Genomic DNA, 54,631 nt, shown 5'->3' with positions numbered 1-54,631 from the left:
CGCTTGGATGATCGTTTCTCTGGTGGGGGCCTGCGGGTGATCGCCAGCTTTCAAACCGCGCTGTTTGATGACGAGACACTGGGGCGGTTCACGCAAACGACATTTCAACGGGGCGCACGGGCCAACCGCATGGGCATGCAATTGGACAGCGATGATGACGGGTTCGCAGCCAGAGGTCAGCTGAACATCCTGTCCGAGGTCATCACCCCCGGCGACATACAGATGACCGGCACCGGTGCGCCCTTTATCCTGCTGCCCGAATGCCAGACCACCGGAGGTTATCCGCGCATCGCAACCGTCCTGCCCTGTGATCTGCCCCGCGCGGCACAAACCCCGGCGCACGGTCAAATTCAGTTCGAATTCGTATCGCTGGAACAGGCCTCAGCACTGCAAGCCGCTTTCGAGGCTGACCTTGCGCGCTTGCCGGGTCGTGTTGAACCTCTGGTCCGCGATCCACACGACATTCCGGACCTTTTGTCCTACCAATTGATCAGCGGAATGATCTCCGCCACTGACTAGGGAGTTATCGCGATGCCGAGCGTCGATCTGAATGCCGATATGGGGGAAAGTTTTGGCCCATGGAACATGGGCGATGATGAGAGCCTTCTGAGGATCATCACTTCGGCCAATATCGCTTGTGGTTTTCACGCCGGAGATCCGGATGTGATGGCCAAGACCATGGCTCTGGCAGCCGAAAACGGCGTTGGCATCGGCGCGCACCCCGGCTTTCCTGATTTGCAGGGGTTCGGGCGGCGGAACATGAAAGTGCCCCACGAAAGCTTGCGAAATCTGGTGCGCTATCAGTTGGGATCGGCCGTTGGCATGGCCAAGGCGGTCGGCACCGAAGTGCGGCATCTTAAATTGCACGGGGCGCTGGCCAATATGTGCTCGGTCGATATCGATATGGCACGGGCCTGTTATCAGGGCGCACTGGATGTGGACCCGGACATCATCATCATGGTGCTGGCGGTCACCAAACAGGAAGAAGCCGTACGTGAGCTAGGCTGCAAATGGGTCGGCGAAATCTTTGCCGACCGTGCATACAATGATGATGGCACGCTGGTGGATCGGTCCCTGCCGGGGGCGGTTATTCATGACCCCGCACTGGCGGGGCCGCGTATTCTGGACATGGTAAAAGAGGGCGCGATCATAACCGAATCCGGTAAGCGGCTTGAGACTTCAATCGATACGATCTGCTTGCATGGCGACGGTCCGACGGCGGTTCAGATCGCGCGGTCGGTGCGTGAGAACCTGATCGAGGGCGGTGTCGAGGTCACGAAATTCATGCCTTAGTCATCTTTGCGTCAGGTTCAAACCCCAAGTGCAGACTGTTGCCCGTGCAGGCCTAAGCGCCTAGCATGAATTGCAAGTGTATGTTCCGACTGCCACAAATCTGCACGAGACCGCACAAGGAGGTGCGCCAATGTCTTTTGATCTGATGTCTTATGAACCCCGGGGCGACAAGAAGAACTCGGACTTCTTCACCGAATATCTGCCGAAAATTTACGAGCGCCGCGCCAGCTCGGGTATTGCAGATCAGGTTGACGCAATGCGTGCGATTGTCATTCAGGTTGAACCCGATGCGTTGTTCGACACTTTGATCGAGCTTTATGTAATGACCCCATATCGCCACACGGCCAGCTATCTGGGTCAGACACACAAGTTCTCGGTGATGCATTCGCACTCCGATTACCCAGCGTTGATCCTGATGGCCCCACTCAGCCCCGCGTTCGAGGATTTCATTCCCCGCATCAACCGCATGTACCCTCTGGCACGCGGCACTCCGCAAACGCGTTATGTGGGCGAAATTTACGGGGCCACCGATCTGAAAGCGCTGACCGGAACGCTTGAGGATCAGAATATTCGGTTCGAATATTCTGGCGACACCGAGAACCCGTTCTACACGCTGGACGGTTTCCGTTTCACTACGCCTTCAGATTTCACCTGCAATCGGGTGGGATACTCGACGCTGGATTTCAACGACACCGACAGTCTGGGATTGGGCGATCGGGTGCTGCTGAGCGATGCAGAACAGGCGCGGCTGGATCAGGCCGCAGCATTTGGCACAGACAGCAAGATCGCGCCGCTGATGCTGGGCATCGACCACCTCGCCACCCGCGTTCTGGCGGGCGAGCGTGAGGACGCGATCCTCGAATTTCTGACCATGGTCCCCTATTACTTCTGGGGGGCGTACAACATATTCGACATGAACTCGTCGACCAATGTGAACCGCAACGCCAATGTGGATGACGACAAGAAATCCCCCGCCAAGGTGTTCACGGCCAATAACACGCCTTCCTTCGTGAATTCCTTCGCCAAGCTGCCCATGCCGACCGAGGATTTCGTGCGCAACTTCGGACGGCGCCTGCACCATATGGCGGTCGAAATCCAGGACGGCGATCATGGCGCGGGCGAAAAGAATGTCGACTTCGTGGTCAATACACTCAAAGACAAAGGCGTGCCGTTTCTGGCCCATGTGGTGGGCGAGTGCAAAGACGACCCGAACCTGAAGCAGATTTTCTCGAAACACTCCAAGAACACGCTGCTGATTACCGAATATATCGAACGCTGCCATCACTATGACGGGTTCTTTACCAAAGATAATGTGGCCGCGCTGACAGCCGCTGCGGGTCAGGACGAACAATACCAGCACGGCCACGTATTCGATTGACGGGGCAACAAAAAAAGGGCTGCGAAGTGATCGCAGCCCAGGCCCATCCAGGAGAGAATATGCCGGGTCTTATGACGGCCCGATCATGAAACAAGTGACATTTCGTGCTTGCAACCGGCGGCAGGCCAAATCTGCCTGTTCGCGGGTCATGCCCTGAAATGTAGCATCAAAGCCGCGCGAACTCTGGTTCACCTTGCGCAGCGTGCCTTCCAAGGTGGTCATTTCCGACAGGGCAGTTTTCAACAGAACCTTCTCGGCCTCATACCGGGTTGTATAGCGGCCCACATTGACACCCCAAAGATGCCCGCCCGAGGTCGACAGGCGCGTTACAACCTCCTGTTCGGGTTCCGGCTGTTTCGCGGGCGCAACAGATGCAAGTACCACATCGTCAGGACGCGCTTCGGGGCGTGTTGTTGCCTCAGATGGCGCAACATCTGCCTGTGCAATGGCTGCGGCAATACCATCCTGAATCCGCGTGCGGTTCTTCTCGGCGGTCTCGGCCACCGAGCCTGCCACCTGCACGGCCGCAACCGGACGCAGCACCGGGCGCAGACTGGTCTTGGGCGCACCTGCCGCAGCAACCTGAACCGCCCCTACCCCTGCATTCCCAGCATAGGCCGGGCGTGCAGGCTTGCGGATTGGCGCACGCGAGGGGGCACGGCGGAAACCCATATCCAACAGTTCAGCCACACGCGCGTTACGCGATGCACCCGATTTGCCGCCAAAGACAGTGGCGATGATGCGTTCATCCTTGCGCTTGGCCGAGGCGACCAGATTGAAACCAGCCGCGCGGGTATAGCCGGTCTTGATTCCGTCAGCGCCTTTGTAAGCCGCCAGCAAGCGACGGTTGGTATTCGGAACGGTCTTGATCCCGGCATTTGTCGATTGGCGCGAGAACAGGTTGTAATATTGCGGATAGTCGTACAGCAGGTGACGGCCCAGCGTGGTCATATCGCGCGCGGTCGACAGATGGCCCGACTCGGTCAGACCGTGGGCATTCTTGAAGGTCGTCCGGCTCATTCCCATCGCTTTGGCGGTGCGGGTCATACGGCGTGCAAAGGCTGCCTCGGACCCGCTGAGCGTGATGCCGATTGCGGTCGCGGCGTCGTTGGCCGATTTCACCGCTGCCGCACGGATCAGATAGCGGAAGGCAATCTTCTGCCCCGACCGAAGCCCCAGCTTGGACGGTGGCTCTGCCGCTGCCGCCTTGGTGATGCGTACCTGAGTATCCAGTGTGATCTCACCGTTTCGGACCGCCTCGAACGCGATATACAGCGTCATCATCTTGGTCAGCGATGCCGGATGCAGCCGCGTGTCGGCATTGCGCGAATGCAGCACCTCACCTGTGCGCGCGTCAATGACCATGGCCGCGTAAGGGGCCGCAAGGCCCTGGAGTGGCGCAAAAGAAAGCAGCCACAAGAATGCTATAAGGAATAAGCCCATTCGGGCCGGAACTGTCCGCCGAATCTGCACGATCTTTGCCTCTGTCTGCCTCGCACCGCCGGGTTTTCCCGGTCGGCAATTCTTTTCTTTATATCACGCAGGCTAACACAGAGACTGATTTAAAGAAACCGAAAGCTCGGGGCGCAGCGATCACATTCTTGGAAGTCGCAGCGCCATATCTTGTGGAATTCATCGCTCAATCTACCAAACCGGCGATTGCGCCAGAAATCGGGCAAAGCGTCGATACAATTTTCCGGTAACTGAGGCGAAACGGCAACAGATCAGGAAATCCGCGCAACCAGCGCCGCAAGATCGCCCAAATCGCGCAATTCACAGAATCGAGGGCTGGCGGCCGGCACCTCTGCCTGCTCGATTTCCCAGACCAGCCCATGCGGCACATACACGCCCCAACATCCGGCCTGAATCGAAGCCACCACATCGGACCGCATCGAGTTGCCCACCATCATCGCCGCCTCTGGGCCATCCCCATGCTGGGTAAAGATTGACGCATAGGTCGCCGCCGTTTTCTCGGACACAATTTCAACCCCGTCAAACAGCTCACCCAGACCGGATTGCGCCAGCTTGCGCTCCTGATCGATCAAGTCACCTTTCGTGATCAGTAGGACCCTGTGCGTCTCAGCCACCGCTTCGATGGCCTCGCGGGCATGGGGCAGCAATTCGATGGGATGGGCCAGCATCTCTTGGCCGGCTTCGATCAATTGGCGGATTACTCCAGCCGGAACCCGGTCTTCGGTCACTTCAATCGCGGTTTCGATCATCGAAAGGATGAAGCCCTTGATGCCATAGCCATAGTGCCGGATATTACGCTTTTCAGCGGCCAGCAGACGCTCCATCAGATGATCGCGTTCTGCATGATCTGCCAGCAGCTCGGCGAAGTATGCCTGCGTTAATTGAAAAAACCGTTCGTTATGCCAGAGCGTATCATCGGCATCGAACCCGATTGTGGTCAGCTTGTCCTGCATAGCGATTCCGACTCGTAGCTCTTTTCTCTGGCAATGGTGACGTTATATAAGCCCTGAAACAAACCGAAGCGTGAATCGGGATTCTCTTACAGCAATGCGCCAAGACCAGTGGATCATGTCCGACAAGGATGACGAGAGCGACGAAACGTCGGTCCTGGTGCAGACGCGTCCCAAGACCAAGCGTCCGCCTCTGTATAAGGTTTTGTTGCTGAATGACGATTACACACCGATGGAGTTTGTCGTTCATGTGCTGGAGCGGTTCTTCGGCATGACTCACGCTCAGGCGTTCGAGATCATGTTGACCGTGCACAAGAAAGGTGTTGCGGTGGTTGGCGTGTTCAGCCATGAGATCGCCGAGACCAAAGTGGGTCAGGTGATGGACTTTGCCCGCCGGCACCAGCACCCTCTGCAATGCACCATGGAACGCGAAGAATAACGCGCGTCCGCAGCCGGGTTTGCCCATCATGTCCCCTCGTCTCGATCTAGCCCTGAACAGCGGGCTCAGCCTGTCGCAGCCGCTGACTGTTCTGGCCCCGGCCACCGACCAAGATTTGACGGATCTGGCGCATGAGACGCAGGTGGTGCAGCCGTTCAAACCCTTTCACGATCACTTTGCCGCCCAAGGCTTTGCAGCCACACCCGAAAGCGATGCGCCCTGTCAGGATGCCATCGTCTTTCTGCCTCGCGCCAAAGCGCTGGCCCGTGCGTTGGTCCATCAGGCCTGCAGCCGCGCCAGCGGCGTGGTGGTGGTAGACGGGGCCAAAACCAATGGCGTGGACAGCCTGTTGAAAGACATCCGCAAGCGCGTTGCGGTCGAAGGGCCGATCTCGAAGGCGCATGGCAAGATTTTCTGGTTTCAGTCCAATGCGGATGCGTTTGCCGACTGGGCCGCGCCCGAGGGCCAGATGGTCGACGGCTTCCAGACAGCACCCGGCGTGTTTTCCGCTGACGGTATCGACCCTGCCTCTGCGCTGCTGCTGAAATCTCTACCGGCGAAACGCGGTGCGCGCATCGCTGATCTGGGCGCGGGCTGGGGCTTTCTGTCCGCCAACCTGATCGACGATACGCTGCATAGCCTACATCTGGTTGAGGCCGATCACACCGCCCTCACCTGCGCCCGTTCCAATGTGCCGGACCCACGCGCGCAGTTTCATTGGGCCGACGCCACCACTTGGACTGCGCCCGAGCCGCTGGATATGGTGGTCATGAACCCGCCCTTTCATACCTCGCGCAGTGCCGATCCGGCCCTGGGTCAGGGCTTTATCGCCAGTGCAGCGCGCAATCTGACACGAAATGGCAACCTGTGGATGGTCGCCAATCGCCACCTTCCTTACGAAGCCACACTGACCGAGGCCTTCGCGCAGGTCGAAGAAATCGCAGGAGACAACCGGTTCAAGGTGTTCCATGCCTCTCGCCCTCGCAGGTAGGGCCCGTTAACCTGCGCCAGAACTCAGGAGGATTCGCATGTCCTTTTCCATCGCGGGCAAAACCGCAATCGTCACAGGCGGTGCAAACGGCATCGGGCTGGCCATCGGACGGCACTTTGCCGATGCGGGAGCCAATGTCATGTTCGCAGATATGGACGAAAAACGCCTGTCCGAAGAGCTGGGCGAACAGGCCGATGACAGTAACATCCGTTACTTCGCCGGAGACCTGCGCGAGAAGCTGACCATCGCCAATCTTCTTTCAGCCACACTGGATGCGTTCGATCAGGTCGATATCCTGATCAACGGCGCACGGCAGGTGATCCCGTCGGACCCGCTGGACAGTGATGACGACTCGGTGCGCATCTTGCTGAATCAGAACCTGATGCCCGCGTTGCGGCTGAGCCAACTGGTCGCCAAGCGCTTTATCAAACAAGCCGATGGCGATGATGAGAACCCCGCCGGATCGATCATCAATCTGTCCTCGATTGCTGCACGCCGCACGCACCCGGACCTGATGGCCTATTCCGTCTCGACGGCCGCCTTGGATCAGATGACGCGTTCGCTGGCCGTGGCGCTTGCGCCGAGCCGCATCCGGGTGAACTCGATCGCGCTTGGATCGGTGATGAGTGCCTCGTTGCAGTCCACGCTGAAAGAAAACCGCGACTTCCGTGTCGATATCGAAAAACACACGCCGCTAGCCCGGATCGCCGCCCCGAACGAGTTGGTCGAAACCGCGCAATTCCTGGCCTCGGACGCTGCTGGCTTCATGACCGGACAAATCCTCACCATTGACGGAGGCCGCACGCTGCTGGACCCCGTCGCAGCCCCGGCCCATTGATCCTGATGTTTGACACTGAAAAAGCCACCGCCTCTGCCTGGTTCCGCCAGTTGCGGGATGAGATCGTCACCGCGTTTGAGGCGCTGGAAGACAGCCACGACACCGGTCCTTTCTCGCAGGCCGAACCGGGCCGGTTCGAGGTGAAAGAGACGCAACGCCAGTCCGACGATGGCTCGGACGCAGGCGGAGGTCTGATGTCTGTGATGCGCGGCGGCCGCGTATTCGAAAAAGTAGGCGTCAATGTATCAACCGTTTATGGCACGCTAGGCGAACGTGCGCAGAACGCCATGGCCGCGCGCAAAGGCATTCCGGGTATGAAGGACGACCCGCGGTTCTGGGCCTCGGGCATTAGTCTGGTGGCGCATATGCAGAACCCGCATGTGCCTGCCGTCCACATGAACACGCGGATGTTCTGGACCCCACACGCCTGGTGGTTCGGCGGCGGGTCCGATCTGAACCCCTGCATCGAATACGATGAGGACACCGCCCATTTCCACGCCACCCAGAAGGCCCACCTGGACCCGCACGGGCCAGGGCATTACCCGCGCCTCAAGGACTGGGCCGACGAATATTTCTATATTCCGCACCGCAAGCGTGCGCGGGGCGTCGGCGGTATCTTCATGGATGACTACTGCACCGGCGACTGGCAGGCTGATTTTGCCCTGACGCAAGATATAGGCCGGGCTTTCCTGCCCGCCTTTCTGCCACTGGTCCAGAAACGCCGGGTGCAGAGCTTTGACGACACCGATAAGGACACACAATTGGTGCATCGTGGGCTCTATGCTGAATACAATCTGGTCTATGACCGGGGCACCAAGTTTGGCTTGGAGACCGGACACGACCCGGATGCAGTCCTGATGAGCTTGCCGCCGCTGGCAAAATGGGTCTGACGGCTAGAAACCCATATCTATGAAGTTGTCCCAGCAATAGCCCTGCGCCGAAGCAGCCGTCATGCTGGCACCCACAGTTTTTACGGTTACGGAATAGGTTGAGACGTTCTCGGCCCCTTCAGGTGGCGTAAGCGAGAATTGCACGGTGCGAACGCCCCTCTCATAAGGCTTTGAGATATAGATGCGTTGGTTGGACGGCGTCCGCAATGTGCGGATCGCATAATCTCCGATCCCGCACCAATAGGCGACGGGCGCTGAAGATCCGATGGCAGCGACCTCAAAGGTACCGTCCTGCAGCGGTGTCACTGTTGTCCGAAACGCGGGCCGGACGCCGAAACCAACGCCGACGGCTTGCGCAACAACTGGCATCAGAACAATTGTCATCACGCAGGTGAGTTTCAGAAAACGCATAGTGAATACCCTTTTCCCTAGCCTGGCCCGAAGCAGCAGAGCATGAATTCAAATAGAAATACATCAGAACAATATAATTGACTCGACCAAGACGTCCATTTCGGTTTCATCTCTGCCGCCCGCCATGAAAATCCTTTCATTGAATATGATGCACGCTATGATCTCGTGTATACGCATTTGCAGGATGGTCAGTGCAGAAACCGTTCCCAAAAGACTGGTTTGATCTTTCGCCCGAAAAATATGCCGATTTCGGCGCGTTGTTCTATCTGGCAGCGCTGACGAAAACACACCGCAACCGTAGCTTGGCGCAGGTTCTGCACGCCTTTGAAACACCCCTCAGGCTGGAGCAGTATCACATCTTCCGTCAAAATGGCTTCCCGCGCGGCTTCGTGACCTTTGCGGGGCTCAGTCCCGAAGCCGAATATCGCTATGCGGTGCGGGAAGAACCTCTGACCGATACCGATTTCACCAGCGGACCATCCTTCTGGATCGTCGATTTGGTTGCGCCATTCGGGCAAACGCGCCAGATGGTTAGCATGTTGAAGCGTGAAATCCCCCATCCGCGCGTGCGCACCAACCGCCTCAGCAGTGATATGTCGACCAAACGCATCGTAGAATGGACCCGCGACGCGCAGCACCAGGTGCATATGCGGCTCTACCGTACAACCGAATTTGCAAGTCTGCTGGAACAAGAGAACGGGTAGGCCATGACATCGAACGTAACGATCAGCGGCACCATCACTGGCGACGTAACCGGCTTTCCTCCCAACGTGGCTTCTGGCGATCTCGACGTAACAGCAACGTCGGATTTCGGCACCTTCACCGAGGCCAGTTGGGCGATCTCTGACCCACCGGATTTTGGCACCGCTTCAATCGATCCAGACACTGGTGAGTGGACCTACACCGTCGATCCCACCTTCTTCGACAGTCTTGATGATGGTGACATCGTGCCAGATTCATTCGAGGTCACGGTGACGGCGACCTTCGACAACGGGCTCTTTACCTTCACCGGCACACAAACCCAGATCGTTGACATCACGATCGAGGGTGTCTGCTTCACCTCCGGAACCCTGATCGAGACCGCAAAAGGCGCACGTGCCATCGAAACCTTGCGCGTGGATGATGAAGTCACCACGCTTGATCACGGATTGCAGCCGATACGCTGGATCGAAAGCAGCGCTCTGACACCTGAGCGGCTGCGTGCTAACCCGGCCATGCGGCCCGTGCGCGTGGCTGCGGGAAGTCTTGGCCCCGGCACCCCGACGCGGGACCTGTTGGTATCGCAGCAGCATCGCATTCTGCTTCGCGGACCTAAGGTTGAATTGTTGTTCGGGACGCCCGAGGTCTTGATCGCGGCCAAACACTTGTGCGCGTGGCCCGGTATCGAGATCGATACCAGCGGCACGCCCGTCGAGTATCTGCACATCCTTCTGGACCGGCACGAAATTCTTGTCGCCGAAGGCGCTTATGCCGAAAGCCTGTATCTGGGTGAGGAAAGCCTTCACACCCTGTCGTCTGAGGCGCTGCAAGAGCTATCGGAGATCTTCCCGGGCGACGCCGGTGCCCAAGGGTTCGGGCGTGCCGCTCGACGTATACTGCGAGAGCATGAGGTTCGGGCGTTGAGTTAACGCAGCTCCACCCGACCGCCAACATCCTGCGGTGCCAGCGCGACAGTTTTGATCACTGCATGGCACACGCTACCAACTTGCAGGCCCAGAGCCGCGACAGAGCGTCGGGTCACCCGCGCCAGAACCACCCCGGCGGGAGTGTTCACCGATACGATGGCCCCCGGCCCCTCGCCCGCGCGGATCGCTTCGATCTGGCCGGACAGTATGTTCAGTGCCGACAGCCCCTCGGGCGGTTTGTTTGACAATATCACTTCCTGCGCAGGAATACGGATACGCAATTCCTCTCCGATCTTATGAGAGATGCGGGGCAGGAACAGGCGCGCACCGCCCGCATCCAATTCGGAGAGGCCATCGTCGTGATGCGCCGCAACGCGGACCTGTAACACCGCGCCCACCGCTCGGACCCCGGCAGGGGCAACCGACGGATCGGCCAAAACCTCGGACGCCGGACCATGGCGCACAGCACGCCCATCCTGTAGCGCCACCACAGATGTCGCCAGCCGCGCAACCTCGGCCGCTGAATGGGTCACATAAAGGATCGGGACCGAGACCTCGTCCCTCAGCCTTTCAAAATAGGGCAGGATTTCAGCCTTGCGTGCCTCATCCAATGCCGCCAACGGCTCATCGGCCAGGATCAGGCGCGGACTGGCAAGCAGCGCCCGCCCAATGGCAACGCGCTGTTTCTCGCCCCCCGACAGCATCGCGGGGCGGCGGTTCAGCAGATGGCCAATGCCCAACATCTCAATCACGCGATCCGGGTTTTCGCGCTGTGCCCCACGTGGGGCGAACCAGCGGCCATAGCTCAGGTTCTGGCGCACGGTCAGATGCGGAAACAGGCGGCCTTCCTGAAAGATATAACCCAGACGCCGCCGATGTGGCGGCAACCAGACGTCACGATCCGTATCAAACAACACCCAATCATCCACCGCAACACGCCCCGCTTCGGGGCGCAGCAATCCAGCCACCGCGTTCACGACCGTGGTCTTGCCCGAACCTGACCGACCAAACAGGACCGTAACGCCAGCAGGCGCGTCGAATTCCAGGTCCAGTGAGATCCCCGGTAGTTGATGTTTCAGACGGACGGACAACCTCATGATCCGGCCACCCGTTGGGCCACACGACGGCCAACATATTCCGACAGCAGAAGTGCACCCATTGCGATGATGATTGAGATGATGACCAACCGCGTCGCCGCCGCCTCGCCCCCCGGCACCTGCAAGAACGCATAGACGGCCGACGGCAGCGTCTGCGTCTGACCGGGGATATTGGAGACAAAGGTGATCGTAGCCCCGAACTCTCCCATCGCTTTGGCAAACGCCAGAATCGCGCCCGCAATGACACCGGGCAAGATCATCGGCAGCGTCACAGTACCGAAAACCATCAGTCGCGAGGCCCCGAGCGTGGCTCCGGCCTGTTCGAGTTTCGGGTCCACCGCCTCAATCGACAGACGGATCGCACGCACCATCAGTGGAAAGGCCATTATCCCGGCGGCCAGCGCTGCCCCGGTCCAGCGGAAAGCAAAGACAATGCCAATCTCGGACAGCGGTTTGCCCAACGGCCCCTGAATACCAAAGGTCAACAGCAACAGATATCCGGTTACGACCGGCGGCAGGATCAAAGGCAGATGCACCAAACCATTCAGCACTTGCCGCCCCGGGAAACGCCAGCGCGCCAGCGCATAGGCTACGAAGATCCCAAAAGGCAGCGTGATCAGTGTCGCCCAGAACGAGACACGCAACGACAGGCGCAACGCCTCCATCTCCGCCGGACCCAGCCAGCCCATTCCGTCACCCTTCGGGCAGGGAGAACCCCTGCCTCAGAAATTCTGCCTGCGCCGCATCACTTTGTAGATAGGTCAGAAACGCGTGTGCCTCAGGGATTGCCGAAACGGTCAGGGCCGCCGGATAGACGATTGCGGGATGGTACTCTGCCGGGATAGCCCCGACCACGCCGACCCGTTCCTCGGCCTTTGCGTCAGAACGATAGACTATGCCCAACGGCGCAGCCCCTGCCGCCACCAGCGCCAGCGCGGCGCGTACATTATCCGTCTGGGCGACCTGGTGCTGAACGTCATTCCACAAATCCAGCCGCTCAAGCGCGGCTTTGCCGTAGATGCCCGCAGGCACTGCATCAACCAACGCCATTGCCAAATACCCGCCATCCAGCTGCGCGATCAAATCGAAACCCACCTCGATTGCGGCGGCGTCAACATCGGGGGCCCCTATCAGAACCAACCCGTTGTTCAGCAAATCCACGCGCGAAGCGTTTTCGATCAAGCCGTCTTCCTGCAGCACATCCATCCAGTCCGTGTTGGCCGAGATGAACATATCCGCCCGCGCCCCTGCCTGAATTTGCCGCGCCAGCACCGAAGAGGCCGCATAAGAGATCGTCACCTCTTGCCCTGTCTCAGCCTCAAACCCCAAAGCAATGGCGTCCAGCGCAGTTTTGAGGCTCGCCGCAGCAAACACCAACGTGCCCTCGGCGCGAACCGGGGCCGCAAGCGTTGCGCAAATGGCCAAAGCCGCAAACAGACGGCGCATCCTGTTCCTCCGGTTCAGAGGGTTGCAATCCCTCTGGGCATATCGGAGGCAACATGGGGCAGGCAAGGCCCTTTGCCTATGGACCTAAGATTGCTGCACGAACAGGTGTGTATTTCCATCCGAACAGGGATGAGTATTTCCGTTACCAAGCGCCAACACACTTCGCCCATTTTGAGCAAACCCATAGATGTATCCGCTAAGGTTTGGAGAGTCCGAATGGTCCCAACCGCTGCCTGAGGCGTCCTCGACGATGAAGGTAAGAAAACCTGATCTTCTGCCTGCCGTAAGATATCGTGAAGAATTTCTACCAGACCCTCTTGCACCCAAGCGCAGCCTTGGCTACATCAGCCCTCACGGGTGATTAGCTCAGTTGGTAGAGCGCTTCGTTTACACCGAAGATGTCGGGAGTTCGAGTCTCTCATCACCCACCATCAAACAGCCCTTGTTTTACTGGCGTCCTTTAAAATAAGGACATGACGCTGCCGTGTGGAGTACATCGCGGGAGTACATCATGGGTCGTTTCGTAATGCCAAATCCAACTCTGATCAAAGGCTCGTATTACTGCCGAGTCGCCGTCCCTGCCGATCTCAAGGACGAGGCCAAGGGAACGTACGTGACTGCGACGATCAATGGACAGATCATAAATCGCAAGGTCGGGACACACGCGAAAATACCTCTCGGAACGTCAGACCTGAAGGTAGCACGGCAGAGGTTCCCTGCCGCCTTAGCTGGCATAGAAGCCCACTGGGAGAGCTTGAGACAGGGTCCAATAGCGCTCAATCACAAACAAGCCTTGGCCTTAGCAGGCGAAGTCAGAGCCGATTTCGTTCGAATACTGGATGGGAATCCCGGCGACAGTGAGATGTGGGAGGACGTACTGAAGCTGAACGAACTGGCACGTACGGGGCGGACCAACGAGCTACAGGTCGATAACCCCTCCAAAGAACTCGAGCAGATGGAACAGAGGTTTGGCGGTCTTGCTGATGCTATTCTCAGACGCCATCAGTTGCGGGTCACAGCAGCATCGCGGATCAAGCTGATCGGGCATCTATACACTTCGATGAATGAAGCGGCGAAAATCAACGAAGCTAAGTCGCTCGGTGATTACTCCGACAGCGGCGATACAAACAAATACCCATCTTTCGAGATCACTGCTCCAACAGAAACTGTAAGCCGCGCCCGACTGACCTTTGCAGAAGTTATCGACAAAGAGGTACAACGGCGGGCTTCTGGGCGAGGTGGAGCGCCGTTACGTGAACGGTCAGAAAAGAAATACAGGCAAGCTGTCGCCGAGTTCGATGCAACCCGAGGCGATGATGACGTTCTGTCTATCGACGCCAAGCAAGCGGACCAATGGCTGAATGACATGCTTGATGCCGGAAAACTCAAAATCAAAACTGTCCGCGACCGCTTCAAGAACGTGAAAACAGTTATCGAATGGGCGCGAGAACAAGGGCTGGGCGAAGTGTTTCCGGACAAGAATCCGTTGGACGTGGTTAAGCCACCGAAAGCAGAGGCGACAGACAGCGCAGCGCGTACCATCCGCTTGGACGAGGCAAGAAGCATCCTGAAAGCCGCGCGTAACGAGAGCAGACCAGAGCGCCGTTGGTTGCCTTGGATGTGTGCATATTCGGGGGCGCGTATCGGAGAGGTGGCACAGCTTGGGCCGGATGATTTTTTCTGCGTCGGCGATGACTGGTTCTACAGGCTCACCTCAGAAGATGACAAGCTGATCAAAGGCGGATACAGCATCAGACGTGTTCCGGTACACCCTGCACTAATGGACGAAGGGTTGATTGGGTTTGTTGACGAAGGACGCAAGCGCGGGATCAGACGCTTGTTCCCCAATAGATCGCAAGGGAACATCCGCGATTGGGTCAGAAATGACCTCGGTTTGACACGACGCGAATTGGCACCGAACCACGGCTGGCGGCACTTGTTCGAAGACATGGCCTTGATAGCGCACATGACCGACGCCGCTAAGCTGTACATAACAGGTCGATCACGTGGGTCTTCCGCTGAGGCATATGGAAAAAGTGATGCGATGCTGCCCGGTTTGGCTGCTCAGATGCGGATGATAAAACCGTATAAAGTAGATTGATCCGGAGCGCCGAAACTATCGCTTTTGCTTGCACTGACGCAGTGTTTGGGCAAGCCGTGAGCTGGAAATTCAGAAGCAAAAAACTCCTTTAATAACATAGCTTTATAATTAAGTTCCACCATTGTAAAATGCCCCGGCTATACTATAGCTATGCTAAGCCTTTGTATGTAGCTTCCTGTTGCTACATCCTCCCCCCGGTATATTCCTATAGTCATATCTCTATAGCTTCAGCCTATCAGGGATGCTCAATCCCTTTGCATGGGTCAATGCACCCAGCTTACAGCCCTCCAGCGACAATTCGTTGGGGGGCTTTTTTGTTTACAGTTGGTCCTGTGAACACAGAATAGCTTGAATAAATTGGACCAAACCAACGTCAGCCACTCAACGCGCGGAGATTATTGAGCCACAAAAATCAGAGCGCCTCTGACTATACCCCTGTTTGGGTCATCTCCCCCCTTTGCCGTTTCAGATACAGGAGCCAGTGTAACGAATGTGGCGGAGGGATATTCCTTTCCTCACAGCGCCCGTGAGCGCCTCACACAGCGACGTTGTCGGCGACCGACTGGCCAATGTACATCCGCACCCTACTGAGGCGCTACGGCGCTCTGACGTTGCCACTTCCGACTCGTCGTTGACACTGCAGCGTACACTGTGTTCTGCGTAGGACATTGCGGTAACTTGTTTTTTTCACAAGGACATTGAAATGAACTGGCGAGATTCAGTTGAGCTTGCGTTACAGAACTTAGGCGGCAGCACCAGCCTTGATCGTTTGTATGAAGAAGTCCGCGCAATTCGCGAGAGCAACAACGACACCACCCCCAAATCCCTTAAAGCAGTTGTCCGGAAGGAGCTTGAATACAACTCTTCGGACTCCTCGAATTGGCAAGGCGATAGAGACCTATTCTACAGCGTTCACGGGATAGGTATGGGTGTTTGGGGTCTTAGATCGCTCATATCGGAAACTCCGTTTGCTCACGACATTGAGTTACCTGATACGACTGGAGAAACCGAACGCTCCGAAGTTACGACCAACCGCATCATCCGTGATACGGACATGACGAAGAAGGTGAAGGCGCTTCACAACAACGAGTGCCAGATGTGTGGGGGGTTCATTGAGCTTCCCAATGGCAAGAAGTACGTTGAAGCGCACCACATCATCCCCTTGGGCGCTCCACATAATGGGCCTGACACTCCTGAAAATATAGTTGTGGTCTGCCCAAACCATCATGCCATGCTCGATTTTGGGTGTACCACTCTTTCGAAGTCGCTTCTGAATAACGCAGTCGGCCATTGCGTATCTGACGCAAGCATAAGCTACCACAACGAAGATATCGTCTCGTCCTCCAAATAGCAGGACGACAGTTAGCTTGTGTCCGCAGGGGTATGCCTCTGTGTACATCTCCGTTATTGCGAACAAAGCTGTCCGTAAGGGTTGATTTTCCTAATCGTACACCTCTATCAACGTACATCACCTTAACGGACACGAGGACGACATGAGCAAGACCATCCTGTACGCACGAGTTTCAACTGCTGACCAGACGCTCAGCAATCAGCAGGCGCAAGCTGAGGCTGCTGGGTTTGAACTCGACGAGGTGGTATCCGACCACGGTGTATCAGGTGTCAGCACAGCGCTGCAGGAAAGACCTGAGGGTAAGCGGCTGTACGACAAGCTGCGCCATGGGGATACACTTGTGGTCCGCTGGGTGGATCGCTTGGGCCGTAATTACCAAGATGTAACTGATACAATCAGGCACTTCATGCGGCAGGGTGTCGTGGTGCGGACGGTGATCAATAACCTCACCTTCGACGGGGCAACAACGGACCCAATGCAGGAAGCCGTGAGAGACGCACTGATAGCCTTTATGGCAGCCACGGCTCAAGCTCAGGCTGAAGTCACAAAGGAAGTCCAGAAGGCAGGCATAGAGGCCGCGCGACAGAACGAAAACAAATACCGTGGCAAGAAACCCAGCTACGACAGAGAGACGCTAACAGACGTCCTTAACATGCTGTCAAAAGGTGCGGGTGCCTCGGAGATCGCCAAGGTAACTTCACTAACCCGGCAGACAATCCTTCGTATTAGGAAAGACCCAGCGGCAGCGGAGACTTCTTTAGCTAAATGGGATCTGTGAACTTGTGTTCGTCTTCTTATTTGTTCTTTTTGACAGTCAGACGGTGGGCCCGACAGGACCCTCACCAGGACAAAAATGTTGGCTTCAATTCCTGATTTGTGTGAGGCTGCTTAGTGACTAATTTGAAGCAGGCGATTTGACGATGGGATTGAAGAATAGACGAAGGATTATGGTTTGGCTGCTGGGGCCGGTTCTAATCTTAATTGCAAGTTCTCAATTTGCTCATAGCGATTCACCAACGTTAGTGGATCGAAACCTTACACCGCAGGTACGGTCGGCTGAGGCGATCTTGCCGACGCCGCAAGATGCAACGGAGCAAGGTGTTTGGGTAAACAACGTATCTGAGATTGAGCCCGTCATTGTTGTCGAAGAGGTTGAGGAACCATGGGTTGTAGTAGAAGAGACCTATTCCTCGATAGATTATGTTACAGTAGCTCAAATTGCGGGGATTGCAGCAATAGCTCTTTTTGGTTCGTTATTCAGCGCATTTTTGTTTCTCGTCATGAAGCATGCAGTTGATCGCCGCTTTGCGCACCCCACAAATAGAGACAGAAAATTATCGCGAAACATCGAGATGTTGGGATTGGCCGACTTGATCTACATCTCTTCACAGAACAATCAAGACATTCCGGCCAGTCTTAAAGAAAGATTCCTATCTCTTGTTTCAGAAATGGAATTAACAGAAGCCGAACAAATCGCAAACTTTTCCAGAAGTGTCGCAAACTTTCTTTTCCAGAGCGACCACTCCAAATCAAGCGCACATGGTGGCGCAGAAGTTAACGAAGTCGAGGAAGTCGAGGAATTTTCTTTACTCCGGAACCGCTTGATGGTTGCTCTCAAAGAATAGCCCGTTCCGTGAATTTAATACATTAGCCGACTAACATCAACTGAAGTCGCTTACACACAACTGGAAATACCTAAACGGGTTGTAAAAAATTGAATACATACGAATACAAAGGAGAGACGAAGATGCGTTTTCTTGGCAGGTCAATGTTCGCTTTGATAGCACTGGTCTTTACAGAAACGGAGTCTCTCGCCCAAAACGTAAGTCCGAGCGAACCGTCACTTCTAAGCCCCATGGAAGTGCAAATAAATGATAATTCTAAAGATGAATGTTGGGCTAACTCTGACGCCGCCAAAGCGTATGCTACGAGTAGGCTTGAGGAAATAGGATACAAAACCAATACCGGCTCTGTGAATGTATTTTCAATTTATGTCAGTTCTGCAAAGGACAGCGCAGATGATCTTTGCTTCGGAGTAGTGCGTACATCTATTTCGAAAGCCGTTGATGTAGGGGGAGTCAAAGGATGGATGACATTGGATTGGAGCGAGTATGTGTTCACGAGAAAACAAACTAATGACGATTTGGTTTTTAAAGTGATCGAGCAATTAACCGAACGGATGGAAACACTGACCATTGGGAGATGACAGATTGGATTGTTGGTACATCTAAGAAATAGCTCAAAAACTGATTGGACCAACTTCACAAAATAAACTTAGTGTCAGCATCAAAGTGCTTCGATAGCTGAATATTCACTCTCAACCGGACTTTTTTCCTGTTTCTGTTAAGCCGTTTTGGAACGAATGCCAGCAATATTTTGCGTCCGCTTCGAATCGTGAGAGTAGTGAAACTCACGCGGCTTTTCTTCAATCGCCGTAGCCAAAGTGCCTATCCCGATACTCTCTGCAGACTCCTTCAATACCGGGGAATAACGAACCCGGAGAAATCCCCATAAGACCCAGCTGTTGAAGCACGGCAGCTCGCTCTTCTACGGACAGGTCAAATACCTTGAGGTACTTTTTGTCATTCTCTCTTTCGCGGTACTGAATGTACCACTCTATATCGTCGAGATTCGTTATCGCCGCAATCGACTGTTGTGGAAGCGCCCGGTCGTTTCCCAAAGCCAAAGGTTCCAATAACGAGAAATGTGGCGGACAGTGAGTCATGTGGAGAATTTGGACGTGGTCCTCCATCCACTGCTTCTTGTCGAACATGAAAACACGGACAGGTTTCAATGGTTGTAAAGTAGGGTTGGCTGAGGCAAATGCAAAATACGCAGCAATATATGGTGAGTACGTCCAGTCCAGCATAGGTGTCGGATACCCGTGATGCTGTAGCAAGTGAAGGAACGCAGCGTTGTGTTCGCCAGAGTTCGAGTCAAATACATGCCGAGTTTTACCCACACTCGCGTGTCGTATTCATGGAATATCGTTATCCCAATAGCGGACGAGGTCTTTTCGTTTTGTCCGATGGAATGATGTCTGCAAACGCCACGGTTCGGACTGCCCTCTAAAGATGTACCGATAAGGTTCTTTGGCGAGATTCGCGACTACTTGCTGAAAGGCAACCCAATTGGTCACTCCAGCTTCGCCGCTATAACCCGAAGGTTCACTTGCATTACCTTTGACAAGATTGACACTCCCACTCTTATTGTTATCCGAGATCCAGCTTCCCGTCAGCTGACCTTCGTTAAGCGTAAGGTTGCATTGTAGCTTCTCGGGAAAATCGCCGCCTTCCAACCGACTGCGATCCACCAGATACGGCACATCATTTTCGACAGCATGTGCGGGAACAGCAAAATCAAGCTGACTGCCTTCAGGTATCGCATTCACAGGGCAAAAGACGTTGAAGTTCTCTGGATCGGCATCGAAGGCATGTAGAGAACCCTCCAACCACCCGTCATGCTCCTCTAAATCCAGAACAGCAAATCCTGCTTCAGCGCCATCAAAACCACCGATCCACTGCCCTGCAAATTCACTCACTGTACGTCTCCGGGTTCGTTACGGCCAAAGTATTCCGTCAGGAAAGCAGGAAGTACAACCATGGAACACTCGTGGGAGCGCCGATTTTGTGCTTTCCATCTACTAAGGTTCTTCGGAAGAAAGAGTTACAGATCGCCACATGCCATCGATCCATTGACCACAAGTACACCAATGGAGTACATCAACCTCAAGGTAGCGATTGCAAATCGCCATAAAAATAAGGACCTTAAGGTGACGCAGTGGGAGTTCGAGTCTCTCATCACCCACCATTCCATCAAACTTTGGGTGCATTGCCTCTGGGTTCGCGGATAGAGGCTCACGCTTCAGCTATTTCTGGCCGATTTACCCCGCTCGATTTCAGCGAGCTGTGCGAACATTTCGGCACGGTCATCTGCCGTTAATTCGGCTGGCATATACATCCGCACCTGACCGCGCCCGCAAGGGGTGTCAAAAACAAGCTCCGCAGTATTGGCCGCTGATGTCATGGTGAGCTTGCCGATCCTGCTGATCTGGTCATCGCCATCATACCCACCGGCAGCAAAGATAGATTTGCTGTCGAACATCCTGAAACCTCCGTGTCCGTTCATCTCCTGAGTTGGTTACGGACGGCCTTCAATCCAAATTAGTTTTTGTTAATGCGCTTGAGATGCACCACCGGGGATCATTCTTCGGTGTTCGGCAGTATCGGCCTTAACAGTCGTAGACGGCGCTCTACCGCTATCGATCCAGGCCGTTTTCAGACAGCCGAAATCAGGGCACTTGCGGCACCGATAAACCCGGCAAACGCCACGACGCTTGCCAGAATTATGCAGACAACTTCCAACGCACTGAGTTTCATCTTGGCCCCCACCAAATTCAGCATGCTTGGCTTACGGCAATGCGTGAGCGCCGAAAAGAGAGGCTTTCTTTACGTTGCGGAATGTTGCCGCGTGCACGGCGCATATTCGCTTAGGCACGTGTCTTACGACCGTTTCGAATTTGGTTCGACGCTTGACCTGTAGCTTTCCTGCATCAGTCGATCCGATTGATCGTCGATGCCAGCAATTCCGCGGCCCAATCCGAATGCACATCAACGGAGATATACGGTCAAAATCCAAGTTTGATGGCGATCCCTGAAGGACTCGAACCCTCAACCTGCTGATTAGAAGTCAGCTGCTCTATCCAGTTGAGCTAAGGGACCGCTGCGCCCTTCTTGCGGTTTTTACGACCCGGGTTCAAGGGCCAAGCGCATGAAAGCACTGTTCGGATCGGGCTCGTAGCCATGGATCGGGTCGCAATAGCCGTAGCCCAATGTTTCATAGAGCCGACGCGCGGCGTCATAGGCGGGTAAATGGGCCGCGCCGGTTTCCAGAACCAGCGCCGTAGTGCCTTCGGTACGGGCCAGATCCGCCAGATGAATCATCATCACGCGTGCCAGCCCTCGTCCTCGCGCGGAGGACAGGATATGAACCGATTTCACCTCCGCCGTGCCATCCGGCAAAGCCTTGAGCGCGCCGCAACCCAAAGGTTTGCCTGATTCATACAGCGCCCAGAAACGAATCCCCGGACCAGCAAGTGACGCGGCATCCATGGTATGGTTGCTCTCGGCCGGTCCAGCCGTTTCGCTATGGGCGAAATGCGCCTCGACCAGCGGGCGCAAGGCGTCCGATGTCGGGTCGGCTTCGCGGATTTCGATCACTTAGTGTGTCCAGGGCGTGCGCCGGTCAGTCGCGAAATTCTCCCCATAGCCACGCGCGCGCAGGTTCGGCTTGCGTTTATGCGGCTCGCTGACCTGCACCTCGATGCCATTGTCCTTGGCATAGTCCAACGCCTCTTCCCTGGTATCAAACTTAAGGCGCACCTGAGTTTGCGTATCGTTGGATGAGGTCCAGCCCATCAGCGGATCAACTTCACGCGCCGACGCAGGAGCATACTCCAGAACCCACTTACGGGTCTTGGCCATCCCCGAGGTCATCGCGTTTCGCGAAGGCTGGTAAATCCGTGCGCGCATGTCGCCTCTCCGTACTCACTTGGCTGAAGCTGTTTATGCGTCAGAGCGCGCGCCGGGACAAGATGACAATTGTCGCGGATGTCATGGAAATATTGATGTCAGGAACTGTCATCAGGTGGAGCTATTTACGGCACGAACCCGAGAAAAGGACAGCTAGATGATTCACCACGAACGCCACCTCGACATCAACGCTCGACCTGAGGACATATGGGCTATCCTCAGCCGCTTCATGCATATCGACGACTTCGCTCCGCAGGTGACATCGGTGGATGCTTTGACCGAGGGATCGGATGGGGTCGGATCGAAACGTCGGTGTCACTTCGCGAACGGCACATCATTGGTCGAAGAGGTGACGGATTGGCAGATCAACCGAGGCTACACCGTGCGGCTGTCGCAGATGGCGATGCCTCTGCACGAGGCGCAGGCAACGATTGCCATCACACCGCTGTCCGACACCCGCAGCCGTGTTATCTGGAGCATGGATTATCGCATGAAATACGGCCCCCTCGGCTGGTTGATGGGGCAAACCCTGTTGAAGATGATGATGGGCCGCGTGCTGGCCGAGAACCTGTCCGCTTTGGCGGCGAAGCTTCAAACGCACCCTGACGCTCAACACCGGACCGCATAGCAGGAAATGAATCCAGATCTGACCTTGCAGATGGACAAAATAAGAACAAATGTAGGGGCCTGACCCGGAGCTTGCCTATGCCATACGCCCATTCCGACAAAACCCAACTGACTGCCGAGGACGTGCGCGCCCGCCTGAAGCTGGAAGGCGGCAAGCAGTTCGTCATGCATACCGAGTTCAATCCTGCAGGCGACCAACCCACGGCGATCAAAGAGCTGGCAGGCGGAGTGAATGATGGTGAGCGAGATCAGGTTCTGCTGGGTGCGACCGGGACGGGCAAGACCTTCACCATGGCCAAGGTGATCGAGGAAACGCAGCGGCCTGCGATCATCCTGGCGCCAAACAAGACGCTGGCAGCGCAGCTGTACGGGGAATTCAAGGGCTTCTTCCCAGAGAACTCGGTCGAGTATTTCGTATCCTACTACGACTATTACCAGCCAGAGGCCTATGTGCCGCGCTCGGACACCTATATCGAGAAAGAATCCCAGATCAACGAACAGATCGACCGGATGCGCCACTCGGCCACCCGCGCGCTGTTGGAACGTGATGACGTGATCATCGTGGCTTCGGTCTCGTGCATCTACGGTATCGGTTCGGTCGAGACCTACGGCGCGATGACACAAGACCTGAAGGTGGGTCACGAATATGATCAGCGGCAGGTGATGGCTGATCTGGTCGCCCAGCAATACCGCCGCAACGATCAGGCATTTCAGCGCGGGTCGTTTCGGGTGCGCGGGGATAGTCTGGAAATCTGGCCCGCCCACCTTGAGGACCGCGCGTGGAAGCTTTCCTTCTTCGGCGAAGAACTGGAACAGATCACCGAATTCGATCCGCTGACCGGCGAACGCGCCGCCACAATGGAGCATGTGCGTGTCTACGCGAACTCCCACTACGTGACGCCGAAACCAACGATGCAGCAGGCCATCATCGGCATCAAAAAGGAACTCCGCATCCGGCTGGACCAACTGGTGGGCGAAGGCAAACTGCTGGAAGCCCAACGTCTGGAACAGCGCACCAACTTCGATCTGGAGATGCTCGAAGCCACCGGCGTCTGCAACGGCATCGAGAACTACTCGCGCTATCTGACCGGTCGCGCACCGGGCGAACCACCCCCGACCCTGTTCGAATTCATCCCCGACAACGCCATCGTTTTTGCCGACGAATCCCACGTCAGCGTGCCGCAGATCGGCGGCATGTACCGGGGCGACTATCGCCGCAAGTTCACGCTGGCCGAACACGGGTTCCGCCTGCCGTCGTGCATGGACAACCGCCCCCTGAAGTTCGAGGAATGGGACGCCATGCGCCCGCAATCCGTCTTTGTCTCGGCCACTCCGGCGAAGTGGGAGATCGAACAGACCGGCGGTGTCTTCACCGAACAGGTTATCCGCCCCACGGGCCTCTTGGACCCCGAAGTCGAAATCCGCCCGGTATCCATGCAAGTGGACGACCTGCTGGACGAGGTGCGCAAGGTCGCCGCCAACGGCTTCCGCACGCTGGTCACGACGCTGACCAAACGTATGGCCGAGGACCTGACTGAATACCTGCACGAACAGGGAATAAAAGTCCGCTACATGCACTCGGATATCGACACGCTGGAACGCATCGAAATCCTGCGCGACCTGCGTCTGGGCGCCTTCGACGTGCTGGTCGGCATCAACCTGCTGCGCGAAGGGCTCGACATTCCCGAATGCGGGCTGGTCGCCATTCTGGACGCCGATAAAGAGGGCTTTTTGCGCTCCGAGACCTCGCTGGTGCAAACCATCGGCCGCGCCGCGCGCAACGCCGATGGCCGAGTGATCATGTATGCCGACAAGATAACCGGTTCGATGGAGCGCGCCCTGGGCGAGACCAACCGCCGCCGCGCCAAACAGCTCGCCTATAACGAAGAACACGGAATCACCCCCGAGACGGTGAAAAAGAATGTCGAGGACGTTCTGGCCGGTCTCTACGAAGGCGATGTCGACATGAACCGCGTCACCGCTACGATCGACAAACCGATGCACGGCGCGAATTTGGAGGCCCATCTGGACGGCCTGCGCGACCAGATGCGCAAAGCCGCCGAGAACCTGGAATTCGAAGAGGCCGCCAATATCCGGGATGAGATCAAACGTCTGGAAGCTGTCGATCTGGCCGTCGCCGACGACCCCATGGCGCGCCAATGGGCGGTCGAAAAAGCCTCGGAAGACGCAGTGAAATCGCACGGGCGGTCAACGGCTGGCAGGCCGGGGCAGCGGGGTGGGAATGTGAAGAGACGGAAGCGGTGAGGAATTGAATCCTCACGAAATAGGAAAAAGGTATGGAATTAGAAATACTTAGAGAGATAAATCTCAAGAACGAGAAAAGCGTTAGCGAAAAACAAATTGCAGAGTTGATTAAATCTTCACCCGGGTGCCTCGGATTAGGTGAATTGGATCTGATCGGAGCGGAAGTGCCGCAGGTTGGTGGCGGCTTTCTAGACCTTCTTCTTCAAGACAGTGAGCCGACTCGTTTTTGCGTGGAAATTCAACTTGGCAAAACCGACCCGTCTCACATTATTCGCGCAATAGAATATTGGGACTTGCAGCGCTCGCGCTACAAGGGAATCGATCACGTTTGTGTATTGATTGCAGAAGAAATCACCGGTCGCTTCTTTAACGTTATTACGTTGTTAGGAAATTCAGTGCCGATAATTGCTCTGAAGCTTTCGGCTACAAAAAGCAATCTCGGTTTAAGTATCATGTTCTCCAAAATCTTGGATACACGGCAAGAATACTATGGCAGCGACAAAGAGCTCGAAGAGTTCGTTGAAACAGATCGCTCATATTGGATTGAACGTGCGTCTTCAGCTTCAATCGGTGTTGTAGAGCGAATTTTTCAACTGATGGAAGCCCAGATCCCAAACTCAGAACTCAACTTCGCCAAACACTACATTGGACCTAAAATCGACGGTCGCTCGCGAAACTTCTGTGTCTTTCACCCCAGAAAATCTACAATGGTCCTTGAAGTTAGGCTGCCTCAAGAAGCTGAAACATTGGCATCAATCGAAGAGTCTATGTGTGATTATCTGGGCTATAATCAAAGGTATGGAACATACAAATTCAGCCTGAAGTCTGACGATGAGGGGTTGAATGATCAATTTCTTGTCGAACTGATCTGCAATGCGCACGATCAAATGATGAGTTGATGGTCGTAGGATGGGTTTCCAATCCTTCACTCCGAGGCGACCAAAGCGCATGATGGGGTAAAGCCCCATCTTACAAGCCGCGCCAAAATAATAACGGGCGGGGAAATCCCCGCCCCATCGCTTACCCCTTATCCCAATGGGCAATCACATCATACCCAACCGGCGTCGGCGGGCCTTCCATGAATTCGGCGAAATGGCCCCATAGCTCGGCCACTTTGGGCGCGTTCGCGTTCGAGGTCGCCTCGCTCTCGACCACCGAGATCACATAGCCCGAGCCGTCCTCGTTCATCACATTGGTAAAGCTGTGCATGCCGGGCATGCCCATGATTTCGGATTTCAATTCATTCATTTTCGCCGTCGCCGCCTCGCGCGTGCCGGGCCTCATTTTGTATTGGGTAATACGTGCAAACATCACTTTTCTCCCTCGCCTGGCGAAATTGCCATAAGACGTGACCGGGACGGCCGCGCCGCGCGCAACGTAACATAGCGACTTGAAATCTCGCATTGATACTTGAGGAATCAGGCTATTTTCAACCTAGCACCTTACCCAAACGCAGGCCCTGACACTTCAAGGTTGCAGCCCAGCGTCCCCTCCGCCACGTTTGAGATCACAAACCGTATTTCCAAATGGTTGCCATGACATACCCGAACACCGTGCCCAACACGAGTATTGCGAAACGTGTCGTGCAGGGGATACGCGGGGGGCAGACCGAGGATCTGGCGCGCGACGCAGTGAACAATCAGGCCGTTTCGCGCGACACCAATCTGTTGAGATAAGGCAGGTCGCCACTCTTGCCTGAGGTCCATCAGCAGCTAAATAATCGCCCATGCGCGTCATTCTGCTATCACTCATCCTAGCCACGCCAGCCACCGCATGGGAGGCAACGGTCGGACAAATTTGCACCCTGTCGCATGACACGAGCACGGCACAGATTTTCCTGACCTACGACCCGGCTCAGCCGCTCTATACCCTGACCATCACTCACAAGGCCGAAGGCTGGACCCAGACCCCATGGTTTGCCATGCGGTTTGACGGCCCGAACCCCATCGAAATCGCTACGGAACGTCATGTGTTGTCGGGAAACGCTGCATCCCTTACCGTGACGGACACCGGGTTCGGCAATGTTTTGGATGGGCTAGAATACAATCAGACCGCCTATGCCTTTACACCAGACAGGTTGACCGAGTTCGCACTGGATGGCGCCGCACCCCAGGTGCGCCTCTTTCGCGACTGCGCCAGGGCTCCGCTGTCCTGAGCGCATCCCCGCAAAATGCAGATCAGGGTTTCAGGAACTTGGCGGTCCCGACGGTGCGCTCTTTCGGGGCCTCGACCTCTGGTGTGATCGTCGGAGCTTGTTGCGCAAAGCTTGAAACCGCGCGGGATGCGGATGGCCCACAGGCCACGCCATCGCCATCGGGATCGTTGCGTTTGTGATATCCCGGACCGCCCTCATAAAACGGACCGGGGACGAGCTTTTGCACGACATCACATCCAGCCATGGCTACCAGATGCACAACGGCTTCGGGACGGTCATAGTCGCTCACCCGAATATAGACCCCGATTGCGATCATCCCCGTGGTCAGGGGCAAGGCCAGCACCATCATCAGAATCCGGATCGGAGACAGAGCCTTGCGGCGCACAGCCTCAGCCCTGCGCTGCCGTCTGGTCAGGCGCGGGCCGGGCGTCGTCTGTTCTTTTGGTCGCTTAGGGCTCATGCAGGCCGTGATACGATGCCTATGTGGCAAAGCCATGGCCGCGTGGGCCCGAGGTCGAAAAATTATCCCTTAACGCACCACATGCACGGCGCATTTCGCGTGCCGCACGACATGAGTCGCGGTTGATCCCAACAGCAGATCCTGCATTCCGGGGCGATGCGATGCCATAATGATCAGGTCGGGCTTGTTCACCTCGGCCCAATCCAGAATCGTGCGCCCGGAATGGCCTTCCACGACCAGCCCCTGCGCGTTGGGCACCTTTGCCGCCAACGTGTCCAACTCTGTCTGGATGGCTTTACGGGCCTCGGAAAGATACTCGGCGGGCATGTAAGAAATCGCATAATCCGGGATATGCTCGACCACATGCAGCAATGTCACGTTGGCCTCGGGCGTCGCCAGCATCTGCGCCAGCTTCAAAGGTGCCGAGGTATCTCGTTCGGCATCAAAGGAAATCGGTACTAGAATATTGTGATACATGGCACATCTCCGTCATTGCGCCGCCATCGTCGCTGTAAACCTGCATCGCTGCCTTGATCCAGGTCAGGTCTCGCCAAATGTCTCGGCCACGTCATACATGACGGGTTCAAAGCTTTTGCACAGCTCATTGATCCGGCGATTGCGCTCGCGCATTTCTGGTGTGCGCAACATCGACAGGAAATCCTCGCGCCGCTCCCATTGTGAATAATTGGCAATGCGCGTCTGCGCATCGTTCACATGCAGCCCTGCAGAGATGAAACCGGGTTGTTTCGAAATGAAATGGGCATAGGCATCCGTCAGCGCCTCAAGAAGATCCTGACAGGTTCCGGGGGTCATCTCAAAGGTAGTAATGACCGTCTGATAGCTGTTGTTTTTGGAAATCTGCGGCATGTGGCTCCTCCTACTTTGTCAGGTCCAGCCTAACACAGCTTTCACAAACGCCATCTATTTCCTGAGCCAAAACCGGGATTTGGAGAATTTCTTTCCCAAGGATGAACAGGAAACTAACGATCCGTTAACCATGTCCGCGGATGCTGCGCGCATGGCCCGTCTGGTTCTCATATTCTTGCTATCCTTCGTGCTTTGCGGCCCGGGTAACGCCGGGGCATGGTTGCGCGAGAAAGATTCACTCTTTGCCGCGACCTCGGTCACTGCATTCCGGGAAAACGATGATGCCTACAAGTACAAGGGGGCGTTCTATGCTGAATGGGGGTTCAGGCGAAATCTGACAATCGGGCTGGACGCTGAAGAACATCAGGATCTTTACGGCCACGCCCTGGTCTTTGCCCGAATCCCTGTCGCTGATTTCGGTTCAGCCGGGCGCATAGCCGCCGAATTCGGCGCCGGGTTGCATCACCGGCAGGACGGCGCCTGGGCGATGTATAAAACCACATTGTCGTATGGCAAAGGTATCCGAACCGGGTTGGGTCCGGGATGGATCGCAGTCGACACAGCGCTGGAATACCGTACGCATGAGGCCTTGATCCGAAAGCTGGATTTCACTGCAGGTCTGTCATCGGGGCGGCGCTTCGACCCTCTGTTGCAAATCGAAACGTCATACGAGCCGGGTCGCCCTTGGTATTGGAGCGCCCGGCCCTCGCTGATTTATCGTCCGAAAACCGGTATAGCCAGCTGGGTCATTGGAGTTGAACGGAATTCAGTTCGCGAACACACAGGTTTCAAACTCGCATTATGGCTCAACTACTAAGCACCTCCGGTCAGGTATCGATCCGCAGAATGGCCGAGACTGTGCCTCTTAATGCCTCAGACCAACGTAGGCGGATATTGTTTTGGCTCGATCCCTGCTTCAGCTCGACATACGGTGCCGTGTAGCGCACTGAGTTAAAGACCGATCTCAGCGAGCTGACGGCCACCACCGCGTCGCACCCGCGCGCGCGACCACCAAACGGCAACCGCCCCTGCGAGCTGACCGTCCAGGCCGATGAGGTCGAACTTTGCGAGTGACGAACGCGTAGCGGGTTGGAACAAGGCGTGCTGATCCCATGGAACGTGTTGTTTTCAAAGCTGACATTTGTATGCCGCTCTGGGTTGAGGTTGGCAAAACTGGTATCCACGCGCTCTGCCCGGTCAATATCCACATTGGCGACCCGGAACTTGTTGCCAGTCAACGTCAGACCATTCAGAAAATGCCCCGATCCATAAGGACGGATCACGAAGTAGCTAAACCAAGGCGCGACATTGCTAGCATAGAAGATATTGTCTGTGACGCTCAACGCGCTGAAGGAATAACCAGTGCTGTAATCAGGGTTCGGATCCCGTTCATTGGTCCATTCGATGAAGCAGTTGTCGACATAGTTCTCGGCAACCGAAGAGCTGTTGTACCCTCCTATCAGCACAAGCCCCGCGTTGCGGATACCGTTGGGCACGCTGTCACCCTGGAAAAAGTGGTTACCCAGCACCAGATTGTTGTCACCGCCCAAAACCGCAAAGTGGTGGAACCGCGTTGCCCGGTTATGGCGCAGCTTGACGTCATTGGCATTGGTGTTCAGCGCGATTGAGCTGCGATCCGCCACGTCCAAACTCTCTTCGGTCGATAGGAACTGACACCCGTCGATCAACATCCCCTGACAGCCTTGCCCGATTGAGGTAATGCCGCGATCCTTGGGACGGCTGATAAAGCAATCCTTCAGCACAAAGGTGTTACCCCCAGGCGACAGACGGATCGCGCTGCAACGACCGTTGCACTGGAACTCGATCCCTTCCATGTTGAACTTCTGCAATGCGCTGAAACCGCTAAAGTCCAACAGATATTTGAATGCCGTAAAGGTAAAGTTCTGCGTCCCAGCTGCATCATAGATCGGTTCGTTCAACGTGATTTCACCAGCGCTGTCATCTTTGGAACGCACATAAATCTCGCGCCCCACCCCACTGCCGGTGACCAATGAACCCACAGGGATGTTTGCGATATTGGCCACATTGGTGAGTTTGCGGGAATCGCTCGGATCATAGGTTGCGACCGACTCAAAACTCTCGGTATCCCAGGCTGCACTGCTTTTGACGTCGAACTGACCGTTGCGCACCACCCGACGGGTGGCGTAGCCGGTTCGGTTGGGTACGGCGGCAGCCATGTTAATGGGCTCGGTCACCGCTATCTTGCGCCCACCCAGGTCGAGCGATTCATGGTCAGAACTATTCAGCAATGCCTGAAACGCTTTTTTGAAGGCCAGCATCTCATCCCCAAAGGCTGAGATATAGGTGGGCAGATCGTAGTTCTTGGTCAGCAGAAGCATCTTGTCATCGGGCATCGTCACCGTGCCGTCGAACTCGATCTCGGAGCCGATAGAGGTATTCTCGTCGAGCAGGAACGTTCCCTGTGGCACATAAATCTTGCGCCCGTTCGCAGCCTGATCCGCCGCCTCGAACGCCTCCGAGTCATCGGTGGAACCATCACCTACAGCGCCAAAGTCACGTACATCGACAACGCCGATCATGTCACGCAGGAACGCGCTCGTAATGTCGACAATCTCAAGATCGTCAACCCGCACCACGGCTCCGTTGGTGCCGTCGACATTCAGCCCGAAATGACCATAAAACGCCGCAGGACCCCAAGGCATGTCTACACCCGGCCGCTGACCAACGCCCACGATCGCCGTGATCTCATGCACCGTGCCATAGCCGGTCAATTGTGTCGCCGGGCCCTGCTCGACCAAACCGCTCACATGCGTATCCCCGGCACCCCCGGCCCAACCCGCTATCCGCACTTCCGGCAGAGGTCCACTGATCGCCTTCACCCGTGCCTTGATCTGCAAATAGCAGCCCGGCAACAGCTGCGTCTGACCCATATAGCGCAGTTGCTGCGTGGCCTCAGTTTTGTAGATCTCCAGACAGCCTGCGAAATCCGCATCCGCTGGCACAAACACACCCGTACCCGACCCCTCATAGGTCGGCGCGCCAGGCGTGCCGTCGCCGCTGGACCATACTCCCAGACCATCCGCGAATGCTGGCGGCATAAACACGATACCGTCGGTGATAGCCTTGTTCATGAAAATCCCTTTCCCAATCGCGCCATCGCGCGCCAAAACCCAAAGCTCAGGACATTCCCCGAGCGCGGAGGTCTTGGTATCGAAAAGGAATTAATCGCAGCTCATATCACCGTGACGGTGGTGTTGCATCACGCCGCCGGATCGGAGTTGCCCAACAATTGCACACCATTGATCTTCCAGCCGTTTTCTTGCCGGATCATTTGGTAATCGAGGATATGGACACGACCATCTCGGTCCACCACCATAACCTTCTGCCATAAGGCACCATTGATCTCGCGCAGCTCCAGAAACCTTACATCTGTCGGGCGCCAGACCATTGGATAGCCGCGCCGCACCATGATACCGAAATTCTCGGGCGACCCGAACAGGCGTTGGATATTGGGGCTGGCAAAGGTGAAAGCGGTGGCGAAATCATCCGCCTTGAAGGCCTGTATCTGCGCCGAGATATTTGCCTCGATCTCGGCGTTTTGCGCAAAAGCGCCCGAGGCCAGCCCGGCACTCAGAGATACAGCAAGCAATAGTCGACGCATGGGGCCACCTCCTGAACCAAGGGTAGCCCCACACGAGGTCAGGTCAAATCAGACCAGTTCTCCGGCCAATGCCTTGTCGATCAGAGCAATGGTTTCCGGCACACCATAAAGCGCGATGAACCCACCGAACCGAGGCCCCTGCGACGCGCCCAGCAGCACTTCATAAAGCGCTGTGAACCAGCCGCGCATCGGATCAAACCGCTCGCGCCCGATGGCATAGACCACCGATTGCAGTGCCTCATCTTCCATCGGTCCATCATAAGCTTCTAGGGCTGCCTTCAACGCCTCCAGCGCATCCCGCTCCTGATCCGTCGGCGCACGATGCTGGCGCGTCGGTTTGACAAAATCGTTGAAGTAGCGCACCGCAAAGCCCGCCGCCTGATCCAGATCGGGATGCGTTTCGGCCGTAGCCTCCGGCGCATAACGACGGATGAAGCCCCACAGCGCCTCTTTGTCCTCAGCCCCCGACACGGACGCGAGGTTCAGCAACATGGCGAAAGGCACCATCAGCGTTGATTCAGGAACTTCTCCGCCGTGGATATGCCACACCGGATTGTTCAACTGCGCTTTCAGGTCCTGCCCCGGATAGGCCCGCAACTGCTGATGATACTCATCATAGGCTTTCGGGATCACATCGAAATGCATCCGCTTTGCTGTCTTGGGCTTCTGGTACATGAAATAGGCCAACGACTCGGTCGGCGCATAGGTCAGCCATTCGTCAATCGACACACCATTCCCCGACGACTTGGAAATCTTCTGCCCATTCTCGTCCAGAAACAGCTCATAGCTAAAATGCTCGGGCGCGCGACCGCCAAGTGCCCTACAGATCGAGTCATAGATTTTCTCGTTGGTGGCATGTTCCTTGCCGTACATCTCGAAATCGACGCCCAAAGCTGCCCAGCGCGCGCCGAAATCCGGCTTCCACTGCAGCTTCACATTGCCGCCGGTGACTGGAACAGTCCATTCCTTGCCCGTCTCATCATCGAAGGTCACGGTATATGTCTCGGCACAGACCTTTTTCATCGGCACATACATCACCCGCCCGCTTTCAGGATGCAGTGGCAGGAAGATCGAATAGGTTTGCTGGCGCTCTTCCCGCAGGCTTTTGAGCATGATCGCCATGATCTCGTCATAGCGTTCAACCGCAAGCTTGAGCACTTCATCAAACTGACCGGATTCGTAGAATTCCTTGGCCGAGTAGAACTCGTATTCGAACCCAAAGGTATCGAGGAACCGCCGCAGCATCGCGTTGTTATACGCGCCAAAGCTGTCATATTCGCCGAACGGATCAGGCACCGAGGTCAATGGGCGCTGCAAATGCTGCTCGAGAATCTCCGGGTTCGGCACGTTGCTGGGCACCTTGCGCATCCCGTCCAGATCGTCCGAGAAACAGATCAGCTTGGTCGGGATGTCCGACAGCGCATCAAACGCGCGCTTGACCATCGTGGTCCGCGCCACCTCACCAAAGGTTCCGATATGCGGCAGGCCCGAGGGGCCATAGCCTGTCTCGAACAGCACAAACCCCTTCTCCGGAGCACCTTTCTGATAGCGTTTGAGCAACCGACGCGCCTCTTCAAACGGCCACGCCTTGGACGTCATCGCGGTTTCACGCAGTTCAGACATAGTAGTTCAGCTCCATCGGAAGAAATCAGCCCGCCGCCCTATGCAGCCGACCGACCCCTCCTATTGTGCCGGTGCAGCATGAGTCAACAAAGCACGGGCATTTTTGGGAGTTGAGTGGTTGGCGAAGCCTCTGACCGATTGGGCGTATTCGTCAATCCATCGCGATATTCGCGCAGGCCGGGTTGATCCGGCGTGGCGTGGTGTGGTCACCGATGGCACGTTCGGAGAGCCGTAGGATGGGGTTTCACCCTATCATCTGAGAGGATGGAGTTGGATATGGTTTGGTGCGCGGGAAAAGATGGTGCGGCTGTTCGGGTATGTTCTTCGAGTGAGTGATGGAGTGTAATCCCATCATCCGCTTGCTATCAAACGGTCTGGCTTAACTGGAACAGGGTCAAAAAGCTTGCAAAAAAATCGTAAATTTCTATCCTGATTTGTATTTTAAGAATGTGGTTCATTGGTAGTGTAATGGCTTGTTTTTTGAAGACTTACAAAGATGAAATAAGCTCTGCGGCGGCAATTTTGGCGGTTGTAGCCCTAGGGCTGAGTTTCTGGCAATTCAAATTGACTAGAAACGCCGTGCAAGCGCAGGCGATATCTAATCTACTTAATAGTGGGAGAGATCTCTCTCAAGACTTGGCTGATAATCCGGAAATCGCAGCTAGAGTTTTCGGAGTAGACCAAGCTGAGATAAAATACCGGACCCTTGTCCGCAAAACACTGAGCTTTTTGTCAGAGCAGTACGTTTTCTATGACAACGGTCTTATCGATAGTTCAGTGTGGAAGCGCGCCAAGGAAGACATGTGCGCTGTGTACTTGATCCCTTCATTTAATGAAATGGCTATGCCCATGTTAGAGGCTAGCAGCTATCCGGAAGACTTCGTCAAAATATTGAAAGACTGCTGATATGCTAAAGAAGATCGCTATTGTTCTGGTATTATTGCTTCCAAATGTTTCGTTTGCTTGGTTGTTTCAACCTCAAACGAATGACAACATTTCAGAGGATACAGTGCTTCAGTTCAGCTCTGCCTCTGAGATTACTATGTCTGCTTTTTCGATTGTATTTTCGACTTTCTCCCAAGCTGAAGGTGGTGAGATATCGATAAGCGATGTTGGTTCTTTTTCTGATGTTGTTGGCAGTCTTGAAACAGCTCGTGAACTATATACGAGTTTACCTCAGGAAGAGCTCGAAAGCGTTTTGATTGATCAAGGCCTCATAGCTCAAAACACATTAAGGATGATCCAGCGGCAGGGGGTTGAAATTACCACCGTGAAGGATCTGGCAGATTACGCTGCATCAAGCTGCAATCAAATAGCTCAGCTTATGATTCAACTCGAAGCTCAAAAATTTGGCCCGAACGACGCGGCAAATGAGGAATCAAGAAGATTGGTAAATCAGCTAACTTGGAAAATAGCTGAGTTCACCGTCGTCTTAAATTCGATATCTGGAGCTCTTGCTGTTCAATAAGAACCGGAACCTTTACCGCGCGAACTTCTTATGCTTCAACCGCTTGGGCTCCAGCGCGTCCGGTCCCAGACGGCGCTTCTTGTCCTCTTCGTAATCCTCGAAGTTGCCCTCGAACCACTCCACGTGGGCATCGCCCTCAAAGGCCAGAATATGCGTACAAATCCGGTCTAGGAAGAAGCGGTCGTGTGAGATGACGACGGCGCAGCCGGCGAAATCGACCAGCGCGTCTTCCAGCGCACGCAGTGTTTCAACGTCGAGGTCGTTGGTCGGTTCGTCGAGCAGCAGGACGTTGCCGCCCTCTTTCAGCAGGCGGGCCATGTGGACGCGGTTGCGTTCACCACCTGACAGCAACGAGACCTTCTTCTGCTGGTCGCCGCCCTTGAAGTTGAAGGACGAGCAATAGGCGCGGGAATTGACCTGCGCGTCGCCCAGCTGGATGATCTCGGCGCCGCCGGTGATCGCCTCCCACACGGTGTCGTTGTCTTTCAGGTCGTCGCGGGACTGGTCGACATAGGACAGTTCAACGGTATCGCCCAGCGTGATGGTGCCTGCGTCGGGCTGTTCCTGACCTGTGAGCATTTTGAACAGGGTCGATTTACCGGCACCGTTGGGGCCGATGACGCCGACGATGCCGCCGGGGGGCAGGGCAAAGTCCAGCCCTTCGATCAGTTGCTTGTCGCCCATGTGCTTCGACAGGCCCTCAACCTCGATCACCTTGCCGCCGAGGCGCTGGCCGTTGGGGATGACGATCTGGGCGCGGGTCAGCTTTTCGCGTTCGGACTGGTCGGCCAACTCGTTATAGGCGTTGATCCGGGCCTTGGATTTGGCCTGACGGGCCTTCTGGCCTTGGCGCATCCATTCCAACTCGCGTTGCAGGGTCTTCTGCTTGGACTTGTCCTCGCGGGCTTCCTGTTCCAGCCGCTTGGCTTTTTGTTCCAGCCACGCGGAATAGTTTCCCTCGTAGGGAATGCCGCGGCCACGGTCGAGTTCCAGAATCCAGCCGGTGATGTCATCGAGGAAATAGCGGTCGTGGGTGACGATCAGGATGGTGCCCTTGTAGTCGATCAGGTGCTGTTGCAGCCAGGCGATGGTCTCGGCGTCCAGGTGGTTGGTCGGTTCGTCGAGCAGCAGCATGTCGGGCGCTTCCAGCAGCAGCTTGCAGAGCGCCACGCGGCGTTTCTCACCGCCCGAGAGGTTGGCGATGTTGGCATCGTCCGGCGGGCAGCGCAGCGCTTCCATTGAGACGTCGATCTGGCTGTCGAGGTCCCAAAGGTTTTCGGAGTCGATGGAGTCCTGCAGGGAGGTCATTTCTTCCATCAGTTCGTCGGAATAGTTCTCCGCCATCTCGATGGCGATTTCGTTGAACCGATCGACCTTTGCCTTTTTCGCGGCCACGCCCAGCATGACGTTTTCGCGGACGGTGAGGGACTCGTCCAACTGCGGTTCCTGTGGCAGATAGCCGACCTTGGCACCCTCGGCGGCCCATGCTTCACCGGTGAAATCGGTGTCGAGGCCCGCCATGATCTTCATCAGCGTCGATTTACCCGCGCCGTTGACGCCGACGACACCGATTTTCACGCCGGGCAGAAAGCTGAGGTGGATGTTTTCAAAGCACTTCTTGCCACCGGGATAGGTCTTTGAGACACCCTGCATGTGGTAGACATATTGATAGGCGGCCATGTCGCGTCCTCTGGGTCGGGGAAATTGAGTTGAAACGCTGGATATCCGAGGCGGGCGAGCGGGGCAAGCTGGTGGTTTTGTGAATTTTGCACCGTGCTTGTATGGGCTAAAGAGCTTCAACCGATAGGAGAGACTGGATTGTCTGAACTGGCAGAGTTGATCGCGGGCTGGGCGCAGCCGGGTCGTATTGAATGGATTGGCTTGCGACCCAAACGGCGACTGGAGATGGTTTCAGAGGATACAGCTAACATTTCCGTTTCTGGCCTCGACGGCGACCGTAGCAGCGCGGGCAAGCGGGCGGTGACTTTGATCCAGCAAGAGCATCTGAGGGCGATTGGGTTGTATCTGGGGCGAGGATCGATTCCGCCTGACATCTTGCGGCGCAATCTGGTGGTGTCTGGGATCAATCTGGCAGCGCTCAAGGGGCGTGAGGTGCAGGTTGGTGATGCCATTCTGCGCTTTACCGTAATCTGTGCGCCCTGCAGCCGGATGGAGGAGGCGTTGGGCGCAGGTGGCTACTCTGCCGTGCGCGGGCATGGGGGTTGGTGCGCTGAAGTTATCCGGCCCGGGCGCGTAAAGCTGGGCGATGCGGTGCAACCTGTTGATTGACAACGCCTCCCAGTTCTGAACATCAGCGAGGGATGGAGCGATACCACATTCCATATGCGCGGCCAGGACAAGTGATCGGGCTGTTCGGCGGATCTTTTGATCCGCCCCATCGCGGTCATGTTCATGTCGCACGCGAGGCGTTGAAGGCGTTCGGGCTGGATCGGGTGTGGTGGCTGGTGTCTCCGGGCAATCCCTTGAAAACACACGGACCGGCGCCTCTGGCACAGCGGATGAAGGCCGCGCGTGCAGTGATGCAGCACCCAAGGGTCGAGATCACAGATATCGAGACGTTCACGGGCACACGGGCAACGGCGGATACTATAGTGGCGCTGCGACGGCTTTATCCGCAGGTCCGGTTTGTCTGGCTGATGGGCGCGGATAATCTGGCGCAGTTTCACAAGTGGAAAGACTGGCGGCTGATCATGGATAGCATTCCCGTTGGCGTCGTGGCGCGACCGGGGGATCGGATTTCGGCGCGGATGTCCCCGGCGGCGCGGCTCTATGCCAGATACCGCATCGACGGGCAGGCGCGGCATTTGCTGGGCCGGGCCGAGGCTCCGGCCTGGTGTTTCGTGAACGTGCCGATGGTTGACGTCAGTTCAACTGATCTTCGCAATCGCGGCATCTGGGGCGATGGGGTGTTGCCCGAATGACTCCAGTCAGCGCATAATCTTAATCAAGTGATTGTCTATATTTAAGCTCTGGGATTCTAATAGACCCATGGTTGATCGTATTTCGCGTCGTTTGTTTCTGAGTGGATTGGGGGCGTCTCTGGTTCCGGGCACGGGCCTTGCCGAGGCGCCTTTGGTGTCTCTGCGCCCTCAACTGCGCGGACCGTTGGTGAGCGCCTCCGAGCGGCTTGTAAAGGCCGCAGGGCTGCGGGGCGAAGTTGTCTTTGCCGTTTCCGATGTAAAAACCGGAACGCCATTGGAGGTATTCGGCGAAGGCGCAAGCTTGCCACCTGCCAGCGTCGCCAAAGCTCTGACCGCGCTTTATGCCTTGGATGTTCTGGGTCCTGAGTTTCGGTTCGAAACAACTCTGATCGCGGATGGTCCGATCGAAAACGGAATCCTGAAGGGCGATCTGATCCTCGCCGGAGGCGGTGATCCGCTGCTAGACACAGATGCGCTGGCCACAATCGCGGCCAATCTGCGCAAGGCCGGGATTACCGAGGTGCGCGGCGCGTTCAAGGTCTATGACGGAACGCTGCCTTATGTTTTCAGCATTGAACCGGGGCAGCCCGATCATCTGGGCTACAGCCCGGCAATCAGTGGAATTTCTTTGAATTTCAACCGGGTGCATTTCGAATGGAAGCGCGAAAGCGATGGCTATGGCGTGACCATGGACGCCCGTAGCACAAAATACACGCCTTCGGTCGATATGGCCACGATGCGGATCGAAAGCCGTAGTCTTCCTATCTACACCTATCAGCCCAGTGCAAGACAGGATCGGTGGACCGTGGCCAAAGGCGCGTTGGGCAATGGGGGCGCGCGGTGGTTGCCAGTGCGCAAGCCCGCGCTTTATGCAGGCGATGTGTTCCGAACGCTGGCGCGCGTGAACGGGATTGTTCTGGGCCGGGTACAGGTAACCCAACAAGCCTCGCAGGGGGTGCCTTTGGTGATCCATCAAAGCGACCCGCTACAGAGCATTTTGAAGGGAATGCTGAAATACTCGACCAATATCACCGCCGAGATGGTCGGTATGGCGGCCACAAAGGCGCGTGGGATAAGACCTGAGAACCTCGCAGAGTCAGCGACAGAAATGAACCGCTGGGCGACCGAGCGGTATGGAGCGGACGGGATTGCGATGGTGGATCATTCGGGGCTCGGGGATGCGTCGCGCATGGAGCCCGTGGCGCTGACCAAGATATTGGCGACGGCGGGCAGCTCTGATCAGCTGAGACCGTTGCTGAAACCATTTGCCTTGACCGACCAGAACGGGCGACCGGTCAAGAACCATCCGGTCCGGGTGGATGCAAAGACTGGAACGCTGAACTTCGTCTCAGGTCTTGGTGGCTATCTGACTACAACAGATGGGATAGAACTCGCCTTTGCCATATTCACCGCAGATGTCGCCTATCGCGCCAAAATCCCGCGCGCAAATCGCGAACGACCCGAAGGCGCGCGCCCTTGGAACCGGAAATCACGCAAATTGCAACGGGCGTTGTTGGAGCGTTGGGGCTCGCTTTACGGCAGCTAGATGGTATGCCGTGCACGTGCCCCGCGCTCGATGGCGGCGGCATGCAGGCGATCGATGCTCAGCTCATAGCGGATTTCTTCCAGAAGGCGCAGCTCGGTCTCAGCCAATGAACCATCGGCGGCAGCCACATCGCAGGCCAACGCATAGGCGGTCTCATTCAGACGTTCGGGCAGGTTTTCGCGAACCAGACCGAAAAGGGCGTCCAACCCATCCTCTTGCTCAAACAGATCAAACACGATTTGCGATACGCGGCGGGTGCGATCGATATCGTAGTCGGCAAAGACCGGCAGCATGTTGACCGCGGTTTCGATCTTGACCAGTTCGGCGGTGCGAATGGTTTCATCCGAGGCGGACACCGCGACCATGATCGCCACAAGGCAATCCTGCGGAGACATGGGATGTGGCATTTGCTCGGTCATATTATCGTCCTGAATGGTTATATTACACGCGCACGATAGGAGGGGGTGCGAACAGGTTCAACCGCTTGTTTGTGTTGTTGGCGTTCCAGTGCCGTGCGCAATGAATGTAGGCACATGCGGACGCCCAAACTCTCGGAGAATTCTTGCGCAATTCGGATAACGATCTCCCAAACGGCGTCGCGACCAGAACACTCCTCTCTTGCCACGCGTTCGTCTCAATGCCATATCCACAACGCTAACGTTTTTCTATTTCGACCTACTGTCTCCTTCATGGGCGCTCAGTCATTCGATCCAGACCGACGACGCCAGGCTGCCGCAACTCCGTGGGCAGCACCAAAACAGGAGACAACGGATATGCCTACAGGTACCGTAAAATGGTTCAACACCACCAAAGGCTTCGGCTTCATCGCACCCGAAGAGGGCGGCAAAGATGTGTTCGTGCACATCTCAGCTGTCGAACGCTCGGGCCTGACGGGCCTGGCCGACAACCAGAAAGTCACTTACGAGCTGCGCGCAGGCCGTGATGGCCGCGAAAGCGCGGATAATATCGAACTGGCCTAAGCCGTTCAAAGGGCGGAGCTTTCTCTCCGCCCTCTTCCTTGGCCACGACTAATGTGTGGCCCGCAGAATACATCACATTTCAGTTATGCATCCCCGCCGATTGACCAAATCGGCTATCCTTTCAAGACTAGGATCAAAAGTTCATTGGTCTTTGGAAGGGACGCAATATGTTCACTCGCCGCGCTTTTGTGGCTGGGACAGCTGTCTGCCTGCTGCCCGGCACAGCCAGTGCCAAGAAAGCGGTCGAATACGACCCGACACCGCAGTTTGTGCGCATTAAGAAGCAGTTTCAGCCAGGTCAGCTGCTGGTCGCACCGCGGTCATTCTACCTTTATTACGTGACCGAACCCCGCAAGGCTGTCCGCTACGGGTGCGGCGTTGGCAAAGCCGGCCTCGAGTTCACGGGTTCGGCCACCATCGACGTCAAGAAAGAATGGCCGACTTGGCGGCCAACCGACGAGATGATCGAGCGCGACCCGGTCACTTACGCCAAATTCAAGGACAACGACTATGTCCAGCCCGGTGGTGGAGACAATCCTCTGGGCGCACGCGCGCTCTATCTGTTCCAGAATGGGGTCGATACATATTTCCGTATCCACGGCACCACGCAGCCGCAGACCATCGGCCATGCCGTTTCAAACGGTTGTATCCGAATGCTGAATGAGCATGTGATCGACCTTTATAACCGGGTGCCGATCGGAACCGTGGTGACAGTGGTCTAGGGGGCCGACCAATCCACATCGTCGGCTTGCTCGATACGCAGCCATCCGTCAGGCCACGGACTGGCGAGGTTTTGGGCCTCTTCTTCTGTTCCGTTCAACCAAAGCTCAACACCATCGCGGTCTAGTAACACGCCCATCCGATGATGGATGGGCTTCACGTCCGCATTCGGCTCGCACGTCACCGCAGCAACCTGATCAACGCACAGCCCTCCGGGTGCCTGCCAGACGTCGGTGATCGCAGCAAACAGCAAGGGTGATCCATCCTTGGCCGAGATGCGCCAAGCGGTTTTGCGCCGCTTCTCTCCGGTCCACTCATACCAACCGTCAACAGGAATAACCGCACGCCCGACGCCTTCGAAAGCGCTTTTGTCGAAGACGGTCTCGGAGCGCGCGTTGATGATCGTCTCCATCACCGGACGCCCTCGCGCATTCACCCGGCCAACCGGGATCATGCCCCAGCGCATGAGGGTCAGCCCGGTACCGGTCAGAACAACCACCTCCTCTCCCGGCTGGATATTTTGGCGCGCTGGTTGTTCGGGGATGCTGCCCGGAATTCCCAGATCATCTGCGATCTGCGACGTCGGTCGTGTCAAAAAGAACCGTCCGGGCATCGGAAACCTCCTATTTAGCGGCCTCCTCAGCCAGCACCAGCACCTCGGGCCCTAGCGCTTCTACTATCAAGGACACGCCCTGCGCGTTGGGATGAATCCCATCGGCTTGCATATACTGACGCGCCGCTGCCGGATCACCCGAGGCCGTCAGACCCTCAAAGAAGCTCTCGGCATAAAGCGCGTCAAATTGTTGTGCCAGTTCCGGATACATGCTGTCGAAACGTTGTTTATAGTCGGCCCCGTAGTTGCCCGGGGCCTGCATGCCGATCATCAATACCTCAACCTCTGAAGCTTCAGCTGCGCTCAAGATGGCCTGAAGATTGGCGCGCGAGACGTCCGGATCGATCCCGCGCAACAGATCATTGCCGCCAAGCGCTACGATCATCCCGTCCACGTCTGGTGTCAGAGTCCAGTCGACGCGTGCCGCGCCCCCGGCGGTGGTATCACCGGAGACACCTGCGTTGATCAACTGAACCTGCGCTCCCTGATCCTCTAACCAACGTTGCAGCTGCGGAACAAAACCATCCTGTTCGGGCAAGCCATAGCCCTGCGTTAGAGAATCCCCCAACGCGGCGATCACGACCGGCTGGGCAGTCGCTGCAAAACCGCAACAGATCAACGCTGCGGCCATCAAAGTCTTGCGCATTTTCTGTTTCGCGCCATATCCCAATGAACCGTACTCCCCTAACTGGGCTGATTGATGACGACACCTGTTCTCTCCCTCCAAGATGCCGCTTTATCGCTGGATGGCAATGCCGGACGGGTGGATATCCTGCATGACATCTCTTTGACCCTAAACAAGGGCGAAACGCTGGGGCTGGTCGGCCCGTCCGGGTCGGGCAAATCCTCGCTGCTGATGTTGATGGGCGGGTTGGAACAGGCAACGTCGGGCTGCGTCAACGCGTTGGGCCATGATCTAAGCACGATGAACGAAGACGCTCTGGCCCGGTTTCGGCGCGATGCGATGGGGGTTGTGTTTCAGAATTTCCACCTGATCCCGACGATGACAGCGTTGGAGAATGTGGCCACGCCATTGGAACTGGCAGGCCACAAAGATGCGTTTTCGCGAGCGGAGGCCGAATTGAACGCCGTAGGCCTCTCACATCGCCGGGACCATTATCCGGCGCAATTGTCCGGCGGTGAGCAACAGCGCGTCGCTCTGGCCCGTGCAGCGGCCCCGCGCCCGCAAATCCTGCTGGCGGACGAGCCCACCGGCAATCTGGACGAAACCAATGGGGCTGCGATCATTGACCTGTTGTTCGGGTTGCGCGATCGCCACGGTGCAACCCTGATACTGGTCACACACAGCCACAGCTTGGCTCAGAAATGCGACCGCGTCATACGTTTGCGGGATGGCCGGATCGCAAAGGACACACAGCGCGAGGCCGCCGAATGAGCCTGCGCATGGCCGGGCGGCTGGCACGTCGCGAGCTGCGCGGTGGGTTGCGCGGGTTTCGGGTGTTTCTCGCCTGCCTCGCGCTTGGGGTTGCGGCAATTGCTGCCGTAGGCTCGGTCCGGCAGGCGATTCAGACCGGCCTGACGCAGGAAGGGGCCGCGCTGCTGGGTGGTGATGCCCAACTGGAATTCACCTATCGCTTTGCTGATGACCAGGAACGCGCGTGGATGGAACAGACTGCGCAGGCGGTCTCGGAGGTCGTTGATTTCCGGTCCATGGCTGTCACGGAAAACGGGGGCGAAATACAGCGTGGCCTGACGCAGGTGAAGTCGGTGGATACTGCCTACCCGCTGGTGGGTACGGTTCAATTGCTGCCAGAGTTGCCCCTGCCCGACGCATTCAAAGGGGCTGATGGTCTGCCAGGGGCCGTGATGGACCCATCTTTGATCGACCGGTTGGGCCTATCAATTGGCGATCAGTTCGCCCTTGGAACCCAGTCTTTTGTCCTGATGGCGTCGCTGGAACATGAACCTGATGGTGCTGCGGATGGGTTCACCTTGGGGCCACGCACCTTGGTGCGCACGCAAGATCTGCAAGCCTCGGGCCTGCTCGCGCCGGGCACTTTGTTTTCCACCAAGTATCGGCTCGATCTACCGCGGGGCGCCGAATTGGAAGCTCTGGCAACCGAGGCAGGACAAACCTTCGACGGCACTGGTATGCGATGGACCGATGCGCGCAACGGCGCGCCGGGTATATCCGAGTTCGTTGGCCGCCTGAGTGCCTTTCTGGTGCTCGTCGGCCTCTCTGGCTTGGCCGTCGGAGGGATCGGCGTGTCCGCGGCCGTACGTGCCTATCTGGCCCAGAAAACGGAAACCATCGCCACGCTGCGCACACTCGGTGCGGATCGGGCAACGATTTTCCAGACCTATATGATCCAGATCGGAGTCCTATCGGGTATAGGCATCCTCCTGGGCCTCATTATCGGTGGAGCGATCCCGTTGCTGATCGCCCCCATCATCGAAGCCCGCCTGCCCGTCCCTGCCGTCTTCTCGCTTTACCTCCAACCATTGGCCGAGGCCGCGCTTTATGGGGTGCTGACAGCCTTCCTGTTCACGCTCTGGCCGCTGGCCCGAACCGAAGAGGTGCGCGCTGCGACCCTGTTCCGCGATGCGTTGTCAACGACCCGCAGCCTACCCCGTCTGGTCTATGTCGTCGCAACGGCAATCGGGCTGGCCCTGTTGATCGGTGCAGCCTCGTGGCTCAGCGGCTCAACCTGGCTGACGCTCTGGACTAGCGGCGGGTTGGCCGGCGCACTTGCACTTCTGGCACTCTCGGCCTTCCTGATCCGCAGACTGGCGCGGATGGGTACGCCCTGGGCCAGAGGTCGCCCGTCCCTGCGGTGGGCTCTGTCGGCAATTTCCGACCCGCGTGAGGGCGCATCCTCGGTGGTGCTGTCTCTGGGCCTCGGCCTTTCGGTCTTGGCGGCGGTGGGTCAGATCGATGGAACCCTGCGCAACGCCATCTCGGGTAACCTGCCGGATGTGGCTCCGTCCTATTTCTTCGTCGACATTCAAAAGGACCAGATGCCGGGCTTTACCGAGCGGCTGGAAACCGATCCCGCCGTAAGCCGTATCGAAAGCGCCCCAATGCTGCGCGGGATCATTACCCGAATCAATGGCAGGCCCGCCCGCGAGGTCGCGGGGGATCACTGGGTTCTGGAAGGCGACCGAGGCGTCACCTATTCAAATCTGCCGCCACAAAATGCAAGGATCACCGAAGGCACGTGGTGGCCCGAGGACTACACAGGCCGACCGCAGGTCAGTTTTGCCGCCGAAGAAGCCGCCGAGATGGGCCTGAAACTGGGCGACGAACTGACGGTTAATATCCTCGGCCGCGACATCACCGCCGAACTTACGTCTTTGCGAGAGGTTGATTTCTCAACTGCCGGCATCGGCTTCATCATGTCGATAAACCCATCGGCCCTTGCCGGTGCTCCCCACAGTTTCATCGCGACGGTTTATGCCGAGGAACAGGCCGAAGCCGCCATCCTGCGCGATCTCGCGGGGCAGTACCCCAATATCACCGCAGTTCGCGTGCGCGACGCCATCGACCGCGTATCCGGTCTGTTGGCGGGGCTCGCCGCGGCGACGTCCTATGGTGCGGGCATATCCTTGCTGACCGGGTTTCTCGTCCTGATCGGCGCAGCAGCGGCGGGTGAGCCCGCGCGGCGGTATGAGGCTGCAATTCTGAAAACGCTCGGTGCCAATCGGGGCCGCATCCTACGCAGCTTCGCCCTGCGCGCGATTCTGCTAGGGGCGGCGGCGGGCTGTGTCGCGCTGCTGACAGGAATCCTGGGCGGTTGGGCCGTTGCGACCTATATCTTCGACACCGGATTCACGATCATCTGGCCATCCGCGCTCGGCATTGTCCTCGCGGGCATCGGCGTGACGCTGGGCGCTGGCGTGGCTTTTGCCTTGCGCCCGCTCTCGGTCCGGCCCGCTCGTATCCTGCGGGCCAGCGACTGATCTCAGCGCACACAGGCCACGGGCTGCAGAATCTTCAGCAACTGGTCGTTGTCACAGACCAAAGCGTCCAGAGTGATTTCGTCCAGCGAGGCGTAAAACACCTCAGCCGCATCCTGCAGCGCCAGCCGCAACCGGCAAGCATCGGTCAGCGGGCAAGTATTGTCGGCATCCGCAAAACACTCGGCAATCGGAAGACCACCTTCGACGTGACGAAAGACCGATCCGATCCGGATCTGATCCGCGGGTCGCGCAAGCGACATGCCTCCATTACGGCCGCGCTGCGTGCTCAGATACTCCAGCTGGCTCAGCTGGTTGATTACCTGCGCCAGATGGTTTTCCGAGATATTGCACACCTCGGCGATCTCGGCCTTCGTTACCAGCCGATCCTGATGGGCGGCGCAATACATCAGCAGGCGTACCGCTATGTTCGTCCTTTTGGTGATCCGCATCATGACCTCCCAAATTTCAAGATGCAGCCTTATTGCATGTCTCGTAAAAAGATTGTTTGACATACATCAATCATCACCGAAGGACGTAGCCCGCATGGTAGATCCCTATTTCTTTGGCTATGGCAGTCTGGTGAACCTCTCGACCCACGACTTTCCAAACCCGCGACCGGCACAGCTGAAAGGTTGGCGTCGCGCGTGGCGGCATACGGATCTGCGCCCCGTCGCCTTTCTAACGGCAGTCCCTGACCCGGCCTCAGAGATCGATGGAATGATCGCCCACGTTCCCCGAAATGACTGGGTCGCGTTAGACGAGCGCGAATGGGCTTATGATCGCATCACCGCAACGCACGCCGTTACACACCCCCTGAAACACGCGGTCGAGATCGCGGTCTATGCCGTCCCGAAAGGCAAGCACACCGAACCAACAGATCAGCACCCGTTGTTGTTAAGCTATATCGACGTGGTCGTTCAGGGTTATCTGCGTGCATTCGGGCCCGAAGGCGCGGACCGCTTCTTTAAAACAACCGACGGCTGGGACGCTCCGATCCTGAACGACCGTGCCGCGCCCCGTTACCCGCGCCATCAACAACTGAATTCGGACGAGACCGGTTTCGTTGACGAACACCTGACCCGTTTAGGCAGTAGGATCGTAGACCCAGCATAACAAAAGGGCAGGCGCACCGGCCTACCCCCTCTTAGTTCAAATATACTTCTGCCGGAACGACCCGCCATAAGGCGCGGTCGTTATCCGCGCGCCCGGATGACTTGCAACAATGGCAGCAGCGCCGCCATTTCCGGTCCACGCTCCATACCCGTCAGTGCCTTGCGCAGCGGCATAAACAGGCCTTTGCCTTTGCGGCCGGTGGCCTCTTTCACAGCTTTGGTCCAAACACCCCAAGTCTCGCCGTCGAACGGGCCTTCTGGAAGCAGAGCGATAGCGTCGGTAATAAACGCGCGATCCTCATCGGCAATCAGCGGCTCGGCCCCATCACGGCAGAGCTCCCACCAGCCCTTCAGATCGGCCAGGGTGGTAATATTCTCGCGCGCCATCTGCCAGAACGGCTCGGCCAATTCTGCCGGCACGCCCGCATCCGCAACAGCCTCTGCCACATCGGTCAGCGGCAGCGACTGCAGATGTTTCGCTGTCAGCGGAAACAAATCCTGCACGTCGAATTTGGTCGGAGCTGCACCAAAACGGTTTAAGTCGAAGCCTTCGATCAATTCGGCCATGTCAGACCGCAGCTCGACCGGATCAGACGAGCCCAAGCGTGCCATCAGGCTCAGCAGTGCCATCGGCTGCACGCCCTGCTCACGCAGATCACGCAGCGCAAGCGTACCCAGGCGTTTCGACAGCGCCTCACCCTGCGGACCGGTCAGCAGCGAGTGATGTGCGAAACGCGGGCAAGCACCGCCCAGCGCTTCGATGATCTGAATCTGCGTCGCCGTGTTGGTCACATGGTCCGAGCCGCGCACAACATCGGTCACACCCATCTCGGTGTCATCGACCACGGACGCAATCGTATAGAGGACCTGACCATCACCACGGATCAGCACCGGGTCGGAAACCGAGGCCGCATCGATCGAGATGTCACCCAGAATACCGTCTTTCCACTCAATCCGCTCGTGATCCAGCTTGAAACGCCAGACGCCATTGCCGCGCTCGGCACGCATGGCTTCTTTCTCGGCATCCGAAAGGTTCAGCGCCGCGCGGTCATAAACCGGCGGCTTACCCATGTTCAGCTGCTTCTTGCGCTTCAGATCAAGCTCAGTCGGCGTTTCGAACGCTTCATAGAAGCGTCCCATTTCACGCAACTTGTCGGCAGCTTCAGCATAGCGATCCAGCCGTTCAGATTGGCGCTCCACCCGGTCCCAGTGCAGGCCCAGCCAGTCCAGATCCTGCTTGATCGCATCAACGTATTCTTCCTTCGACCGCTCGGGGTCGGTATCGTCGATACGCAGGATGAATGTACCACCCACCTTGCGGGCAATCAGATAGTTCATCAGGGCGGTGCGCAGGTTGCCCACATGGATGTAACCTGTGGGCGACGGGGCAAAACGGGTGGTGGTCATGGGTGTCTCCTGTTGGCGCGGCTCTTGTCACAGGATTGGCGAATTGTCCAGTAGAGGCGTTCAGGTCGGCTGGACCGGCCAGTGCCGTTCAAGGTCTTCCAGACCGGCGCGGATCAGTTCGCCTAGAACATCCAGATCGATATCCGCCAGCTTGTTCACATAGAGGCACGATTTGCCCAGCTTGTGCTTGCCCAACCGGCGCAGGATATCCCTGAAATCCGTGTAGCCGGGCATGATATAGATCGACAGCGCCGCCTTGCGTGGGGAAAAGCCGGTGGCCAGAAATTCCCCCTCGCGCCCGGATTTGTAGCGGTAGTGATAACGGCCATAACCCACAATCGATGGTCCCCACATCACCGGCTCGAACCCAGTCGTTTCGCGGAATAACCTGTCCAGCGTTCGTGCATCTTCGGCCTTCGTCGCCGGTTGTACGGATGACAGAAACGCTTGGACGCTTTCGCGGGTGGGGACGGTCTTGTTCTCAGATCGCGGCATAAACAAAATTTAACACGCAATGTTCATCCCCGCAGCCCATATCATCTCGATATATACTGGCAAGAGACTCACGCCGACCTAACTCATCTATTGGTGTTCTGACAGGGAGAACAAAAATGACCATCAAACTCACACGCCGTGCTGCACTGGGTTCCGCAGCTGCTTTGCCGTTTGCCGCAGCTGCAACCCCGCTCTTGGCCGCCGGGACCGAAACCAAAGCCAACTCAACCATCGCCAAATCCTTTACGCTGGGCGATTTCACCGTCACCACATTGCTAGACGGCAGCCTGCCCCGCGACGGCGCCCAAGAGATTTTCGGCGGCGGGGCGTCTGATGAAGAATTTGCAAATGTCTCGGCCGAGAACTTTATTTCCCCGGACGTTGCGCAGTTCTTCTTTACGCCCACGCTGGTCAACACAGGGTCCGAGCTGGTTCTGTTCGATACCGGCCTTGGACAAGGTGGCATTCAGGCCGCGTTGGCGGATGCGGGCGTGACGCCTGATCAGATTGATGTGGTTGTCATTACCCACATGCATCCCGATCATATTGGCGGCATGACCACCAATGACGCTGCGACCTTCGCCAACGCGCGCTATGTGACCGCTGCGCCCGAGTATGATTTCTGGGCGGCACAGGACGCGGGCAACCGGGTCGGCGATCTGGTTGCAGCCAAAGTCACGCCACTGGCCGAAAAGATGACCTTCATCGGTGACGGTGGCGAGGTTGCATCGGGTATCACAGGGGTCGCGGCGTTTGGGCATACGCCGGGGCACATGGTCTATCATCTGGAAAGCAACGGCCAGCGTCTTGTTCTGACAGCCGACCTTGCAAATCACTACGTCTGGTCCTTCGCACACCCTGAATGGGAAGTGCGCTTTGATATGGACAAAGCGGCCGCCACGCAGTCGCGGCGCAATGTTCTGGGCATGCTGGCCGCGGACAAGGTACCAATGATCGGCTATCACATGCCCTTCCCTGCTGCCGGTTTCGTCGAGACCCGCGGCGACGGATTCCGCTTTGTCCCTGTCAGCTATCAGATGATGGGTTAAGACCTTAATATCCTGGGTCCGGCCGCACCTTTGAACCGTCCGTGAAACGGGACAGGCGAAAGGCGGCCGGATCAACACATGGCGCGGTCTGCATTACTAGATCGGCCACGAGGCGACCTGCGCCGGGGCCGATGCCAAACCCATGGCCCGAGAATCCGGTTGCGATGTACAGACCCGGCACGCGCTCGACGCCCGAGATAACCGGGACCGCATCTGGTGTAACATCAATCATTCCGGCCCAGCTTTGCACGACCTCGACAGCATCCAGCGCGGGCAGAGCATTGCGTGCCTGCGCCCAGGCGCGCCGCAATACCTTCTGCGACGGCTCGGGATCCAAAACCCGGCAATGCTCAAACGGAGTCACATCGGTCGGCAACCATTTGCGGTCCTGTCGCATCTCAGTCAGCCATCGCTGGGACAGACGAAAGCGCAGTGAACGCCATTCCTGACGGAAGGCAGGTAGAAACTGCCGGGCCAACCGAAAGCTGTCGGGAACGATGTCGACCGTGTTCTCATGGCCCGATGCAATCGAATAGCCACCATCTGATCGCTTGCGAATTGCAAACTCATCGCTCCAAAACGCAGCTTCAGGTCCGGCATCCGTCGGAGACGAGCGCATCACGGTGTTCATCACCTTCAACTGCGGCAGCTCAATCCCCGCATTTCCGGCAAACAGGCGCGACCACGCGCCACCTGCCAGAACGACATGGCTGCAGGCCACTCGACCCCGTTCTGTAAAAACCCCCGATATTCGTCCCGCCTGCATATCGACGCTGCGCACCGCACAATTCGTCATGACCGCAGCGCCTCGATCCCGCGCGGCTTCGACGATAGCCGAAGCAGCCCATTGAGGTTCGGCCCGTCCATCCTGTGGCATATAGAGCGCTGCACGCAGGTTCAGGGTGTTGTCAGGCAGCAGGTCCTCCAGTTCAGGCCCCGATACCATGTGACCACCGGTTTGCATCCCCTCGACATTCTTCAACCAACGGATCAGGTTGCCTTCACTTCTGGCTCCCGAAGCGCCGAACAGAATGCCGGATTGGACATAGCCCGTCTCGCGCCCGGTCCGCTCATCCAAGCCCTGCCAGATGTGGATGGCTTGCGTCATCAAGGGAATCTCGCGCGGGTCGCGCATTCCAAGCCGCACCCACCCCCAATTGCGTGAGCTCTGTTCGCCCGCGATCCGACCTTTCTCGCAGAGTAGAACGGACACGCCCCGTTCAGCCAGTTCAAGCGCGGTCGACGCACCGATTATTCCGCCGCCTATGACGACGACATCTACGCGTTTCGGAAGGATGAGATCAGACTCGACAGGCGTCGGAGTGGGGCCAGGCATCAGTCGCTCGGAATTGGGTCATCGAAGCGGTATCCAGCCCGATAACCACCGCGCTGACAATGCGGAACCCACGCAACCACGAGGGTTTCCACTGACCTGTGGCCATTCGGCCAAAGCGCAACTCAAACTGCTGCACTTATTCCTTGCTTGCTCAGGCTGCGCCGGACAGTTGCGCCCATTTCTGGCGCAGCGCAGAGGCGAAGCCCGGCTCAGGCCGCACGAACGAAGGTTCCTGCGGTCGCAACACTGGAAACTCTGCACGCGCAGGTTGCTTTTCCGTTGTCAGTGCAGGCGCTTCCTGTCTCAGGATGTCCGCGATTGAGGCATCCAGCGCCTCTTCATTCAGCTCACGCGGCGGCGACTCCATCGTTTTCAGTTGCGTCGGCGCGTGAAGCGGTTTGTCGTAACCATAAGTCATTTTGACCACCAATACTTTTACTGACATCCAACACACGGATGCCCTACCCCAGTTCAGCAAATCCGACGTTGGGCCTTGTAAGGCAGGCTTAGCCACCGGATTGCGTCACGCTCGCCCAACATAAGGCGAACCCCCGTCATAAATGTGGCAAAAAATGGACCACAAGGCAAGGAAAACACCGGGAAAATCTGGCCAAGAGGCTGAAATAGATAAACAATCCAACTTCAGAAGCTCGATTGCAAAAAAATCGTAAACGATGAGAGAGTGAGCAGCGTTACTTCCTGTCGCGCCAACGATTCACGATTGGATAGCGGCGATCTAGCCAGAAGGCCCTTGGCGTCAGCCGGGTGCCCGGCGCAGATTGAAAGCGCTTGTATTCACTGATGTAAATCAGATGTTCCACCCGCCGCGCCTCGGCCTCGTCAAACCCAGCAGCCACGCAATCCGCGACCGAGCCATCCTGATCCACCAGAATGTCCAGTATTGCATCCAAAATGGGGTAGTCCGGCAAGCTGTCGCTGTCCTTCTGGTCCTCGCGCAACTCAGCGCTCGGTGGCTTGTCGATGACCGAAGGGCGAATGACCTCGCCGTCAGGCCCCATCATCCAATCGCGGTGATTGGCGTTGCGCCAGCGGCAGGTTTCGAACACGCGGGTTTTGTACAGATCCTTGATCGGATTGTAGCCCCCATTCATGTCGCCATAAATCGTGGCATACCCCACCGCGACCTCGGATTTATTGCCAGTGGTCAGCAGCATCTCACCAAACTTGTTCGAGATCGCCATCAGCAGCAGCCCGCGCAGCCGGGATTGGATATTCTCTTCGGTCAGATCTTCGTTCCGGCCTTCAAACAGAGGTGCCAGAGTCTCGGTCACCGCGGCCCGTCCCTGTGAGATCGGTACGAAATCATAATGTACGCCCAGCGCCTGCGCGACCGCTTCGGCATCGTCCAACGAGCTTTGGCTGGTATATTCCGAAGGGAGCATCACGCAGCGCACATTTTCTGCCCCGATGGCGTCCACTGCGATGGCCGCCACAAGCGCCGAGTCGACGCCGCCTGACAAGCCCAAAACCGCTTTCCCAAACCCGGTCTTACCCATGTAGTCGCGCAGCGACTGCACCATCGCGCGATAGTCCTGCTCCCATGTGTCGGGTTGGGGCACGACATCACCGGGCACGATCTGCCAGCCGTCCTCCCCACGCAGCAGGTCGATATGTTGTACCGCCTCGTCAAAGACCGGCATACGAAACGCCAGCTCTCCGCCCGGGTTCAAACCGAAGGTGGCGCCGTCGAACACCTGATCATCCTGACCGCCGACCATGTTCAGATAAATCAGAGGCAACCCGGTCTCGACCACGCGCGAAACCATGTGGTTCAGCCGGATGTCATATTTGTCACGGAAATAGGGCGAACCGTTGGGGATCAGCAGAAACTCGGCCCCGGTTTCCTCAAGCGTTTCAGCCACATCTTCATGCCAGCCGTCCTCGCAGATCGGGCTGCCAATACGGATGTTACCAACCGCATAGGGCCCACCCAGCGGGCCTGCATCATACAGCCGAACCTCATCAAAAACAGTTTCGTTGGGTAGATGGTGCTTGAGAACTTTGCTGACGATCCGGCCGCCCTTGAGGATCAGGTAGGCATTGTAAAGCTTGCCTCCTTCGACCCGCGGCCCGCCGATCGCCAGCGCAGGACCTTCGGCGCATTGTTCGGCCAGCGACTCGATCGCCGCCATGGCAGCGCGATGGAACACCGGTTTCATAACCAGATCCTGTGTGTTGTATCCGGTGATGAACATCTCGGGCAACGCCACTAGATCAGCCTGCGCATCGCGCCCTTCGGCCCATGCAGCGGCGGCTTTGGCAGCATTGCCATCGATATCCCCCACGGTGGGGTTCAGCTGCGCCAGAGTGATACGGAAACGATCGGCCATCTTGCCCTCTTGCCTTCGTCAGTCTTTCAGGGATTTAGCAGATCACAGCGCAAGTAAAAGGCAAATGCGGCAAAAGCCGTTGCTCTGCTCTTAGCGGTATCCTAGTTTTGCGCCAGAACCACATTCAATCTACCCCGCAGGCAGGTACGACCATGAACGCGATCCGCATCTCAATTGCCGCAGCAACGCTTGCCTTGTTGGCGCAGGTGACCATCGCCCAGCAAGACGGCCAGGTCGTCATTGCGGATGACGATGTAGGTGGCGTGTATGAAGGTACGTTTGAAAACGGTTTGCGTCACGGGACAGGAACCTATCGCCTGCCCAACGGATTCGAATATTCCGGAGAATGGGTCGAAGGCGAGATTCAGGGCCAGGGAATCGCACGCTACGTCAATGGCGCTGTCTATGAAGGAAATTTTTCGAAAGGTCGGCCCGAGGGACGCGGTAAGATCATCTATGCCGATGGACGCACCTATGAAGGCGACTGGTCCGAGGGCGCGATCAACGGGGCGGGTATCGCGGAATACACCAACGGCATGCGCTATGAAGGTACCTTTGAGGATGCCAAACGCCACGGCAAAGGCGTGCTGACCGGCCCGGACGGGTATGTTTATGACGGTGACTGGATTGAGGGCCGGAAAGAGGGCACGGCCAAGATCACCTATGCCGATGGCAGCACATATGAAGGCGGTATCAAAAACGGACAACGCCACGGAACGGGTGCTCAGAACATGGCAGACGGCTTCACCTATTCCGGTGACTGGGTCGAGGATACGATGACCGGCGCCGGGCGTCTGGTTTATGCCAACGGTGATGTTTATGAGGGCACTCTGGCCAATGGACGACGGCAGGGCGAAGGCAAGGTCACCCATGCCAATGGCGCCGTCTATGAGGGCAATTTCGCCGATGATATGCGCAATGGACAGGGAACCTTCACCGGTACCGACGGTTTTCGATATAGCGGCGAGTGGCAAAACGGTCAGATTCAGGGCCTGGGCGAAGTGACCTATGCGGATGGTTCGGTCTATGTAGGCGATTTTCAGGATGACCTTCCTCACGGCAAAGGCCGTACGACATACCCGAACGGCACCGTTTATGATGGCGATTGGGTGGCGGGTATTTTCGAAGGTTCTGGAACCGCGAGCTACCCCAACGGCACCGTTTACAAGGGACAGTTCAGGAATGCCCGCAGCCACGGCAAAGGCGTGCTGACCTTTGCCAATGGCTATCAATACGA

At 57.0% G+C, this 54,631-nt stretch carries 61 protein-coding genes and 2 tRNA genes (2 of these 63 only partly in view); 33 read left to right on the top strand and 30 right to left on the bottom strand.

Annotated elements, in window-relative coordinates; genetic code table 11:
* The 3 genes from ACR0AZ_RS09670 to ACR0AZ_RS09660 all read left to right on the top strand — a co-directional run.
* Positions 1 to 519: the 3' portion of a 5-oxoprolinase subunit C family protein gene (locus tag ACR0AZ_RS09670; RefSeq protein ID WP_480470789.1), read on the top strand. It extends 477 nt beyond the left edge of the window; the window shows 519 of its 996 coding nt (coding positions 478-996); its start codon lies off the left edge, out of view; its stop codon occupies positions 517 to 519.
* 12 nt (positions 520 to 531) lie between these two features.
* Positions 532 to 1,293, top strand: coding sequence for a LamB/YcsF family protein (locus ACR0AZ_RS09665; RefSeq protein ID WP_480470790.1), 762 nt, complete (start codon positions 532 to 534; stop codon positions 1,291 to 1,293).
* Between the two features lie 130 nt (positions 1,294 to 1,423).
* Complete coding sequence (locus tag ACR0AZ_RS09660; RefSeq protein ID WP_480470791.1) at positions 1,424 to 2,671, top strand: hypothetical protein; 1,248 nt, start codon at positions 1,424 to 1,426, stop codon at positions 2,669 to 2,671.
* A gap of 69 nt (positions 2,672 to 2,740) precedes the next feature.
* Here the strand turns inward: ACR0AZ_RS09660 and ACR0AZ_RS09655 are convergent, their stop codons facing one another.
* Positions 2,741 to 4,114, bottom strand: a complete 1,374-nt coding sequence (locus tag ACR0AZ_RS09655) for a D-alanyl-D-alanine carboxypeptidase family protein (protein WP_480667313.1) — start codon at positions 4,112 to 4,114, stop codon at positions 2,741 to 2,743.
* A 281-nt stretch (positions 4,115 to 4,395) separates the two neighbouring features.
* Entirely contained in the window at positions 4,396 to 5,097 is a 702-nt protein-coding gene (locus ACR0AZ_RS09650) for an HAD family hydrolase (protein ID WP_480667312.1), read from the bottom strand.
* A gap of 94 nt (positions 5,098 to 5,191) precedes the next feature.
* Here ACR0AZ_RS09650 and clpS point away from each other — a divergent pair, with 94 nt between their 5' ends.
* The 4 genes from clpS to hemF are packed head-to-tail and all read left to right on the top strand — an operon-like array spanning position 5,192 to position 8,252.
* A complete protein-coding gene (clpS, locus tag ACR0AZ_RS09645) occupies positions 5,192 to 5,533 on the top strand; it encodes an ATP-dependent Clp protease adapter ClpS (protein WP_480470794.1) in 342 nt (113 codons plus the stop codon).
* Positions 5,534 to 5,561: 28 nt separating this feature from the next.
* Complete coding sequence (locus tag ACR0AZ_RS09640) at positions 5,562 to 6,524, top strand: class I SAM-dependent methyltransferase (RefSeq protein WP_480470795.1); 963 nt, start codon at positions 5,562 to 5,564, stop codon at positions 6,522 to 6,524.
* 37 nt (positions 6,525 to 6,561) lie between these two features.
* Positions 6,562 to 7,362, top strand: coding sequence for an SDR family NAD(P)-dependent oxidoreductase (locus tag ACR0AZ_RS09635; RefSeq protein ID WP_480470796.1), 801 nt, complete (start codon positions 6,562 to 6,564; stop codon positions 7,360 to 7,362).
* Between the two features lie 5 nt (positions 7,363 to 7,367).
* A complete protein-coding gene (gene hemF / locus ACR0AZ_RS09630; protein WP_480667311.1) occupies positions 7,368 to 8,252 on the top strand; it encodes an oxygen-dependent coproporphyrinogen oxidase in 885 nt (294 codons plus the stop codon).
* Between the two features lie 3 nt (positions 8,253 to 8,255).
* Here the strand turns inward: hemF and ACR0AZ_RS09625 are convergent, their stop codons facing one another.
* Complete coding sequence (locus ACR0AZ_RS09625; RefSeq protein ID WP_480659396.1) at positions 8,256 to 8,663, bottom strand: hypothetical protein; 408 nt, start codon at positions 8,661 to 8,663, stop codon at positions 8,256 to 8,258.
* Between the two features lie 191 nt (positions 8,664 to 8,854).
* On the opposite strand from ACR0AZ_RS09625, the gene ACR0AZ_RS09620 reads away from it, so the two are divergent.
* Positions 8,855 to 9,367: a toxin-activating lysine-acyltransferase gene (locus ACR0AZ_RS09620; RefSeq protein ID WP_480667310.1), complete on the top strand. Its 513-nt coding sequence runs from the start codon at positions 8,855 to 8,857 to the stop codon at positions 9,365 to 9,367.
* Between the two features lie 3 nt (positions 9,368 to 9,370).
* The gene (locus ACR0AZ_RS09615; protein ID WP_480667309.1) at positions 9,371 to 10,291 is read left to right on the top strand and encodes a Hint domain-containing protein; all 921 of its coding nucleotides are present in this window, start codon (positions 9,371 to 9,373) and stop codon (positions 10,289 to 10,291) included.
* On the opposite strand, the gene modC is transcribed toward ACR0AZ_RS09615, so the two are convergent.
* From modC to modA, 3 genes are read right to left on the bottom strand one after another with little or no spacing between them, the layout of a single operon-like run.
* Positions 10,288 to 11,385 carry a molybdenum ABC transporter ATP-binding protein gene (modC, locus tag ACR0AZ_RS09610; RefSeq protein ID WP_480659391.1) on the bottom strand — a complete coding sequence of 366 codons (1,098 nt, stop codon included), beginning with the start codon at positions 11,383 to 11,385 and terminating at the stop codon, positions 10,288 to 10,290. The genes ACR0AZ_RS09615 and modC overlap by 4 nt on opposite strands.
* Positions 11,382 to 12,074, bottom strand: coding sequence for a molybdate ABC transporter permease subunit (modB, locus tag ACR0AZ_RS09605; protein WP_480667308.1), 693 nt, complete (start codon positions 12,072 to 12,074; stop codon positions 11,382 to 11,384). The genes modC and modB overlap by 4 nt, the downstream gene beginning before the upstream one ends.
* A 4-nt stretch (positions 12,075 to 12,078) precedes the next feature.
* Positions 12,079 to 12,831: a molybdate ABC transporter substrate-binding protein gene (gene modA, locus ACR0AZ_RS09600; RefSeq protein WP_480470803.1), complete on the bottom strand. Its 753-nt coding sequence runs from the start codon at positions 12,829 to 12,831 to the stop codon at positions 12,079 to 12,081.
* A 355-nt stretch (positions 12,832 to 13,186) separates the two neighbouring features.
* Here modA and ACR0AZ_RS09595 point away from each other — a divergent pair.
* From ACR0AZ_RS09595 to ACR0AZ_RS09570, 6 genes are all read left to right on the top strand, one after another.
* Positions 13,187 to 13,262, top strand: a tRNA-Val gene (locus ACR0AZ_RS09595).
* 80 nt (positions 13,263 to 13,342) lie between these two features.
* Positions 13,343 to 14,932: a hypothetical protein gene (locus ACR0AZ_RS09590; RefSeq protein WP_480667307.1), complete on the top strand. Its 1,590-nt coding sequence runs from the start codon at positions 13,343 to 13,345 to the stop codon at positions 14,930 to 14,932.
* A 703-nt stretch (positions 14,933 to 15,635) separates the two neighbouring features.
* Positions 15,636 to 16,283 carry an HNH endonuclease gene (locus ACR0AZ_RS09585; protein WP_480667306.1) on the top strand — a complete coding sequence of 216 codons (648 nt, stop codon included), beginning with the start codon at positions 15,636 to 15,638 and terminating at the stop codon, positions 16,281 to 16,283.
* A gap of 142 nt (positions 16,284 to 16,425) precedes the next feature.
* Entirely contained in the window at positions 16,426 to 17,061 is a 636-nt protein-coding gene (locus tag ACR0AZ_RS09580; RefSeq protein ID WP_480667305.1) for a recombinase family protein, read from the top strand.
* A gap of 142 nt (positions 17,062 to 17,203) precedes the next feature.
* Entirely contained in the window at positions 17,204 to 17,908 is a 705-nt protein-coding gene (locus ACR0AZ_RS09575; protein WP_480667304.1) for a hypothetical protein, read from the top strand.
* Positions 17,909 to 18,030: 122 nt separating this feature from the next.
* The gene (locus tag ACR0AZ_RS09570; protein WP_480667303.1) at positions 18,031 to 18,489 is read left to right on the top strand and encodes a hypothetical protein; all 459 of its coding nucleotides are present in this window, start codon (positions 18,031 to 18,033) and stop codon (positions 18,487 to 18,489) included.
* Between the two features lie 219 nt (positions 18,490 to 18,708).
* Here the strand turns inward: ACR0AZ_RS09570 and ACR0AZ_RS09565 are convergent, their stop codons facing one another.
* The 7 genes from ACR0AZ_RS09565 to ACR0AZ_RS09535 form a co-directional block, all read right to left on the bottom strand.
* Positions 18,709 to 19,245: an FRG domain-containing protein gene (locus ACR0AZ_RS09565; protein ID WP_480667302.1), complete on the bottom strand. Its 537-nt coding sequence runs from the start codon at positions 19,243 to 19,245 to the stop codon at positions 18,709 to 18,711.
* Positions 19,246 to 19,260: 15 nt separating this feature from the next.
* Complete coding sequence (locus ACR0AZ_RS09560) at positions 19,261 to 19,824, bottom strand: hypothetical protein (RefSeq protein ID WP_480667301.1); 564 nt, start codon at positions 19,822 to 19,824, stop codon at positions 19,261 to 19,263.
* 323 nt (positions 19,825 to 20,147) lie between these two features.
* Positions 20,148 to 20,387, bottom strand: a complete 240-nt coding sequence (locus ACR0AZ_RS09555; RefSeq protein WP_480470804.1) for a hypothetical protein — start codon at positions 20,385 to 20,387, stop codon at positions 20,148 to 20,150.
* A 173-nt stretch (positions 20,388 to 20,560) separates the two neighbouring features.
* The gene (locus ACR0AZ_RS09550; RefSeq protein ID WP_480470805.1) at positions 20,561 to 20,686 is read right to left on the bottom strand and encodes a hypothetical protein; all 126 of its coding nucleotides are present in this window, start codon (positions 20,684 to 20,686) and stop codon (positions 20,561 to 20,563) included.
* Positions 20,687 to 20,927: 241 nt separating this feature from the next.
* Positions 20,928 to 21,004, bottom strand: a tRNA-Arg gene (locus tag ACR0AZ_RS09545).
* A 21-nt stretch (positions 21,005 to 21,025) separates the two neighbouring features.
* Entirely contained in the window at positions 21,026 to 21,502 is a 477-nt protein-coding gene (locus ACR0AZ_RS09540) for a GNAT family N-acetyltransferase (RefSeq protein WP_480659379.1), read from the bottom strand.
* Positions 21,503 to 21,814, bottom strand: coding sequence for an ETC complex I subunit (locus ACR0AZ_RS09535; protein WP_480470807.1), 312 nt, complete (start codon positions 21,812 to 21,814; stop codon positions 21,503 to 21,505).
* A gap of 157 nt (positions 21,815 to 21,971) precedes the next feature.
* Here ACR0AZ_RS09535 and ACR0AZ_RS09530 point away from each other — a divergent pair, with 157 nt between their 5' ends.
* From ACR0AZ_RS09530 to ACR0AZ_RS09520, 3 genes are all read left to right on the top strand, one after another.
* Positions 21,972 to 22,442 (top strand): SRPBCC family protein, encoded by a 471-nt coding sequence (locus ACR0AZ_RS09530; protein WP_480470808.1) that lies wholly within the window; start codon positions 21,972 to 21,974, stop codon positions 22,440 to 22,442.
* 77 nt (positions 22,443 to 22,519) lie between these two features.
* Positions 22,520 to 24,706 (top strand): excinuclease ABC subunit UvrB, encoded by a 2,187-nt coding sequence (uvrB, locus tag ACR0AZ_RS09525; RefSeq protein WP_480667300.1) that lies wholly within the window; start codon positions 22,520 to 22,522, stop codon positions 24,704 to 24,706.
* A 32-nt stretch (positions 24,707 to 24,738) separates the two neighbouring features.
* Entirely contained in the window at positions 24,739 to 25,605 is an 867-nt protein-coding gene (locus tag ACR0AZ_RS09520) for a hypothetical protein (protein WP_480470810.1), read from the top strand.
* A 121-nt stretch (positions 25,606 to 25,726) separates the two neighbouring features.
* On the opposite strand, the gene ACR0AZ_RS09515 is transcribed toward ACR0AZ_RS09520, so the two are convergent.
* Positions 25,727 to 26,017 carry an antibiotic biosynthesis monooxygenase family protein gene (locus tag ACR0AZ_RS09515; protein WP_480470811.1) on the bottom strand — a complete coding sequence of 97 codons (291 nt, stop codon included), beginning with the start codon at positions 26,015 to 26,017 and terminating at the stop codon, positions 25,727 to 25,729.
* 224 nt (positions 26,018 to 26,241) lie between these two features.
* On the opposite strand from ACR0AZ_RS09515, the gene ACR0AZ_RS09510 reads away from it, so the two are divergent.
* Both ACR0AZ_RS09510 and ACR0AZ_RS09505 read left to right on the top strand, forming a co-directional pair.
* Positions 26,242 to 26,382 carry a hypothetical protein gene (locus ACR0AZ_RS09510; RefSeq protein WP_480470812.1) on the top strand — a complete coding sequence of 47 codons (141 nt, stop codon included), beginning with the start codon at positions 26,242 to 26,244 and terminating at the stop codon, positions 26,380 to 26,382.
* A gap of 50 nt (positions 26,383 to 26,432) precedes the next feature.
* Entirely contained in the window at positions 26,433 to 26,861 is a 429-nt protein-coding gene (locus ACR0AZ_RS09505) for a hypothetical protein (RefSeq protein ID WP_480667299.1), read from the top strand.
* A gap of 22 nt (positions 26,862 to 26,883) precedes the next feature.
* Here ACR0AZ_RS09505 and ACR0AZ_RS09500 read toward each other — a convergent pair whose 3' ends face one another.
* From ACR0AZ_RS09500 to ACR0AZ_RS09490, 3 genes are all read right to left on the bottom strand, one after another.
* On the bottom strand, positions 26,884 to 27,321 hold the full coding sequence (locus ACR0AZ_RS09500) for an excalibur calcium-binding domain-containing protein (protein ID WP_480667298.1): 438 nt from the start codon (positions 27,319 to 27,321) through the stop codon (positions 26,884 to 26,886).
* A gap of 69 nt (positions 27,322 to 27,390) precedes the next feature.
* A complete protein-coding gene (locus tag ACR0AZ_RS09495; protein ID WP_480470815.1) occupies positions 27,391 to 27,798 on the bottom strand; it encodes a universal stress protein in 408 nt (135 codons plus the stop codon).
* Between the two features lie 63 nt (positions 27,799 to 27,861).
* Positions 27,862 to 28,188: an antibiotic biosynthesis monooxygenase family protein gene (locus ACR0AZ_RS09490; protein ID WP_480470816.1), complete on the bottom strand. Its 327-nt coding sequence runs from the start codon at positions 28,186 to 28,188 to the stop codon at positions 27,862 to 27,864.
* A 130-nt stretch (positions 28,189 to 28,318) separates the two neighbouring features.
* On the opposite strand from ACR0AZ_RS09490, the gene ACR0AZ_RS09485 reads away from it, so the two are divergent.
* Positions 28,319 to 29,005, top strand: coding sequence for a hypothetical protein (locus tag ACR0AZ_RS09485; RefSeq protein WP_480667297.1), 687 nt, complete (start codon positions 28,319 to 28,321; stop codon positions 29,003 to 29,005).
* 10 nt (positions 29,006 to 29,015) lie between these two features.
* Here ACR0AZ_RS09485 and ACR0AZ_RS09480 read toward each other — a convergent pair whose 3' ends face one another.
* From ACR0AZ_RS09480 to ACR0AZ_RS09470, 3 genes are all read right to left on the bottom strand, one after another.
* Positions 29,016 to 31,301 carry a glycosyl hydrolase family 28-related protein gene (locus tag ACR0AZ_RS09480; RefSeq protein ID WP_480470818.1) on the bottom strand — a complete coding sequence of 762 codons (2,286 nt, stop codon included), beginning with the start codon at positions 31,299 to 31,301 and terminating at the stop codon, positions 29,016 to 29,018.
* 128 nt (positions 31,302 to 31,429) lie between these two features.
* Positions 31,430 to 31,831, bottom strand: a complete 402-nt coding sequence (locus ACR0AZ_RS09475) for a DUF4864 domain-containing protein (protein ID WP_480470819.1) — start codon at positions 31,829 to 31,831, stop codon at positions 31,430 to 31,432.
* A gap of 48 nt (positions 31,832 to 31,879) precedes the next feature.
* Positions 31,880 to 33,454: a lysine--tRNA ligase gene (locus tag ACR0AZ_RS09470; protein WP_480667296.1), complete on the bottom strand. Its 1,575-nt coding sequence runs from the start codon at positions 33,452 to 33,454 to the stop codon at positions 31,880 to 31,882.
* Positions 33,455 to 33,922: 468 nt separating this feature from the next.
* Between ACR0AZ_RS09470 and ACR0AZ_RS09465 the strand changes: the two genes are divergently transcribed.
* Together ACR0AZ_RS09465 and ACR0AZ_RS09460 are read left to right on the top strand one after the other, a co-directional pair.
* On the top strand, positions 33,923 to 34,360 hold the full coding sequence (locus ACR0AZ_RS09465; RefSeq protein WP_480470821.1) for a hypothetical protein: 438 nt from the start codon (positions 33,923 to 33,925) through the stop codon (positions 34,358 to 34,360).
* 1 nt (position 34,361) lies between these two features.
* Positions 34,362 to 34,922: a hypothetical protein gene (locus tag ACR0AZ_RS09460; protein WP_480470822.1), complete on the top strand. Its 561-nt coding sequence runs from the start codon at positions 34,362 to 34,364 to the stop codon at positions 34,920 to 34,922.
* Between the two features lie 12 nt (positions 34,923 to 34,934).
* Here the strand turns inward: ACR0AZ_RS09460 and ettA are convergent, their stop codons facing one another.
* A complete protein-coding gene (gene ettA, locus ACR0AZ_RS09455) occupies positions 34,935 to 36,602 on the bottom strand; it encodes an energy-dependent translational throttle protein EttA (protein WP_480667295.1) in 1,668 nt (555 codons plus the stop codon).
* A gap of 138 nt (positions 36,603 to 36,740) precedes the next feature.
* Between ettA and ACR0AZ_RS09450 the strand changes: the two genes are divergently transcribed.
* The 3 genes from ACR0AZ_RS09450 (at position 36,741) to dacB (ending at position 39,410) form a co-directional block, all read left to right on the top strand.
* Positions 36,741 to 37,211, top strand: a complete 471-nt coding sequence (locus ACR0AZ_RS09450; protein ID WP_480667294.1) for an MOSC domain-containing protein — start codon at positions 36,741 to 36,743, stop codon at positions 37,209 to 37,211.
* 32 nt (positions 37,212 to 37,243) lie between these two features.
* Positions 37,244 to 37,864 carry a nicotinate-nucleotide adenylyltransferase gene (locus ACR0AZ_RS09445; RefSeq protein WP_480667293.1) on the top strand — a complete coding sequence of 207 codons (621 nt, stop codon included), beginning with the start codon at positions 37,244 to 37,246 and terminating at the stop codon, positions 37,862 to 37,864.
* Positions 37,865 to 37,931: 67 nt separating this feature from the next.
* Complete coding sequence (gene dacB, locus ACR0AZ_RS09440; RefSeq protein WP_480667292.1) at positions 37,932 to 39,410, top strand: D-alanyl-D-alanine carboxypeptidase/D-alanyl-D-alanine endopeptidase; 1,479 nt, start codon at positions 37,932 to 37,934, stop codon at positions 39,408 to 39,410.
* Here dacB and ACR0AZ_RS09435 read toward each other — a convergent pair.
* Complete coding sequence (locus ACR0AZ_RS09435; protein ID WP_480470827.1) at positions 39,407 to 39,829, bottom strand: tellurite resistance TerB family protein; 423 nt, start codon at positions 39,827 to 39,829, stop codon at positions 39,407 to 39,409. The genes dacB and ACR0AZ_RS09435 overlap by 4 nt on opposite strands.
* Before the next feature lie 354 nt (positions 39,830 to 40,183).
* Here ACR0AZ_RS09435 and ACR0AZ_RS09430 point away from each other — a divergent pair, with 354 nt between their 5' ends.
* Positions 40,184 to 40,390, top strand: coding sequence for a cold-shock protein (locus ACR0AZ_RS09430; RefSeq protein ID WP_480470828.1), 207 nt, complete (start codon positions 40,184 to 40,186; stop codon positions 40,388 to 40,390).
* A 167-nt stretch (positions 40,391 to 40,557) separates the two neighbouring features.
* Positions 40,558 to 41,112, top strand: coding sequence for a L,D-transpeptidase (locus ACR0AZ_RS09425; protein ID WP_480470829.1), 555 nt, complete (start codon positions 40,558 to 40,560; stop codon positions 41,110 to 41,112).
* On the opposite strand, the gene ACR0AZ_RS09420 is transcribed toward ACR0AZ_RS09425, so the two are convergent.
* Together ACR0AZ_RS09420 and ACR0AZ_RS09415 are read right to left on the bottom strand one after the other, a co-directional pair.
* The gene (locus tag ACR0AZ_RS09420) at positions 41,109 to 41,723 is read right to left on the bottom strand and encodes an SOS response-associated peptidase (protein WP_480470830.1); all 615 of its coding nucleotides are present in this window, start codon (positions 41,721 to 41,723) and stop codon (positions 41,109 to 41,111) included. The genes ACR0AZ_RS09425 and ACR0AZ_RS09420 overlap by 4 nt on opposite strands.
* 10 nt (positions 41,724 to 41,733) lie before the next feature.
* Entirely contained in the window at positions 41,734 to 42,369 is a 636-nt protein-coding gene (locus ACR0AZ_RS09415) for an arylesterase (protein ID WP_480470831.1), read from the bottom strand.
* Between the two features lie 54 nt (positions 42,370 to 42,423).
* On the opposite strand from ACR0AZ_RS09415, the gene ACR0AZ_RS09410 reads away from it, so the two are divergent.
* Complete coding sequence (locus ACR0AZ_RS09410) at positions 42,424 to 43,119, top strand: ABC transporter ATP-binding protein (protein WP_480667291.1); 696 nt, start codon at positions 42,424 to 42,426, stop codon at positions 43,117 to 43,119.
* Complete coding sequence (locus tag ACR0AZ_RS09405; protein ID WP_480470833.1) at positions 43,116 to 45,644, top strand: ABC transporter permease; 2,529 nt, start codon at positions 43,116 to 43,118, stop codon at positions 45,642 to 45,644. The genes ACR0AZ_RS09410 and ACR0AZ_RS09405 overlap by 4 nt, the downstream gene beginning before the upstream one ends.
* Before the next feature lie 2 nt (positions 45,645 to 45,646).
* On the opposite strand, the gene ACR0AZ_RS09400 is transcribed toward ACR0AZ_RS09405, so the two are convergent.
* A complete protein-coding gene (locus ACR0AZ_RS09400; protein WP_480470834.1) occupies positions 45,647 to 46,093 on the bottom strand; it encodes an RrF2 family transcriptional regulator in 447 nt (148 codons plus the stop codon).
* Positions 46,094 to 46,187: 94 nt separating this feature from the next.
* Here ACR0AZ_RS09400 and ACR0AZ_RS09395 point away from each other — a divergent pair, with 94 nt between their 5' ends.
* Complete coding sequence (locus ACR0AZ_RS09395; RefSeq protein ID WP_480667290.1) at positions 46,188 to 46,757, top strand: gamma-glutamylcyclotransferase family protein; 570 nt, start codon at positions 46,188 to 46,190, stop codon at positions 46,755 to 46,757.
* 80 nt (positions 46,758 to 46,837) lie between these two features.
* Here ACR0AZ_RS09395 and gltX read toward each other — a convergent pair whose 3' ends face one another.
* Together gltX and ACR0AZ_RS09385 are read right to left on the bottom strand one after the other, a co-directional pair.
* Entirely contained in the window at positions 46,838 to 48,163 is a 1,326-nt protein-coding gene (gltX, locus tag ACR0AZ_RS09390; protein ID WP_480667289.1) for a glutamate--tRNA ligase, read from the bottom strand.
* A 60-nt stretch (positions 48,164 to 48,223) separates the two neighbouring features.
* Entirely contained in the window at positions 48,224 to 48,658 is a 435-nt protein-coding gene (locus tag ACR0AZ_RS09385; RefSeq protein WP_480667288.1) for a DUF1801 domain-containing protein, read from the bottom strand.
* Between the two features lie 116 nt (positions 48,659 to 48,774).
* Between ACR0AZ_RS09385 and ACR0AZ_RS09380 the strand changes: the two genes are divergently transcribed.
* Positions 48,775 to 49,707, top strand: a complete 933-nt coding sequence (locus ACR0AZ_RS09380; protein ID WP_480470838.1) for an MBL fold metallo-hydrolase — start codon at positions 48,775 to 48,777, stop codon at positions 49,705 to 49,707.
* A 4-nt stretch (positions 49,708 to 49,711) separates the two neighbouring features.
* Here ACR0AZ_RS09380 and ACR0AZ_RS09375 read toward each other — a convergent pair whose 3' ends face one another.
* From ACR0AZ_RS09375 to ACR0AZ_RS09365, 3 genes are all read right to left on the bottom strand, one after another.
* Entirely contained in the window at positions 49,712 to 51,043 is a 1,332-nt protein-coding gene (locus tag ACR0AZ_RS09375) for an NAD(P)/FAD-dependent oxidoreductase (RefSeq protein ID WP_480470839.1), read from the bottom strand.
* Positions 51,044 to 51,194: 151 nt separating this feature from the next.
* Positions 51,195 to 51,461, bottom strand: coding sequence for a hypothetical protein (locus ACR0AZ_RS09370; protein ID WP_480470840.1), 267 nt, complete (start codon positions 51,459 to 51,461; stop codon positions 51,195 to 51,197).
* A gap of 274 nt (positions 51,462 to 51,735) precedes the next feature.
* Entirely contained in the window at positions 51,736 to 53,394 is a 1,659-nt protein-coding gene (locus ACR0AZ_RS09365; protein ID WP_480470841.1) for an NAD+ synthase, read from the bottom strand.
* Positions 53,395 to 53,546: 152 nt separating this feature from the next.
* Between ACR0AZ_RS09365 and ACR0AZ_RS09360 the strand changes: the two genes are divergently transcribed.
* Positions 53,547 to 54,631, top strand: the 5' portion of a protein-coding gene (locus ACR0AZ_RS09360) for an MORN repeat-containing protein (protein ID WP_480667287.1). The gene runs 406 nt beyond the window's last position; the window shows 1,085 of its 1,491 coding nt (coding positions 1-1,085); it begins with the start codon at positions 53,547 to 53,549; its stop codon lies off the right edge, out of view.

This window comes from Ruegeria sp. BE3 (genome assembly GCF_056538865.1).
This window is presented reverse-complemented; position numbering and strand designations above follow the sequence as displayed.

Bases quoted from the DNA above. Each gene is read 5' to 3' on its own strand.
- ACR0AZ_RS09665 (WP_480470790.1), top strand. From the start codon at position 532: ATGCCGAGCGTCGATCTGAATGCCGATATGGGGGAAAGTTTTGGCCCA.
- ACR0AZ_RS09660 (WP_480470791.1), top strand. From the start codon at position 1,424: ATGTCTTTTGATCTGATGTCTTATGAACCCCGGGGCGACAAGAAGAAC.
- ACR0AZ_RS09655 (WP_480667313.1), bottom strand. From the start codon at position 4,114: ATGGGCTTATTCCTTATAGCATTCTTGTGGCTGCTTTCTTTTGCGCCA.
- ACR0AZ_RS09650 (WP_480667312.1), bottom strand. From the start codon at position 5,097: ATGCAGGACAAGCTGACCACAATCGGGTTCGATGCCGATGATACGCTC.
- clpS (WP_480470794.1), top strand. From the start codon at position 5,192: ATGCGCCAAGACCAGTGGATCATGTCCGACAAGGATGACGAGAGCGAC.
- ACR0AZ_RS09640 (WP_480470795.1), top strand. From the start codon at position 5,562: ATGTCCCCTCGTCTCGATCTAGCCCTGAACAGCGGGCTCAGCCTGTCG.
- ACR0AZ_RS09635 (WP_480470796.1), top strand. From the start codon at position 6,562: ATGTCCTTTTCCATCGCGGGCAAAACCGCAATCGTCACAGGCGGTGCA.
- hemF (WP_480667311.1), top strand. From the start codon at position 7,368: ATGTTTGACACTGAAAAAGCCACCGCCTCTGCCTGGTTCCGCCAGTTG.
- ACR0AZ_RS09625 (WP_480659396.1), bottom strand. From the start codon at position 8,663: ATGCGTTTTCTGAAACTCACCTGCGTGATGACAATTGTTCTGATGCCA.
- ACR0AZ_RS09615 (WP_480667309.1), top strand. From the start codon at position 9,371: ATGACATCGAACGTAACGATCAGCGGCACCATCACTGGCGACGTAACC.
- modC (WP_480659391.1), bottom strand. From the start codon at position 11,385: ATGAGGTTGTCCGTCCGTCTGAAACATCAACTACCGGGGATCTCACTG.
- modB (WP_480667308.1), bottom strand. From the start codon at position 12,074: ATGGGCTGGCTGGGTCCGGCGGAGATGGAGGCGTTGCGCCTGTCGTTG.
- modA (WP_480470803.1), bottom strand. From the start codon at position 12,831: ATGCGCCGTCTGTTTGCGGCTTTGGCCATTTGCGCAACGCTTGCGGCC.
- ACR0AZ_RS09590 (WP_480667307.1), top strand. From the start codon at position 13,343: ATGGGTCGTTTCGTAATGCCAAATCCAACTCTGATCAAAGGCTCGTAT.
- ACR0AZ_RS09585 (WP_480667306.1), top strand. From the start codon at position 15,636: ATGAACTGGCGAGATTCAGTTGAGCTTGCGTTACAGAACTTAGGCGGC.
- ACR0AZ_RS09580 (WP_480667305.1), top strand. From the start codon at position 16,426: ATGAGCAAGACCATCCTGTACGCACGAGTTTCAACTGCTGACCAGACG.
- ACR0AZ_RS09575 (WP_480667304.1), top strand. From the start codon at position 17,204: ATGGGATTGAAGAATAGACGAAGGATTATGGTTTGGCTGCTGGGGCCG.
- ACR0AZ_RS09570 (WP_480667303.1), top strand. From the start codon at position 18,031: ATGCGTTTTCTTGGCAGGTCAATGTTCGCTTTGATAGCACTGGTCTTT.
- ACR0AZ_RS09555 (WP_480470804.1), bottom strand. From the start codon at position 20,387: ATGTTCGACAGCAAATCTATCTTTGCTGCCGGTGGGTATGATGGCGAT.
- ACR0AZ_RS09550 (WP_480470805.1), bottom strand. From the start codon at position 20,686: ATGCTGAATTTGGTGGGGGCCAAGATGAAACTCAGTGCGTTGGAAGTT.
- ACR0AZ_RS09535 (WP_480470807.1), bottom strand. From the start codon at position 21,814: ATGCGCGCACGGATTTACCAGCCTTCGCGAAACGCGATGACCTCGGGG.
- ACR0AZ_RS09530 (WP_480470808.1), top strand. From the start codon at position 21,972: ATGATTCACCACGAACGCCACCTCGACATCAACGCTCGACCTGAGGAC.
- uvrB (WP_480667300.1), top strand. From the start codon at position 22,520: ATGCCATACGCCCATTCCGACAAAACCCAACTGACTGCCGAGGACGTG.
- ACR0AZ_RS09520 (WP_480470810.1), top strand. From the start codon at position 24,739: ATGGAATTAGAAATACTTAGAGAGATAAATCTCAAGAACGAGAAAAGC.
- ACR0AZ_RS09515 (WP_480470811.1), bottom strand. From the start codon at position 26,017: ATGTTTGCACGTATTACCCAATACAAAATGAGGCCCGGCACGCGCGAG.
- ACR0AZ_RS09510 (WP_480470812.1), top strand. From the start codon at position 26,242: ATGACATACCCGAACACCGTGCCCAACACGAGTATTGCGAAACGTGTC.
- ACR0AZ_RS09505 (WP_480667299.1), top strand. From the start codon at position 26,433: ATGCGCGTCATTCTGCTATCACTCATCCTAGCCACGCCAGCCACCGCA.
- ACR0AZ_RS09500 (WP_480667298.1), bottom strand. From the start codon at position 27,321: ATGAGCCCTAAGCGACCAAAAGAACAGACGACGCCCGGCCCGCGCCTG.
- ACR0AZ_RS09495 (WP_480470815.1), bottom strand. From the start codon at position 27,798: ATGTATCACAATATTCTAGTACCGATTTCCTTTGATGCCGAACGAGAT.
- ACR0AZ_RS09490 (WP_480470816.1), bottom strand. From the start codon at position 28,188: ATGCCGCAGATTTCCAAAAACAACAGCTATCAGACGGTCATTACTACC.
- ACR0AZ_RS09485 (WP_480667297.1), top strand. From the start codon at position 28,319: ATGTCCGCGGATGCTGCGCGCATGGCCCGTCTGGTTCTCATATTCTTG.
- ACR0AZ_RS09480 (WP_480470818.1), bottom strand. From the start codon at position 31,301: ATGAACAAGGCTATCACCGACGGTATCGTGTTTATGCCGCCAGCATTC.
- ACR0AZ_RS09475 (WP_480470819.1), bottom strand. From the start codon at position 31,831: ATGCGTCGACTATTGCTTGCTGTATCTCTGAGTGCCGGGCTGGCCTCG.
- ACR0AZ_RS09470 (WP_480667296.1), bottom strand. From the start codon at position 33,454: ATGTCTGAACTGCGTGAAACCGCGATGACGTCCAAGGCGTGGCCGTTT.
- ACR0AZ_RS09465 (WP_480470821.1), top strand. From the start codon at position 33,923: ATGGCTTGTTTTTTGAAGACTTACAAAGATGAAATAAGCTCTGCGGCG.
- ACR0AZ_RS09460 (WP_480470822.1), top strand. From the start codon at position 34,362: ATGCTAAAGAAGATCGCTATTGTTCTGGTATTATTGCTTCCAAATGTT.
- ettA (WP_480667295.1), bottom strand. From the start codon at position 36,602: ATGGCCGCCTATCAATATGTCTACCACATGCAGGGTGTCTCAAAGACC.
- ACR0AZ_RS09445 (WP_480667293.1), top strand. From the start codon at position 37,244: ATGGAGCGATACCACATTCCATATGCGCGGCCAGGACAAGTGATCGGG.
- dacB (WP_480667292.1), top strand. From the start codon at position 37,932: ATGGTTGATCGTATTTCGCGTCGTTTGTTTCTGAGTGGATTGGGGGCG.
- ACR0AZ_RS09435 (WP_480470827.1), bottom strand. From the start codon at position 39,829: ATGACCGAGCAAATGCCACATCCCATGTCTCCGCAGGATTGCCTTGTG.
- ACR0AZ_RS09430 (WP_480470828.1), top strand. From the start codon at position 40,184: ATGCCTACAGGTACCGTAAAATGGTTCAACACCACCAAAGGCTTCGGC.
- ACR0AZ_RS09425 (WP_480470829.1), top strand. From the start codon at position 40,558: ATGTTCACTCGCCGCGCTTTTGTGGCTGGGACAGCTGTCTGCCTGCTG.
- ACR0AZ_RS09420 (WP_480470830.1), bottom strand. From the start codon at position 41,723: ATGCCCGGACGGTTCTTTTTGACACGACCGACGTCGCAGATCGCAGAT.
- ACR0AZ_RS09415 (WP_480470831.1), bottom strand. From the start codon at position 42,369: ATGCGCAAGACTTTGATGGCCGCAGCGTTGATCTGTTGCGGTTTTGCA.
- ACR0AZ_RS09410 (WP_480667291.1), top strand. From the start codon at position 42,424: ATGACGACACCTGTTCTCTCCCTCCAAGATGCCGCTTTATCGCTGGAT.
- ACR0AZ_RS09405 (WP_480470833.1), top strand. From the start codon at position 43,116: ATGAGCCTGCGCATGGCCGGGCGGCTGGCACGTCGCGAGCTGCGCGGT.
- ACR0AZ_RS09400 (WP_480470834.1), bottom strand. From the start codon at position 46,093: ATGCGGATCACCAAAAGGACGAACATAGCGGTACGCCTGCTGATGTAT.
- ACR0AZ_RS09395 (WP_480667290.1), top strand. From the start codon at position 46,188: ATGGTAGATCCCTATTTCTTTGGCTATGGCAGTCTGGTGAACCTCTCG.
- gltX (WP_480667289.1), bottom strand. From the start codon at position 48,163: ATGACCACCACCCGTTTTGCCCCGTCGCCCACAGGTTACATCCATGTG.
- ACR0AZ_RS09385 (WP_480667288.1), bottom strand. From the start codon at position 48,658: ATGCCGCGATCTGAGAACAAGACCGTCCCCACCCGCGAAAGCGTCCAA.
- ACR0AZ_RS09380 (WP_480470838.1), top strand. From the start codon at position 48,775: ATGACCATCAAACTCACACGCCGTGCTGCACTGGGTTCCGCAGCTGCT.
- ACR0AZ_RS09375 (WP_480470839.1), bottom strand. From the start codon at position 51,043: ATGCCTGGCCCCACTCCGACGCCTGTCGAGTCTGATCTCATCCTTCCG.
- ACR0AZ_RS09370 (WP_480470840.1), bottom strand. From the start codon at position 51,461: ATGACTTATGGTTACGACAAACCGCTTCACGCGCCGACGCAACTGAAA.
- ACR0AZ_RS09365 (WP_480470841.1), bottom strand. From the start codon at position 53,394: ATGGCCGATCGTTTCCGTATCACTCTGGCGCAGCTGAACCCCACCGTG.